This window comes from Psychrobacillus mangrovi (assembly GCF_037104765.1).
Lineage (GTDB): Bacteria > Bacillota > Bacilli > Bacillales_A > Planococcaceae > Psychrobacillus > Psychrobacillus mangrovi.
This window is the reverse complement of sequence record NZ_JBAWSY010000001.1, coordinates 461371-519041: the sequence shown is the minus strand read 5'-3', so window position 1 is coordinate 519041 and position 57671 is coordinate 461371. Positions and strand designations below refer to the sequence as shown.

Annotated in this window: 50 protein-coding genes (2 of these 50 only partly in view); 48 read left to right on the top strand and 2 right to left on the bottom strand. The window is 35.7% G+C overall.

Annotation, left to right across the window (positions count from 1 at the left end):
* The 44 genes from WAX74_RS02570 to WAX74_RS02355 all read left to right on the top strand — a co-directional run.
* Nucleotides 1-1688, top strand: the final stretch of a protein-coding gene (locus WAX74_RS02570) for a PolC-type DNA polymerase III (RefSeq protein ID WP_336496083.1). 2632 nt of this gene lie to the left of the window's left edge; only the last 1688 of its 4320 coding nucleotides appear in the window; the start codon falls outside the window, past its left edge; its stop codon occupies nt 1686-1688.
* Nucleotides 1689-1872: 184 nt separating this feature from the next.
* Nucleotides 1873-2352 carry a ribosome maturation factor RimP gene (rimP, locus tag WAX74_RS02565; RefSeq protein WP_336496082.1) on the top strand — a complete coding sequence of 160 codons (480 nt, stop codon included), beginning with the start codon at nt 1873-1875 and terminating at the stop codon, nt 2350-2352.
* 22 nt (nt 2353-2374) lie between these two features.
* The gene (gene nusA / locus WAX74_RS02560; RefSeq protein ID WP_336496081.1) at nt 2375-3505 is read left to right on the top strand and encodes a transcription termination factor NusA; all 1131 of its coding nucleotides are present in this window, start codon (nt 2375-2377) and stop codon (nt 3503-3505) included.
* 19 nt (nt 3506-3524) lie between these two features.
* Complete coding sequence (rnpM, locus tag WAX74_RS02555) at nt 3525-3803, top strand: RNase P modulator RnpM (protein ID WP_336496080.1); 279 nt, start codon at nt 3525-3527, stop codon at nt 3801-3803.
* Nucleotides 3800-4120, top strand: a complete 321-nt coding sequence (locus tag WAX74_RS02550) for a YlxQ family RNA-binding protein (protein WP_336496079.1) — start codon at nt 3800-3802, stop codon at nt 4118-4120. The genes rnpM and WAX74_RS02550 overlap by 4 nt, the downstream gene beginning before the upstream one ends.
* A gap of 4 nt (nt 4121-4124) precedes the next feature.
* Nucleotides 4125-6518, top strand: coding sequence for a translation initiation factor IF-2 (infB, locus tag WAX74_RS02545; protein ID WP_336496078.1), 2394 nt, complete (start codon nt 4125-4127; stop codon nt 6516-6518).
* Complete coding sequence (locus WAX74_RS02540; RefSeq protein WP_336496077.1) at nt 6518-6796, top strand: DUF503 domain-containing protein; 279 nt, start codon at nt 6518-6520, stop codon at nt 6794-6796. Before infB ends, WAX74_RS02540 begins: the two co-directional genes overlap by 1 nt.
* Nucleotides 6797-6819: 23 nt before the next feature.
* Nucleotides 6820-7170: a 30S ribosome-binding factor RbfA gene (gene rbfA / locus WAX74_RS02535; protein ID WP_336496076.1), complete on the top strand. Its 351-nt coding sequence runs from the start codon at nt 6820-6822 to the stop codon at nt 7168-7170.
* Nucleotides 7171-7244: 74 nt separating this feature from the next.
* Complete coding sequence (gene truB / locus WAX74_RS02530) at nt 7245-8165, top strand: tRNA pseudouridine(55) synthase TruB (protein ID WP_336496075.1); 921 nt, start codon at nt 7245-7247, stop codon at nt 8163-8165.
* Nucleotide 8166: 1 nt separating this feature from the next.
* Entirely contained in the window at nt 8167-9117 is a 951-nt protein-coding gene (gene ribF, locus WAX74_RS02525; RefSeq protein WP_336496074.1) for a riboflavin biosynthesis protein RibF, read from the top strand.
* Nucleotides 9118-9248: 131 nt separating this feature from the next.
* On the top strand, nt 9249-9518 hold the full coding sequence (rpsO, locus tag WAX74_RS02520; RefSeq protein ID WP_053589935.1) for a 30S ribosomal protein S15: 270 nt from the start codon (nt 9249-9251) through the stop codon (nt 9516-9518).
* Between the two features lie 154 nt (nt 9519-9672).
* Entirely contained in the window at nt 9673-11790 is a 2118-nt protein-coding gene (gene pnp, locus WAX74_RS02515; RefSeq protein WP_336496073.1) for a polyribonucleotide nucleotidyltransferase, read from the top strand.
* A 226-nt stretch (nt 11791-12016) separates the two neighbouring features.
* Complete coding sequence (locus tag WAX74_RS02510; protein WP_336496072.1) at nt 12017-13243, top strand: M16 family metallopeptidase; 1227 nt, start codon at nt 12017-12019, stop codon at nt 13241-13243.
* 112 nt (nt 13244-13355) lie between these two features.
* Complete coding sequence (locus tag WAX74_RS02505; RefSeq protein ID WP_336496071.1) at nt 13356-13634, top strand: YlmC/YmxH family sporulation protein; 279 nt, start codon at nt 13356-13358, stop codon at nt 13632-13634.
* On the top strand, nt 13624-14430 hold the full coding sequence (locus WAX74_RS02500) for an NAD(P)-dependent oxidoreductase (protein ID WP_336496070.1): 807 nt from the start codon (nt 13624-13626) through the stop codon (nt 14428-14430). Before WAX74_RS02505 ends, WAX74_RS02500 begins: the two co-directional genes overlap by 11 nt.
* Nucleotides 14424-15011: a dipicolinate synthase subunit B gene (locus WAX74_RS02495; RefSeq protein ID WP_336496069.1), complete on the top strand. Its 588-nt coding sequence runs from the start codon at nt 14424-14426 to the stop codon at nt 15009-15011. The genes WAX74_RS02500 and WAX74_RS02495 overlap by 7 nt, the downstream gene beginning before the upstream one ends.
* 88 nt (nt 15012-15099) lie before the next feature.
* Nucleotides 15100-16146, top strand: a complete 1047-nt coding sequence (gene asd / locus WAX74_RS02490) for an aspartate-semialdehyde dehydrogenase (protein WP_336496068.1) — start codon at nt 15100-15102, stop codon at nt 16144-16146.
* A 5-nt stretch (nt 16147-16151) separates the two neighbouring features.
* Nucleotides 16152-17033 (top strand): 4-hydroxy-tetrahydrodipicolinate synthase, encoded by an 882-nt coding sequence (dapA, locus tag WAX74_RS02485; protein ID WP_336496067.1) that lies wholly within the window; start codon nt 16152-16154, stop codon nt 17031-17033.
* Between the two features lie 884 nt (nt 17034-17917).
* Nucleotides 17918-19585, top strand: a complete 1668-nt coding sequence (locus tag WAX74_RS02480) for a ribonuclease J (protein ID WP_336496066.1) — start codon at nt 17918-17920, stop codon at nt 19583-19585.
* A gap of 144 nt (nt 19586-19729) precedes the next feature.
* Nucleotides 19730-21937 (top strand): FtsK/SpoIIIE family DNA translocase, encoded by a 2208-nt coding sequence (locus WAX74_RS02475; protein WP_413788913.1) that lies wholly within the window; start codon nt 19730-19732, stop codon nt 21935-21937.
* Between the two features lie 212 nt (nt 21938-22149).
* A complete protein-coding gene (locus WAX74_RS02470; RefSeq protein ID WP_336496064.1) occupies nt 22150-22878 on the top strand; it encodes a GntR family transcriptional regulator in 729 nt (242 codons plus the stop codon).
* 46 nt (nt 22879-22924) lie between these two features.
* Complete coding sequence (locus WAX74_RS02465; protein WP_336496063.1) at nt 22925-24004, top strand: BMP family lipoprotein; 1080 nt, start codon at nt 22925-22927, stop codon at nt 24002-24004.
* 228 nt (nt 24005-24232) lie between these two features.
* Nucleotides 24233-25783, top strand: a complete 1551-nt coding sequence (locus WAX74_RS02460; RefSeq protein WP_336496062.1) for an ABC transporter ATP-binding protein — start codon at nt 24233-24235, stop codon at nt 25781-25783.
* Entirely contained in the window at nt 25773-26819 is a 1047-nt protein-coding gene (locus tag WAX74_RS02455) for an ABC transporter permease (protein ID WP_336496061.1), read from the top strand. The genes WAX74_RS02460 and WAX74_RS02455 overlap by 11 nt, the downstream gene beginning before the upstream one ends.
* A 1-nt stretch (nt 26820) precedes the next feature.
* Nucleotides 26821-27780, top strand: a complete 960-nt coding sequence (locus WAX74_RS02450; RefSeq protein ID WP_336496060.1) for an ABC transporter permease — start codon at nt 26821-26823, stop codon at nt 27778-27780.
* A gap of 168 nt (nt 27781-27948) precedes the next feature.
* On the top strand, nt 27949-29226 hold the full coding sequence (gene yfmF, locus WAX74_RS02445) for an EF-P 5-aminopentanol modification-associated protein YfmF (RefSeq protein WP_336496059.1): 1278 nt from the start codon (nt 27949-27951) through the stop codon (nt 29224-29226).
* Complete coding sequence (gene yfmH, locus WAX74_RS02440) at nt 29219-30523, top strand: EF-P 5-aminopentanol modification-associated protein YfmH (RefSeq protein WP_336496058.1); 1305 nt, start codon at nt 29219-29221, stop codon at nt 30521-30523. The genes yfmF and yfmH overlap by 8 nt, the downstream gene beginning before the upstream one ends.
* The gene (ymfI, locus tag WAX74_RS02435; RefSeq protein WP_336496057.1) at nt 30516-31247 is read left to right on the top strand and encodes an elongation factor P 5-aminopentanone reductase; all 732 of its coding nucleotides are present in this window, start codon (nt 30516-30518) and stop codon (nt 31245-31247) included. Before yfmH ends, ymfI begins: the two co-directional genes overlap by 8 nt.
* 122 nt (nt 31248-31369) lie before the next feature.
* The gene (locus tag WAX74_RS02430) at nt 31370-32176 is read left to right on the top strand and encodes a DUF3388 domain-containing protein (protein WP_336496056.1); all 807 of its coding nucleotides are present in this window, start codon (nt 31370-31372) and stop codon (nt 32174-32176) included.
* 17 nt (nt 32177-32193) lie between these two features.
* Nucleotides 32194-33054: a helix-turn-helix domain-containing protein gene (locus WAX74_RS02425; protein ID WP_336496055.1), complete on the top strand. Its 861-nt coding sequence runs from the start codon at nt 32194-32196 to the stop codon at nt 33052-33054.
* 307 nt (nt 33055-33361) lie between these two features.
* Nucleotides 33362-33940 carry a CDP-diacylglycerol--glycerol-3-phosphate 3-phosphatidyltransferase gene (gene pgsA, locus WAX74_RS02420; protein WP_336496207.1) on the top strand — a complete coding sequence of 193 codons (579 nt, stop codon included), beginning with the start codon at nt 33362-33364 and terminating at the stop codon, nt 33938-33940.
* 20 nt (nt 33941-33960) lie between these two features.
* Nucleotides 33961-35217: a competence/damage-inducible protein A gene (locus WAX74_RS02415; RefSeq protein ID WP_336496054.1), complete on the top strand. Its 1257-nt coding sequence runs from the start codon at nt 33961-33963 to the stop codon at nt 35215-35217.
* Nucleotides 35218-35403: 186 nt separating this feature from the next.
* Nucleotides 35404-36468, top strand: a complete 1065-nt coding sequence (gene recA, locus WAX74_RS02410) for a recombinase RecA (RefSeq protein ID WP_336496053.1) — start codon at nt 35404-35406, stop codon at nt 36466-36468.
* A 775-nt stretch (nt 36469-37243) separates the two neighbouring features.
* Nucleotides 37244-38806 (top strand): ribonuclease Y, encoded by a 1563-nt coding sequence (gene rny / locus WAX74_RS02405; RefSeq protein WP_336496052.1) that lies wholly within the window; start codon nt 37244-37246, stop codon nt 38804-38806.
* Nucleotides 38807-38860: 54 nt separating this feature from the next.
* Nucleotides 38861-39658, top strand: a complete 798-nt coding sequence (locus WAX74_RS02400) for a TIGR00282 family metallophosphoesterase (RefSeq protein WP_336496051.1) — start codon at nt 38861-38863, stop codon at nt 39656-39658.
* Between the two features lie 84 nt (nt 39659-39742).
* On the top strand, nt 39743-40009 hold the full coding sequence (locus WAX74_RS02395; RefSeq protein WP_053589913.1) for a stage V sporulation protein S: 267 nt from the start codon (nt 39743-39745) through the stop codon (nt 40007-40009).
* A 291-nt stretch (nt 40010-40300) separates the two neighbouring features.
* Complete coding sequence (locus WAX74_RS02390) at nt 40301-42043, top strand: 2-oxoacid:acceptor oxidoreductase subunit alpha (protein ID WP_336496050.1); 1743 nt, start codon at nt 40301-40303, stop codon at nt 42041-42043.
* On the top strand, nt 42043-42909 hold the full coding sequence (locus WAX74_RS02385; RefSeq protein ID WP_336496049.1) for a 2-oxoacid:ferredoxin oxidoreductase subunit beta: 867 nt from the start codon (nt 42043-42045) through the stop codon (nt 42907-42909). The genes WAX74_RS02390 and WAX74_RS02385 overlap by 1 nt, the downstream gene beginning before the upstream one ends.
* A 362-nt stretch (nt 42910-43271) precedes the next feature.
* Nucleotides 43272-44822: a tRNA (N6-isopentenyl adenosine(37)-C2)-methylthiotransferase MiaB gene (gene miaB, locus WAX74_RS02380; RefSeq protein WP_336496048.1), complete on the top strand. Its 1551-nt coding sequence runs from the start codon at nt 43272-43274 to the stop codon at nt 44820-44822.
* Complete coding sequence (locus WAX74_RS02375) at nt 44819-45253, top strand: YlbF/YmcA family competence regulator (protein WP_336496047.1); 435 nt, start codon at nt 44819-44821, stop codon at nt 45251-45253. Before miaB ends, WAX74_RS02375 begins: the two co-directional genes overlap by 4 nt.
* A gap of 271 nt (nt 45254-45524) precedes the next feature.
* The gene (locus tag WAX74_RS02370; RefSeq protein WP_336496046.1) at nt 45525-46526 is read left to right on the top strand and encodes a TAXI family TRAP transporter solute-binding subunit; all 1002 of its coding nucleotides are present in this window, start codon (nt 45525-45527) and stop codon (nt 46524-46526) included.
* A gap of 75 nt (nt 46527-46601) precedes the next feature.
* A complete protein-coding gene (locus tag WAX74_RS02365) occupies nt 46602-47117 on the top strand; it encodes a DUF1850 domain-containing protein (RefSeq protein ID WP_336496045.1) in 516 nt (171 codons plus the stop codon).
* Nucleotides 47110-49128: a TRAP transporter permease gene (locus WAX74_RS02360; protein WP_336496044.1), complete on the top strand. Its 2019-nt coding sequence runs from the start codon at nt 47110-47112 to the stop codon at nt 49126-49128. The genes WAX74_RS02365 and WAX74_RS02360 overlap by 8 nt, the downstream gene beginning before the upstream one ends.
* Nucleotides 49129-49660: 532 nt before the next feature.
* Nucleotides 49661-50746 (top strand): nitric oxide synthase oxygenase, encoded by a 1086-nt coding sequence (locus tag WAX74_RS02355; RefSeq protein ID WP_413788912.1) that lies wholly within the window; start codon nt 49661-49663, stop codon nt 50744-50746.
* Between the two features lie 419 nt (nt 50747-51165).
* Here WAX74_RS02355 and WAX74_RS02350 read toward each other — a convergent pair whose 3' ends face one another.
* Nucleotides 51166-52326 (bottom strand): CynX/NimT family MFS transporter, encoded by a 1161-nt coding sequence (locus WAX74_RS02350; protein ID WP_336496206.1) that lies wholly within the window; start codon nt 52324-52326, stop codon nt 51166-51168.
* Between the two features lie 255 nt (nt 52327-52581).
* Between WAX74_RS02350 and WAX74_RS02345 the strand changes: the two genes are divergently transcribed.
* Nucleotides 52582-53151 (top strand): nucleotidyltransferase family protein, encoded by a 570-nt coding sequence (locus WAX74_RS02345; protein WP_336496042.1) that lies wholly within the window; start codon nt 52582-52584, stop codon nt 53149-53151.
* Between the two features lie 137 nt (nt 53152-53288).
* Here WAX74_RS02345 and WAX74_RS02340 read toward each other — a convergent pair whose 3' ends face one another.
* Nucleotides 53289-53984 (bottom strand): glucosamine-6-phosphate deaminase, encoded by a 696-nt coding sequence (locus tag WAX74_RS02340; RefSeq protein ID WP_336496041.1) that lies wholly within the window; start codon nt 53982-53984, stop codon nt 53289-53291.
* Between the two features lie 136 nt (nt 53985-54120).
* Here WAX74_RS02340 and cotE point away from each other — a divergent pair, with 136 nt between their 5' ends.
* From cotE to mutL, 3 genes are all read left to right on the top strand, one after another.
* Nucleotides 54121-54684, top strand: a complete 564-nt coding sequence (gene cotE / locus WAX74_RS02335; protein ID WP_336496040.1) for an outer spore coat protein CotE — start codon at nt 54121-54123, stop codon at nt 54682-54684.
* Nucleotides 54685-54821: 137 nt separating this feature from the next.
* Nucleotides 54822-57383, top strand: coding sequence for a DNA mismatch repair protein MutS (gene mutS, locus WAX74_RS02330; RefSeq protein ID WP_336496039.1), 2562 nt, complete (start codon nt 54822-54824; stop codon nt 57381-57383).
* A 40-nt stretch (nt 57384-57423) separates the two neighbouring features.
* Nucleotides 57424-57671: the beginning of a DNA mismatch repair endonuclease MutL gene (mutL, locus tag WAX74_RS02325; protein ID WP_336496205.1), read on the top strand. It continues 1537 nt past the right edge of the window; 248 of the gene's 1785 nt are visible here — the first part of the coding sequence; the start codon lies at nt 57424-57426; the stop codon falls past the right edge of the window.

Below are 57671 nucleotides of genomic sequence, written 5' to 3'. Positions count from 1 at the left end.
CACTTGATGACGGTTATTTAGTTGGGTCTCGTGGATCGGTTGGTTCTTCGTTAGTTGCAACGCTTACAGAGATAACGGAAGTGAACCCGTTACCACCACACTATGTATGTCCAAACTGTAAGCATTCCGAGTTTTTCCAAGATGGTTCAGTTGGGTCAGGATTTGATTTGCCAAATAAAAACTGTATAAAATGTGATACTCCTTATGTAAAAGATGGACAAGATATTCCTTTCGAAACTTTTCTTGGCTTTAAAGGAGATAAAGTTCCCGATATCGATCTAAACTTTAGTGGAGAATATCAGCCAAAAGCACATAATTACACGAAAGTATTATTCGGAGAAGATAATGTTTTCAGAGCAGGAACAATTGGTACTGTTGCTGAAAAAACCGCATATGGATATGTGCGGGGATATACAAATGATAATAATCTGACGTTACGTGGAGCAGAGATAGATCGACTAGTACAAGGATGTACTGGAGTTAAACGTACGACAGGGCAACATCCCGGTGGAATAATTGTAGTACCGGATTATATGGATATTTTTGATTTTTCTCCTATTCAGTTCCCGGCAGATGCTCAAGACTCTGAATGGAAAACGACCCATTTTGACTTTCACTCCATACACGATAACTTATTAAAGCTTGATATTCTCGGACATGATGATCCTACCGTTATTCGTATGCTACAAGATTTATCCGGAATTGATCCTAAAACAATTCCTACGGATGATCCTGAAGTGATGAAAATCTTTAGTGGGACCGAATCTCTCGGAGTAACTGAAGAACAAATAGATTGTAAAACTGGAACACTTGGGATTCCCGAATTTGGTACACGATTCGTTCGTCAAATGTTAGAAGAAACAAAGCCTTCTACTTTCTCTGAGCTTGTTCAAATTTCTGGTCTTTCACATGGGACTGATGTATGGCTAGGAAATGCACAAGAATTAATTCAAGATGGAACATGTCAGCTTTCAGACGTAATAGGATGTCGTGACGATATAATGGTTTATTTAATTTACCAAGGTCTTGAACCATCGTTAGCATTTAAAATAATGGAATCTGTTCGTAAGGGGAAAGGCTTAACTCCAGAGTTTGAATCAGAGATGAAAAAAGAAGGAGTTCCTAACTGGTATATTGAATCTTGTAAGAAAATTAAATACATGTTCCCGAAAGCACATGCTGCTGCATATGTATTAATGGCGGTACGTATTGCATATTTCAAAGTTCATTTTCCCATACTATATTATGCGGCGTATTTAACTGTCCGTGCTTCTGATTTTGATTTGATATCCATGATTAATGGTTCCCAAACAATTAGAGCAAAATTAGATGAAATAAATGGGAAGGGTTTGGATGCCTCTCCTAAAGAAAAAAGTTTAGCGACCGTACTTGAAATAGGACTTGAAATGTCGGAGCGTGGAATAAGAATGCAAAAAGTGGATTTATATAAATCGAAAGCAAATGAATTTATAATTGAAGGAAATACATTAATTCCTCCATTTAATGCAATTCCCGGCTTAGGCACTAACGTAGCGTTACAAATTGTGAAAGCAAGACAAGATGGTGAGTTTTTATCAAAAGAGGATCTTCAACAAAGAGGAAAAGTTTCCAAAACAATTATTGAATACATGGATGCAATGGGATGTTTAGAAGGACTTCCAGATGCGAACCAGCTTTCATTGTTTTAAGATCTGTTTTTGTTTCTTTGAACGTCACCTCTTTAATGTTTCCACCTTTTGTTCTCAATTTGCATGAATTTGAGTAGTATGGTAATATAAAACTACCAATGTTTCATAGTTCTGTGACGAAAGAGTGGGATTTCCCGCTCTTTTCTGTTGTTATATAGAAAATATTGTTATATAGGAGGTATGTATGAGTAATATAACAAGTAAAATTGAAGAGCTTGTAACTCCGATATTACAGGAGTTGAACTTAGAGCTTGTAGATATTGAATATGTCAAAGAAGGTCGCGATTGGTTTTTACGAGTATATATTGATACACCAACTGGGGGTATTGATATCGAGCAATGTGCTCAAGTTAGTGAAAAACTTAGTGAAAAATTAGATGTCGAGGATCCTATTAAAGAAAACTACTTTTTAGAAGTCTCGTCACCTGGGGCAGAACGTCCGTTGAAAAAAGATGCTGATTTTCTACAAGCAGTTGGAAAATATGTTTATATTAAAACGTATGAACCTGTTAACGGGGCAAAAGAATTCGAAGGGACATTACTTTCTTATTCTCCAGATGAAGGTGCTTTAATTGAAGTACGTGTGAAAACCAGAAGAGTTAAAATTCAAATTGAAAAAGAGAAAATTGCGCTTGCTCGTTTAGCGATCGATTTCTCTGCATAATGTATATTGGGGAGTGATAGCTATGAGTAGTGATTTATTAGATGCGCTAACTGCGCTCGAACAACAAAAAGGAATATCTAGAGATGTATTAATTGAAGCAATAGAAGCAGCGTTAGTGACAGCTTATAAAAGAAACTTCAATCAAGCACAAAATGTTCGTGTAGACATAAATTTGGCAACAGGCACTATGCTTGTGTATTCAAGAAAAGATGTCGTAGAAGAAGTAGAAGATGATCGTCTACAAATTTCTTTAGATGATGCAAGAGCTATTAACCCACACTATATCGTGGGAGATGTAGTAGAGGAAGAAGTAACTCCTCGTAACTTTGGGCGTATTGCGGCACAAACTGCCAAACAAGTTGTAACGCAAAGAGTGCGTGAGGCAGAACGTGGTCTCATTTATGAAGAGTATGTAGATCGTGAAGATGATATTGTCAATGGTATTGTAGAGCGCTTAGATGCACGTAATATTTATGTTGGCTTAGGTAAAGTTGAAGCAGTATTACCAGTGAATGAACAAATTCAAACTGAAACTTACCGCCCACATGATCGTATTAAAGTCTATATTACAAAAGTAGAGCGCACAACTCGCGGACCACAAGTGTTTGTATCTAGAACACATCCAGGATTACTTCGCCGTTTATTTGAAATGGAAGTTCCTGAAATATTTGAAGGAATTGTAGAAATTAAATCGATTGCTCGCGAAGCAGGAGATCGTTCTAAAATTTCCGTGTTTGCACACAATGATGAAATTGATCCAGTTGGTTCATGTGTTGGAGCAAAAGGAGCACGTGTCCAAACGATTGTGAATGAATTAAGCGGAGAAAAGATTGATATTGTAGAATGGTCAGAAGATCCAGTTGTATTTGTTGCTAATGCACTTAGTCCATCAAAAGTGTTAGATGTGCAAGTAAATGAAGAAGAAAAGTCTACAACTGTTGTTGTACCAGACTATCAACTTTCTTTAGCTATTGGTAAAAGAGGGCAAAATGCACGCCTTGCCGCAAAACTTACTGGCTGGAAAATTGATATTAAAAGTGAAACAGATGCAAGAGAATTAGGAATTTATCCGAATGAAAATTCTCCACAAGTTGTGTTGGAAACCTTAGATGATGAAATGGATGACTTTGACTTCTATAAAGACGAAGACTAAGCAAGGATGGTGAGTTTGAATGGCGGTTCAAAAGAAAATCCCTTTGCGCAAATGTGTTGCAACAGGTGAAATGTTTCCTAAAAAAGAAATGATTCGCATTGTCCGTTCAAAAGAAGGAGAAGTTTCTGTCGATCCTACTGGTAAAAAGTCAGGAAGAGGCGCATACGTTTCAAAAACAGTTGAAGCGGTAAATCAGGCAAAAAAGAAAAACTCCTTAGGCAATCATTTAGAAGCATCTATTCCAAATGAAATTTATGACGAGATAATCGTCTTAATTGAAAGAGAAAAGATAAAATGACCATTGAGCAACAAATAACACAATTATTAGGACTTGCAACACGTGCGAGAAAAACAATTTCTGGTGAAGAATTAGTAGTGAAAGAAATAAGAAGTAAAAAAGCGAAGCTAGTAGTACTAGCATCAGATGCTTCGCAAAATACTTCGAAAAAAATTAATGATAAATGTGCATCTTTTAACGTTGAGCTGCATGTCTTTGGAGACCGGCACGATCTCGGACATGCGACGGGAAAAGAGGCCAGAGTGGCAATAGCCATTATGGATGACGGTTTCGCTAAAAAACTGTCCGGCCTTCTCAACGAATTTAACCGGGGGTGAGCTAATGACTAAAATCAGAGTTCATGAGTACGCGAAACAAATAGAAAAATCTAGTAAAGAAGTTATCGAGCAATTAGGAAAGCTTAATATACAAGTAGCTAACCATATGTCTACGCTTGAAGGAGACGCTGTAAAAAAATTGGATAGTGTTTATAAGAAATCAACTGAAGCAACTTCAAACACTGCTCAATCAAAACCACAGACTTCTACAAAAACACAACAAGTAGGACAAAACAATCGTCCAACTAACCAAGGGCAATCAAGACCAGCAAATCAAGGACAATCAAATCAAGGGCAATCAAGACCAGCAAATCAAGGGCAATCGAGACCATCAAATCAAGGACAATCAAGACCATCAAATCAAGGACAATCAAGACCATCAAATCAAGGGCAATCAAGACCTACTGGGCAAGGACAAAGTAGACCATCAAACAATGGTCAGTCTAAACCTGCTCAAGGAAATGCTTCTCAAGGAACAAACAATCAGTCAAAAGATAAAAAACCGTTCAACAATAATAACAATCGTCCAGGTGGGCAAAATAGACAAGGCGGTCAAAATCGACCAGGACAAAAATTTCAAAAGAGAAGAAAAGGTCCTACTACTCCTGTCCAACCACCAGTACCAAGAAAAGAAAGAGAGCTTCCTGCAAAAATTACATTTACTGAGTCATTAACAGTAACAGAACTTGCGAAAAAACTTGGTCGCGAGCCTTCTGAAATTATTAAAAAACTGTTTTTACTTGGAGTAATGGCTACAATTAACCAGGAACTTGATAAGGATGCAATAGAATTAATTTGTGCAGACTATGGTGTAGAAGTAGAAGAAGAAATAAAAATTGATATTACAGATTTAGAAGTACATTTCGAAGCAACAGAAGAAGATCAAGCTAATCTTAAAGAACGTCCTCCAGTAGTTACAATAATGGGGCACGTAGATCATGGTAAAACAACTTTACTTGACTCAATTCGTCATACAAAAGTTACTGCTGGTGAAGCTGGTGGTATTACGCAACATATCGGGGCTTATCAAATTGTAGACAATGGTAAAAAGATTACTTTCCTAGATACTCCTGGACATGCTGCGTTTACAACGATGCGTGCCCGTGGTGCTAAAGTGACTGATATAACCATTCTTGTAGTAGCAGCAGACGATGGTGTTATGCCTCAAACAGTAGAAGCGATAAATCATGCAAAAGCTGCCGAAGTACCAATTATTGTCGCTGTAAACAAAATGGATAAACCATCCGCAAATCCTGATCGCGTGATGCAAGAGTTAACTGAGCATGGATTAGTACCAGAAGCATGGGGCGGAGAAACAATTTTCGTACCAATTTCTGCTTTAAAAGGAGAAGGAATCGATAATCTCCTTGAAATGGTATTACTTGTTTCAGAAGTAGCAGAATTAAAAGCAAATCCAAAACGCCTAGCCCTTGGTTCCGTTATTGAAGCGCAACTAGATAAAGGTAGAGGTTCAGTTGCTACATTATTAGTTCAAGATGGAACATTACGTATAGGTGACCCAATCGTAGTAGGTCATACATACGGACGTGTTCGTGCTATGGTAAATGATCTTGGACGTCGAGTAAAAGAAGCTGGTCCATCAACGCCAGTGGAAATTACTGGATTAAATGAAGTACCACAAGCAGGAGATCGATTCGTTGTATTTGAGGATGAAAAAACTGCTCGTCAAGTTGGGGAAACTCGTGCATCACAAGCTCAAGTTAACCAACGTTCTGAAAAAACTCGTGTAACCTTGGATAATTTGTTTGATCAAATGAAACAAGGGGAAATGAAAGAATTAAACATTATTGTTAAAGCGGACGTTCAAGGTACTGTAGAAGCTATGGCTGCCTCCTTGATGAAAATCGAAGTAGAAGGTGTAAATGTTCGAATCATTCACACTGGTGCAGGAGCAATTACAGAATCGGATGTAACACTAGCAGCTGCTTCTAACGCTATCATAATAGGGTTTAATGTTCGTCCTGATGTGAACGCAAAACGTGCAGCAGACCAAGAAGGCGTAGATATTCGTTTACACCGAGTAATCTATAAAGTAATTGAAGAAATTGAATTTGCGATGAAAGGACTTTTAGATCCTGAATTCCAAGAAAAAATTATTGGTCAAGCGGAAGTACGTGAAACATTCAAAGTTTCTAAGGTAGGAACTATTGCTGGTTCTTACGTAACGGAAGGTAAAATTTCAAGAGATAGTGGTGTTCGTATTATCCGTGATTCTATCGTTATCTTTGAGGGTGAATTAGATACATTAAAACGTTTCAAAGACGATGCAAAAGAAGTTGCAAAAGGGTATGAATGTGGTATAACGATTAAAAACTTTAATGATATTAAAGAAAACGACATCATTGAAGCATTTATCATGGAAGAGATTAAACGATAATGATCGTATATGCAGAGTGTGAATATATCATTTCTACTGCACATTCCTTAAAAGAAAAAAGAGCTGTTCTTCAACGAATGATCACAAGAACAAAGCAAAAATTTAATGTTTCTATTGGGGAGATAGATCACCAAGACGTCTGGCAGAGAACATGTATTGGTTTAGTGACAGTTGCCTCAGACAAAGTAGCAGCTGAGCGTGAACTAATGCATGCCATTCGATATCTTGATTCTAACCCTGAATGGGAACGTATTGATTTACGAAAAGAATACTTATAATCAGAATATGAGGTGTAGCGATCATGTCTATGCGCGCAAACCGAGTTGCTGAACAAATGAAAAAAGAGCTAGGCGAAATTATTGTCCGAAAACTTAAAGATCCTCGTATCGGTTTTGTTACTGTAACGGATGTAGAGGTTACGGGAGATCTTCAACAAGCGACAATCTATTTAACTGTACTTGGTGGAGAAACGAAACGTGATGAAACATTAAAAGCTTTAGAAAAAGCAAAAGGATTTATTCGTTCTGAAATTGGACATAGAATAAGACTTCGAATTACGCCAGAGCTTCTATTTAAATTTGATGAATCTGCAGCTTATGGAAATCGTATTGATGATTTATTACGAGAAATAAACAAATCATCAGATGAATAAAAAAACAGGAGAAGTCTGCTTATTATTACAAGCAGACTTCTTTGTTGTATATTATCGATATAAGAGGTGAAAAGATGTATGAAGGTATACTTCCATTATGGAAGGAAAAAGGGATGACTTCCCATGATTGTGTATTTAAACTTCGTAAAATACTAAAAATGAAAAGAATTGGGCATACAGGTACACTTGATCCAAGTGTTGAGGGTGTTTTACCAATTTGTCTAGGTCAAGCTACTAAAGTCTCTGAATATATCATGGAACAAGGAAAAACATATATTGCAACAGTAAGTATTGGAGCATCTACTACTACAGAAGATGCCGATGGAGAAATTGTTAACTATGATAAAACTGAAAAGCATTTTACTCGACCACAAATATTACATGTTTTGAAGCAATTAACAGGTGAAATTGTTCAAACTCCACCTATGTATTCTGCAGTAAAAGTTAATGGGAAGAAGTTATATGAATATGCAAGAGAAGGTAAAGAAGTAGAGCGTCCAAGTAGAAAAGTTCTGATATACCAATTAAATCTACTAGATGAAACAAAAGATTTCTGTGGTGAAAATGTTTCCTTTTCAATAGAAATAAGCTGTAGTAAAGGCACATATATTCGGACGCTGGCAGTGCAAATTGGTGAGCTACTAGGTTATCCAGCGCATATGTCTTCCTTAGTTAGAACAACTTCGGGAAGCTTCACGAAAGATCAATGTCTAACATTAGCAGAAGTTGAAAGTGCCAAGGATAACGAGCGTCTAAATGAATTCATTTTTCCAATAAAATATGCTTTACAAAACTGGCCTAGTATAGAAATAACGACAGAAATAAATAAAAGTATTGAAAATGGTCAAGTGATTAATACACATTCTCTCCTCGAAAAAAATGAAAAAATTGTATTTACGAAAAATTCAATTTCTAGAGCAATATATGTAAAGCATCCAACAAAAAATGGTATGATGAAACCGGAGAAAATGTTTTCAACGGAAAAAGGAGATTAATATGGAAGTACATCACTTATCTTATCCAAATCATTTATATGAGAATTTAAACAAGGATAGCTTCTCATTAGCAATAGGTTTTTTTGATGGGGTACATAGGGGACATCAAGCCGTTATTCAAGAAGCATATAAAAAGGCTAAGGAGCTTCAAATTAAAACAGCTGTTATGACTTTTGATCCTCATCCATCTTTAGTGCTAGGTAAAAGTAAAGAACAAGTATTTTATATTACACCATTGGAGCAGAAAATAGAAATCCTGAAAAACCTGAACGTAGATACTTTATTTGTAGTTCGTTTTACTTCCGATTTTGCTAAGTTAACTCCTCCTGAATTTATTGAAGCTTTTATAAAAAAAGTTAATGTAAAGCATGTGACAGCGGGGTTTGATTTTACATTTGGAGCTTATGGGAAAGGGACAATGAAAGAAATGGATCTACTGGCAGATGGAAAGTATTCAGTATCGGTTGTCGATAAACAAGAAATTAATGAAGTTAAAATTAGTTCTACTCGAATTAGAGCTGAGCTTACAACAGGTAACGTAGAAGAAGTTAAACAACTTTTGGGTCGTCCTTTTATGCTGTCTGGTGTAGTTATTCATGGAGATAAAAGAGGAAGAACGATTAATTTCCCAACTGCGAATGTACAACCTACAGAAGGTCAATATACGCCTGCAATTGGTGTCTATGCTGTGAAGATTCGAGTACAAGAAAAATGGTTTGAAGGGGTATGCAATGTTGGTTACAAGCCTACTTTCAACAATCCAGAGGATAAAAAGCTTTCGATTGAAGTACATATTATAGATTTCAATAAGTCTATTTATGGTGAAGAAGTAGATGTACATTGGTACAAAAGAATACGTTCAGAACAAAAATTTAAAGGCATTGAGGAATTAAAAGAACAAATCGCAAAAGATAAATTAGTAGCTATTAATTTTTTTAATGAAAACGAATAAGTTGATTCTCGTGCATTCATATGGTATATTTTAAAAGTACAAAACTGTACTTAACCATTCCTTGGCTTTTTCGATTCTCCAACGATTGCTCAGGAACTGGGGATACTATGAAATTTTAGGAGGAAAATAACATGGCAATTACACAAGAACGCAAAAATGAACTTATCGCTGAGTTCAGAACTCACGAAAGTGATACTGGATCTGCTGATATTCAAATCGCAATTCTTACAGAAGAAATCAATTCTTTAAACGAACATTTGCGTACACATAAGAAAGATCATCATTCACGTCGTGGTCTTTTCAAAATGGTTGGACGTCGCCGTAACTTGTTAAAATACTTACGTGAAAACGAAGTACAACGTTACCGTGAGTTAATCGCTAAACTTGGTTTACGTCGATAATTATAACATGGAAGAAAGCGGGATTCGTCCCGCTTTTTCTTTTGCATAAAATACTTCGCATAGTTTTGATATTTTTGATACACTACTTATGATACATATACTTTTATATGCCCTGTATAAGGAGTTTTTTTAAGTTGAGAGGAGTTCTGATTAAATGAGTGAAAAGAAAGTGTTTACGTACGAATGGGCTGGCCGTCCATTGCAAGTGGAAATAGGACAACTTGCAAAACAAGCGAATGGCGCAGTTTTAGTAAGATATGGTGATACAAGTGTGCTATCAGTAGCAACTGCTTCAAAGAATCCTAAAAATCTTGATTTCTTCCCATTAACAGTTAATTATGAAGAAAAATTATATGCTGTTGGTAAGATTCCTGGTGGATTTATTAAACGTGAAGGACGCCCTTCTGAAAGAGCAATCTTAACTAGTCGTTTAATTGACCGTCCAATTCGTCCTTTATTTCCAGACGGATTCCGTAATGAAGTTCAAGTAATTTCAATCGTTATGTCTGTAGATCAAAACTGTTCTTCAGAGATGGCGGCAATGCTTGGTTCTTCTTTGGCATTGAGCGTATCGGATATTCCGTTCGATGGACCAATCGCTGGAGTTCAAGTAGGTTTAATTGGTGATGAATTTATCATTAATCCAACTGTTGCACAAATGGAAAAAAGTATATTAGATTTAACTGTAGCAGGAACAAAAGATGCGATAAACATGGTAGAAGCAGGAGCAAAGGAAGTTTCTGAAGAAGTTGTGTTAGAAGCAATTATGTTTGGTCACAATGAAATTATCAAACTAATCGAATTCCAAGAAAAGGTTGTTGCAGAGATTGGTAAAGAGAAAAAAGAAATTCCTCTTTTCGAATTGGACAAAGAACTTTTTGAAGAAGTAAAAGGAATTTGTGAAGCAAAACTTGTACAAGCAATACAAGTGCAAGAAAAGCATGCTCGTGAAGATGCTATTACGGAAGTGAAAAATGAAGTATTAGAGCAATATACTGAAAAAGAAGCATCGGAAGAAAATCTAAAACAAGTTCGCGAAATTTTAGATGCGATGGTTAAAGAGGAAGTTCGTCGTTTAATAACAGAAGATAAAATTCGTCCAGATGGTCGTGGAGTTGCTGAAATTCGCCCACTATCTTCTGAAGTTGGTATTTTACCTAGAACGCATGGTTCAGGATTATTCACTCGTGGACAAACACAAGCTTTGAGTATTTGTACATTAGGACCGCTTGGCGATGTGCAAATCATCGATGGACTTGGATTAGAAGAATCAAAACGTTTCATGCATCATTATAATTTCCCACAATTTAGTGTTGGAGAAACTGGGCCAATCCGTGCTCCAGGCCGTCGTGAAATTGGACATGGTGCTTTAGGTGAGCGAGCTCTAGAAGCAGTGATTCCAGATGAAAATGATTTCCCATATACACTTCGTTTAGTGGCTGAAGTATTAGAATCAAATGGTTCTACATCTCAAGCAAGTATTTGTGCTTCTACACTAGCAATGATGGATGCTGGGGTGCCTCTAAAAGCACCAGTCGCAGGAATTGCGATGGGTCTTGTAAAAAAAGGCGAGAACTATACAATTTTAACAGATATTCAAGGTATGGAAGATCATCTTGGAGATATGGACTTTAAAGTAGCAGGAACATCTAAAGGTATTACTGCTCTTCAAATGGATATCAAAATTGACGGTCTATCAAGAACCATTTTAGAAGAAGCTCTTGAACAAGCTAAAATTGGTCGTATGCAGATTTTAGAAAGCATGCTTTCAACTATTGGCGAGCCTCGTGAAAAACTTTCTAAATATGCACCTAAAATTTCTGTTATAAAAATTAACCCTGATAAAATTCGTGATGTAATTGGACCAGGTGGTAAACAAATCAATAAAATCATTGATGAAACTGGCGTAAAAATTGATACTGAGCAAGATGGTACAATTTATATTGCATCAGCAGATGAAGATATGATTGCTCGTGCAAGAGAAATAATTGAAAATATTGTTCGAGTTGCACAAGTTGGTGAATACTATTTAGGTAAAGTTAAACGTATTGAAAAATTCGGTGCTTTCGTAGAAATATTCAGTGGAAAAGATGGATTGCTTCATATTTCTGAAATTCAAGAAGAACGTACGAAAAATGTAGAAGATGTCTTAAAAATTGGCGATGAGCTTTTAGTGAAAGTTATTGAAATCGACAACCAAGGTCGTGTTAACTTATCTAGAAAAGTAGTACTAAAAGAAGAAAAAGAACGCGCAGAACAAAAAGAACAGTAATGAAGAAATGTGAAAGGCTTCCGTTAGTTAGCGACAAGTAAATAAATATCCTGGGGAGTCAGCCTTTCAGGAAATTCATTAGAATTCGAGCTGACTAAAACTTGGAGTCTTTACAGATCATGAGTTGAAGAGTATAAAACGTTCTAATATAAAAGGTTGACCGTAGTTTAGTTTCTACGGCAACCTTTTTGAATGTTTGAATAATATAAATAGGGGTGTTGTTAATTTGATAAATAAAATAACCTGTGACAATGGAATTCGTATTGTTTCGGAACATATTCCACATGTACGCTCTGTTGCTGTCGGGATATGGGTACAAGCGGGTTCACGAAATGAACTACCAGAAGAAAACGGGCTAACTCACTTTATCGAACATATGCTTTTTAAAGGTACATCTTCGAGATCTGCAAAACAAATTGCAGAAGAATTTGATCGAATCGGCGGTAATATAAATGCATTTACATCTAAAGAAAATACTTGCTACTATGCAAAGGTTTTGAATCACCATGCGAAGCATGCAGTTGAAATACTTGCCGATATGTTTTTTAATTCTACTTTTGATGCAAATGAAATCGACAAAGAAAGACAGGTAGTTCTAGAAGAAATAAATATGGTGGAAGATACACCAGATGATATTGTTCATGAATATTTATGGAGAGCTATGTATGATGACAATCCTTTAGGGTCTCCAATATTGGGTACTGAAGAGACATTAAACAGCTTCACAAAAGAATCTATTTTATCATATATGGAAAAACATTATATACCAGAAAATATTGTGGTTTCCGTCGCAGGCGATATTCAAGAGGGTTTATTAGAATATATTGAATCGCTATTTGGGCATTTTAACGGTGAAAATTCACAAGTTACATCGCTCGAAATACCAAGGCTCAAAGCTACTTATACAGAAAACTTCCGAGAAACGGAGCAAGCCCATATTTGTCTAGCGTATCCTGCTTTAAGTGTAAAAGCTGACAATATTTATAGTCTTGTTGTATTAAACAATATCCTAGGAGGAAGTATGTCCTCTAGACTTTTCCAAGATATCCGAGAGGATAAAGGGCTTGCTTATTCCATATACTCGTATCATTCCGCATATGAAGATACTGGTGTTCTAGCTATATATGGTGGAACCTCTAGTAATCAATTAACAGAATTAAAGAGTTCCATTTTGGATACGATTCAAACGATTGTTAAGAATGGAATGACTGAGACTGAGGTTACAAACTCTAAAGAACAATTAAAAGGTAACTTGCTATTAGGTTTAGAAAGTACAAATTCTCGAATGAGTAGGAATGGGAAAAATGAGCTCCTTTTTGGGAAACATCGCTCTTTAGATGAAGTCAGTGAAACCATAGATGAAGTAACACTAGATTCGGTCCAAGATCTTGCAAAAGAAATCTTTGCTCATGAACCTGCTATTTCCATCATAATGCCTAAAAAAGTCGATTAAATAATCGGCTTTTTTTGCTGCCTAATTTCGTGTAGACTGTTGTCTTTTTCTATTCACTTTGTTTAAGGAAAAGGCATATACATAAGTAGAAGTATAAGGGGGAGGGAAAAGGTTGTTACTTTCGGAACTTGCTGAAAAAGAGCTTATCCAAGTAAAAGACGGTGCACGATATGGTAAACTTGCGAACACCGAGTTACTTTTTGATCCAACTACGGGAAAGATTCAAGGTTTTGAAGTATATCAAAAGTCAGCTTCTTTTTTTCAAGGAAATAAAGCAAATAAGAAAAGAGAATTTATTTCATGGGAAGAAATTATTCTTATAGGGAAAGACCGCATTTTGTTTAATGAGGCAGATACTTTTAATGATTCAAGTGGTTATTATGAACAATAAGTTAGCAATCATTGGTACCGATGAGCGATTAGAGTACCTCCAAGAAGTATTGTCCGAGAATTTAGAAGTTAAATTATTCGCAACTATGGTTTGGAATGGTGAGGTTGAGAATGGAATAAAGGAATTCCAACCTAATATAGTATTCATGCCCATTCAAGCAATGAAGATGGAGCGTCCTTTCTCATTGCCTAAAACATGCAATATACTTTTTGTTGGTAAGAAATACAAAGAAATAGAAAATGCTTGTGAAGAGAATAAAAGAAATGTATTTTACTATTTAGAAGATGAACCATGGATCTGGGATAATGCAAATCTTACGGCTGAAGGGTTTATTCATTATTTTTATTTAAATGAAAAGCAGTCTGTATACAACAAAAAATTTATTATTACTGGGTATGGAAGAGTCGGAAAAAGGCTAGCATTTGCCTTACATCATTTAGGGGCAAAAGTAATCATATCTGTACGCTCAGAGAATCAGTTGTTTGAAGCAAAAAGCTATGGATATGAAATTGAAGCATTAGATCATGTAATAGAGAAATTAAAAGATCCAGGAGTTTATTTAGTCAATACAATACCTTCCAAATGGTTAAATAATGCAGATGCTATATATTTCAGTAAAATTATTGACCTTGCATCCAAGCCAGGCTGTCTATTAGATTCAAGTGATAATATTCCAGATAATTATGTTAACCCTACAAGTTTGCCAGGGATGTACTTTCCTCAAGATGCAGGAAATTTATTAGCAAGGTCGGTTCGAAATCAATTGGCCTTATTAGAGGAGGATAATTTGTGTTAAAAGGTCTTAGAATAGGTCTTGGAATAACCGCTTCTCATTGTACGTATGAGGAAGTCATTCCAATGATTAATCAATTTACAGATAAAGGTGCTACAGTTGTACCTATAATTACGTACTCTGTTTTAACAGCAGCAACCCGATTTGGAACAGGTGAAGAATGGATTGAAAAAATAGAAAAAGCAAGCGAAAGTAAGGTAGTTTCTAAAATTGTGGAAGCAGAACCTTTTGGACCGACAAACCCACTAGATTGCATGGTTATTGCACCGATGACAGGGAATTCAATTAGTAAGCTTGCGAATGCACAAACTGACTCACCTGTCTTGATGGCTGCTAAAGCTACTTTACGAAACGGCAAGCCAGTTGTATTAGGCATCTCAACGAATGATGCACTTGGATTAAATGGTATGAATATTATGAAGCTCCTTTCTACTAAAAATATTTACTTTATCCCCTTTGGTCAAGACAATCCTCACAAAAAACCAAACTCACTAATCGCAGACTTTACTCAAATCATACCAACTGTGGAACATGCTATTCAATCAAAGCAATTACAACCCTTACTCATAAGTCATACATTATAAATATTATAGATGGTGTATTTTCATGTAATATCATGTATAATATGATACAATATCGCAAGAATGTTTTGATTTTAGGAGGAGAGCTTTTATGTCACAGGGTTATATAGTAGCAGTAGTCGGAGCGACTGGTGCAGTTGGTCAAAAAATTATTGAAAAATTAGTAGAGAGAAATTTTCCTTATTCAACTTTAAAGCTTTTAGCTTCTAAAAATTCAGCAGGTAAACAAGTAGAAGTAAATGGTACATCTTATACAATTGAAGAAGCAACACCAGATTCTTTTGAAGGAGTAGATGTTGCATTTTTCTCTGCAGGTGGTGCAATATCAAAAGCTTTGGCAAAAGAAGCAAGCAATAGAGGTGCCATTGTCATTGATAACACGAGTGCATTCCGTATGGATAAAGATACTCCTCTTGTTGTTCCTGAAGTAAATAAACAAGCATTACATGAGCAAAAAGGGATTATTGCTAATCCAAATTGTTCTACTATTCAGATGGTTTGTGCTTTAGAACCTATCCGACAACACTATGGTTTAAATAAAGTAATAGTTTCTACTTATCAAGCAGTTTCAGGTGCAGGGGCAGCAGCAATTCAAGAACTAACTGTTCAAAGTGAGGCAATTCAAGAAAAAAATCCAGAACCTCAAATTTTGCCAGTGAAAAGTGCAGAAAAGCATTATCCAATCGCTGGAAACGTTATTCCTCAAATTGATGTGTTTGAGACAGATGGATTTACATTTGAAGAGCATAAAATGATGAACGAGACGAAAAAGATCATGTCTATGCCGGAACTTTCAATTGCTGCAACTTGCGTGCGTGTACCAGTAGTTACAGGACATTCTGAATCTGTATATATCGAAGTAGATAAAGAAAATGTAACTCTTAATGATATAAAAGAAGTGCTTTCTTCTGCGAAAGGTATAACTGTCCAAGATAAACCTGAGCAACAACATTATCCAATGCCATATTTTGCAGAAGATAAAGACGATGTATTTGTAGGGCGTATTAGAAAAGATCCTTCAAGCGATAAAGGCTTCCATATGTGGATCGTTTCCGACAACTTATTAAAAGGTGCAGCACTTAACTCAATTCAAATTGCAGAAGCTTTAATTGAAGAAGGTATACTAAAAGAGGTGTAAGAAAAATGAATATAGGTCAAGTTTCTACAGCAATGGTTACTCCATTTCAAAATGATGGATCAATCGATTATAAAGCAACAGAGAAACTAATTGAACACTTACTTTCAAATGGAACAGACTCACTTGTTGTTTGCGGAACAACAGGAGAATCTCCAACATTATCAACAGATGAGAAGTTAAAATTAATACAATTTGTTGTAGAAAAAGTGAACAAAAGAATTCCCGTAATAGCAGGAACAGGAAGCAATAATACAGCTGCTTCCATTGAGTTATCATTAAAAGCTGAGGCACTTGGAGCAGATGCTCTTATGATTGTGACTCCATACTATAATAAACCAAATCAAAGAGGTATGATTGCACACTTTAAAGCAATAGCTAATGCAACTACATTACCAATAGTAGTGTATAATATCCCTGGTCGTTCGGTTGTTAATTTGGAGCCTGAATCGATTGTAGAGTTAAGTAAAATACCATCGATTCAAATTGTAAAAGAAGCAAGCGGAAGCTTGGATCAAATGACAAAGATTTTAGCAAATACAGATGATGATTTCCTTGTTTATAGTGGTGATGACTCTTTAACGTTACCATTATTGGCGATTGGGGGATCAGGAATAATCTCAGTTGCTTCCCATGTTATCGGAACAGAAATGCAAGAGATGATTCAATTATTTCATACTGGTGAACTTAAAAAATCAGCGCAAATACATCAACGAATTTTACCTGTGATTAAAGGATTATTTGAACACCCAAATCCAGTAGTGGTCAAATATGCCCTTTCTAAAATAGGGATAGAAGTTGGTTCATTACGTTTACCACTTGTTGAAATGACTACAGAAGAAAAAACAGCATTCGATCAAATTTGGGAAAGTTATTTAGAGAGTAAATAAATACAATTAGACTGAAGACAAACTCGAGAAAAACGAGTTTTCTACAGTCTTTTTTATTTTAAAAAGGATAAATCAGGTTTTTCAAAGCTTACCGCTCGCTTCTTGCATAAGCCTCGTTGATTTCCGTTCCAGGCGGACGCTTTCCGCCGGCATGGCTTCAGCCGCTTCCCTCACTACGTTCAGTCCAGGGTCTTCAGCTCATGCACCTGCCGCTTCGCTTTCGGTGCAGAAAACATTTGCTATTCCGGCTGGAGTCGCCGCCTTCCGCTACAATCAACTAATGTATCTTACTATTATGCCTTTCCTCTATCTTAAAAAGCATTGTTTTCCTTTATAACTAAATTAAAGGAAATGCAGGTAGGAGCTCCCCAAGATATCAACCTAAGAAACCATTAATTTAAGTCCATACATTGCGATTCAAAGAAATAAGGCACTTTCTGTTTAAAATTGAACAGAAAGTACCTTATTTTTGTCGAAAAAACAATTATGTTATTTATAAAGAAAGTTTTTCAGTGCCCTCGCTACGCTCCTGCAGGGATTCGTCTGCCTCGCTTTCCCGCTGGAGTCGCCACCATCCACTCCAAAGTATCGCAATGTCCAAAGTAAAATGTACACAACGAGCTTATTGAAAAAACGAATGGGTGGTAGTGAGGGCAGTCAGACCAAGCATTAATAAAATCCATAGTAAGCAAAATCTGTCCAAAGTACTTCGGTACTGATGGGAAATCAATTTTTGAACCAAAGCGATAAAAAATTTGCACTTTTTTATAGTTTCTACTATTACATAACAGATGTGTTACGCTTTTATTATTGTGCGAATCGTCGTCGTTCGATATAATGAATTCTAGTGGATGTTGGTCGGGTTAATTTTAGGAGGAAAACAATTGGTTAAAGTAAAAAATGAACTTATTCGAATTATACCGCTTGGTGGAGTGGGAGAAATCGGAAAAGCAATGTATGTGGTAGAAATTGACGAAGAAATATTCGTAGTAGACAGTGGACTTATGTTCCCAGAAAATGAAATGCTTGGTATTGATATTGTGATACCAGATATAACGTATTTAGAAGAAAATAAGAGTCGCGTTAAAGGTATCTTTTTAACTCATGGACATGAGGATGCTATTGGATCTATAGCTTATTTATTGCAAAAAGTACAAGCACCTGTGTATGGATCTAAGCTAACAATTGCATTAGCGAAAACTCATATAAAAGCATTGCCTACAAAGCAACAGGTTAAATACTTTGAAGTATCGAATAAGAGTCGTATGAATTTCCAAAATACTTATGTGACTTTTTTCCATACGACACATAGTATTCCAGATTCACTCGGTATTGTTTTTCATACTTCAGAGGGTGCAATTGTGCATACAGGAGAATTTAAATTCGACCAATCAGCTAAAGGAAAGTATCGCCCTGATATAGCAAAAATTGCAGGACTTGGTGAAGAAGGCGTATTTATTTTATTATCTGATTCGACGGAAGCAGAAAGACCAGGATATACAACATCAGAAGCAGTAATTGAAAACCAATTATCAGAAACATTCCACGCTGCTCAAGGTCGTATTCTTGTTTCTTTATATGCATCTAACTTTATTCGAATTCAACAAGTGTTCGATAAAGCAGCAGAAACTCGTAAAAAAGTTGCTATAGCAGGAAAAAGCTTAGAAAATATATTTGAAATAGGACTAGATTTAGGTTATTTCACTGTTGAGGAAGATACAATTATTCCAATTAAAGAAATATCGAAGTATAACGATAATGAAATCGTCGTAATCGTATCAGGTAATCAAGGTGAACCACTTGAAGCATTAGAAAAAATGGTTCGAAAACATCACAAAGATATCAAAATCAAAGACACAGATACAGTATTAATTACATTTACCCCTTCTCCTGGTATGGAGGTAGGTATGTATTCAACAATGAACCAAATTGCTAAAGCAGGAGCAAAAGTATTAACTTCTGAAAAAAATGTTCATGTATCTGGACATGGTAGTCAAGAAGATTTAAAAATGATGCTTAATTTAACAAAGCCGACCTATTTTATCCCGATTCAAGGTGAATATCGTATGTTAATGGCTCACTCTAAATTAGCTCAAGACATTGGTATGTCAAAATCAGAAATTTTTATTGCTGATAAAGGCGATATTGTCGAATATAAAAATGGAAAAGTTAGAATGAGTGGTCGAGTTCAAGCAGGTAACGTTTTGATAGATGGTATTGGTGTAGGGGATGTAGGAAATATTGTTCTACGTGATCGCAAGCTTTTATCGCAGGATGGTATATTTATTGTTGTAGTTACATTAAACCGTGCTCAAAAGAAAATTGCTTCCGGACCAGAAATACTATCAAGAGGATTCGTCTATGTAAGAGAGTCTGAAGAGTTAATGGATGAATCTGCTAAACTAGTAAAAACAGTTGTTGAAAAATATGTGAATAAAGAAACGTTTGAATGGACAAACATAAAACAAGAAATCCGCGATACGCTAAATTCATATTTATTCCAACAAACAAAAAGACGTCCAATGATCATCCCGATTATTATGGAATATTAATATGAGTTTATAAGGATTTCCTTTCCGCTATCTTGTGGAAGGAAATCCTTTTTATCATTTTGAGAAAAGCAGGTGACTTAGTTGGCACAAAAAAGGAAAAAACAGGTTAAAAAAACAACGAACAAAAAAACGTTACATCCATTAATGTATGAAATTATTGGGTTAATCGTAATAGGAATTGCTATTATTTCTTTCTATGAATATGGACTTGTTGGTAGAGGGTTAGCTTATATAGGTTATTTTCTATTTGGTAATTGGCATATTGCTGTACCCTTTTTATTAATTGTTTTTGCATTAATAATTATGATTAAACAAACATTTCCAGCTTGGAATCATCGACTTATATTAGGTTTTGCCTTTTTATTAAGCAGTCTTTTATTATTTAGTCATTTATCCCTCTTTGAGCAGCTATTCAATGGAAATGCATTGGTAACAAATTCTGTACTAAGAGAAAGCTATGGAGTATTAGTGGAAAGTGGAGGAATTATAGATAGAAGTAGTTCGCTTGGCGGTGGGATGATTGGTGCTATCCTTTTTGCCTCTTTTCATGTTTTGTTCGATGCTGCAGGCGCAAAAGTAGCTGGATGGCTATTGTTGTTCATAGGTATTGTATTAATAACTGGGAAAGCACTTGTCCCTTATTTAGTAGAGGTTTCTCCTAAATATAAAGAGTTGTTTAAAAAACGAAAGAAAAAATCGAAACCAGTAGTATCAGAAAGAAAAGCAAGAAGAACAAAGAAAGAGATTGCCCAGGAAGAAGCGGTTACTATCCATGAAGAGAAAACACACCATTTAGAAGAAACTGTGCAAGAATCTGCTCCAATCATTTCTGCATTTACAGAACGTATTTCTAAGAGGGAAGAGCCAAACGAACCTACTGAACCACTAGAAATAAATATGGAATCAGAGGTTATTGAAAATGAAGATTATCAGCTTCCATCGATTTCACTTTTAGATTCACCAACTCATAGTGACCAAAGTGGAGAATTAAATGCGATTCAGGCAAATGCAAAAAAATTGGAACAAACGTTTTTAAGCTTTGGGGTAAAAGCAAAAGTTACTCAGGTTCATTTAGGGCCAGCAGTTACTAAATATGAAGTGCTTCCCGATGTAGGAGTAAAAGTAAGCCGTATTGTTAGCCTACATGACGATTTAGCGTTAGCACTTGCGGCTAGAGATATTCGAATCGAAGCGCCAATTCCGGGGAAATCGGCTATAGGTATAGAAGTTCCAAACAAGGAAGTTGCAATCGTTAGCTTAAGTGAAGTGTTAGAATCGAAAGAAAATAACAAGCCTAACTTAAAACTACTAATAGGGTTTGGTAGAGATGTTACTGGACAAGCCGTATTAGCCGAATTAAACAAAATGCCTCATTTACTTGTTGCAGGTTCTACTGGTAGTGGTAAGAGTGTTTGCATCAACGGAATAATTGTCAGTATTATGATGCGTGCTAAACCTCATGAAGTGAAGATGATGATGATTGACCCTAAGATGGTTGAGTTAAATGTGTATAATGGGATTCCCCATTTGTTGGCGCCGGTCGTGACTGATCCAAGAAAAGCTTCACAAGCTTTGAAAAAAATTGTTTCGGAAATGGAAAGACGCTATGATTTATTTTCTCATACGGGAACACGTAACATAGGCGGTTATAACGAACACATTGATAAATGGAATGAAGAAAATGAAGAGAAACATCCAAAACTTCCATATATCGTAGTTATAGTAGATGAGTTAGCTGATTTAATGATGGTAGCTTCTAGTGATGTGGAGGATTCTATTACGAGACTCGCACAAATGGCACGGGCAGCTGGTATTCATTTAATAATTGCTACTCAACGTCCGAGTGTGGATGTTATTACAGGTATTATCAAAGCAAATATTCCTTCGAGAATAGCATTTGCAGTTTCTTCTGCCATTGATTCACGTACTATTTTAGACATGGGAGGTGCTGAAAAACTTTTAGGACGTGGAGATATGCTCTTCCTACCTGCTGGAAGTTCGAAGCCTGTCCGTGTACAAGGAGCATATTTATCTGATGCTGAAGTGGAACGAGTAGTAGATTTTGTAATTGAACAACAGAAGGCAAATTACCAGGAAGAAATGATTCCAGATGAAGTGGAAGAGTCTGCAGAACAACTAGACAGAGATGAGTTATATGAGGATGCATTGCAACTAGTAACTGATATGCAGACTGCATCTGTCTCCCTATTACAACGTCGTTTTAGAATCGGATACTCACGTGCTGCTCGAATCATTGATCAGCTTGAGATGGGTGGAGTTGTTGGACCCTATGAAGGAAGTAAGCCTCGTCATGTACTTATTTCAAAACAAGCCTTAGATGATGAAATATGATAAACTAATTGAATGATTTTTCGTTATTAGTATCACACAATTAAGATATAATATGACAAATTCCTTACAATAAGTTAAAGATTGTGTTAAATCTTTTATTCTAAAACGAAAAAATGTATTTATTTCGATCATTAAAAATGTTATAGTATGACTGATTAGTAGGAATCTTTTACATCTGAGGTCTGATCTCTTCAAAAATGGTGGTGTTTTCGTTGACAATTAAAATAGACCATCGTCATTTATATCTTCAAGTAATCGATCGTCTTAAACAAGACATTGACAATGGCATATTCAAAGAGAAGGAAAAGCTTCCTTCAGAATTTGAATTGGCTAAAACGCTTGGAGTTAGTCGTGCAACATTAAGAGAAGCGCTTCGCTTATTGGAAGAAGAAAATATTATCATTAGAAGACATGGTGTCGGAACATTTGTAAATTCAAAACCTGTATTTACTTCAGGAATTGAACATTTATCTAGTATTTCCTCCATGATTCGCAGTGCTGGGATGGAACCGGGAACTATTTATCTTAGTTCTATGCAGGCACTTGCTTCCGAAGATGAAATAAAACGCTTTCAATGTAGTGAAGAACAATCAATAATATCAATGGAACGAGTCCGTACTGCAAATGGTGAGCCAGTTGTATATTGTATAGATAAAGTTCCTGAAAATTACTTGCCAAATGATTTTCTTGTAAGAGAAGAAGGTTCTATATTTAACGCATTAGAGGAATCAGGCGATATTAGAGTTTCGCATGCAGTAACATTCATTGATCCAGTGGGTTATCATGAGATTGCTTCGCCGACTTTAAATTGTGAGCCAGAAACTTCATTGCTTATATTAAAACAACTTCACTACGATGAAAATGATCGTGTAGTTTTGTACTCGAAAAATTATTTTCGAGCAGATAAATTTAGCTTTCATGTTGTTCGGAAAAGGGTGTAAAAAGATATAAATTCCTGCTAATAAGAAAAAAATGGGGGTTTTCTATATGACAAAACGTAAATTTGGGTTAGGAATGTCACTTGTACTTGCTGCCGGAACAATTCTTGGAGCATGTGGTGCAAAGGACGAAGCTACTCCTTCAACAGGTAGTAAAGGTACAGATTCAACAGCAACCGAAACAACAGACTTTTCTTTAGCTATGGTAACAGATGTTGGTGGAGTTGATGACAAATCATTTAACCAATTAGCTTGGGAAGGTATTGAAGCATTTGGGAAAGAAAATGGTCTTGAAAAAGGTGACGGTGGCTATGATTACCTTCAATCTGCATCAGACGCTGATTATAATACAAACTTAAATAACTTAGTACGTCGCGACTTTGACGTAGTATATGGCATTGGTTTCTTAATGGAAAAGCCAATTGCGACTATTGCTGAACAACAAAAAGATGCTCAACTTGCACTTATTGATGGTATTGTTGATGCACCAAACGTTGCTTCTGTAATGTTTAAAGAGCAAGAAGGTTCTTTCTTAGCTGGTGTTGCGGCTGCTCTAATGTCAGAATCTAAACAAATCGGTTTCGTTGGTGGGATGGAAATTCCAGTTATCGAACGTTTTGAAGCTGGTTTCTTAGAAGGTGTTAAAGCTGTAGATCCAAGCATTAAAGTTGACGTACAATATACAGGTAAATTTGATGATGCAGCTCTTGGTAAAACAACAGCTAACCGTATGTATTCTTCAGGCGTAGATATTATTTTCCACGCAGCTGGTGGTACTGGTAATGGTGTATTTGCTGAAGCAAAAGAACGTAAAACAAAAGATGCAAATGCTAACGTATGGGTAATCGGAGTTGACTCTGACCAATACGAAGAGGGTGCAGTTGGTGATACTAACGTAACACTTACATCTATGCAAAAACGTGTTGATGTAGCAGTTCAAAATATTGCAAAAGAAGCAATGGCTGGTAACTTCCCTGGTGGGAAAACAGTAACTTATGGTTTAGCTGAAGAAGGAGTTGGCCTTGCTGATTCTCGCGGAGCTATTCCAGAAGATGTTCAAGCTAAAATTCAAGAGTTCTCTGATAAGATTGCATCAGGTGAAATCGTAGTACCTGAAACAGTAGAATAATAATGTTACGCATATCATAAAGACCGTATTAACGGTCTTTATGATTCTTTAATTAGTAGATGAAAGATTTTAAATATTTTAACTCTTTATTAGACTTTAAGAGTCTATTAATAGAATTTCAAGTTATTAAGTTTAAGGATTATAAAAAACTTTTCAATAATCTATTAGATGAAAATTTAAAGTCTTTCTTGTATTAATTTAGTACTAGTATAGTAGGGAGTGAATTCATTGGATTATGTAATTGAGATGCTTGGCATTCGTAAAGAGTTTGGATCGTTTGTTGCAAACGATAACATTACCCTTCAATTAAAAAAGGGAGAAATTCATGCTCTACTAGGAGAGAATGGAGCTGGAAAGTCCACTCTCATGAATATTTTATTTGGTCTATATCAACCAGAGGCTGGTGAAATAAAGGTTAATGGGAAATCAGTTAAGATTACTGACCCAAATGTAGCCAACGACCTTGGAATAGGTATGGTTCATCAGCATTTTATGCTTGTAGAAAATTTCACGGTAACTGAAAACATTATTTTAGGTAATGAGTTAACGAAGAATGGAACTATCAATATTAAAGATGCTGCAAAAAAAATCCAGAAATTATCCGAGATGTATGGTTTAGATGTTGATCCAAACGCAAAAATTGAAGATATTTCTGTAGGTATGCAACAGCGTGTTGAAATTTTGAAAACACTTTATCGTGGAGCAGAAATATTAATTTTTGATGAGCCTACTGCTTCATTAACACCTCAAGAAATAAATGAACTTATTCAAATTATGAAGAGACTCATCCAAGAAGGAAAATCTATTATTATAATTACGCACAAATTAAAAGAGATAATGGATGTTTCTGATCGAGTTACAGTAATTCGAAAAGGTGTGGGTATTGGAACGGTTATCACTGCTGAGACAAACCCAAATGAACTTGCATCCTTAATGGTAGGAAGACAGGTTGACTTTAAAACAATTAAGGAAGAAGCTCATCCTACAGAGGACTCGTTAATAATTAAAGATTTAATTGTTACAGATTACAGAGGTGTTGAGAAGGTAAAGGGGTTAAATTTAACGGTTCGTAAAGGGGAAATACTAGGGATAGCAGGAATTGATGGAAACGGACAATCCGAGTTAATTGAAGCTATTACCGGCCTTCGTAAAGTTAAGAAAGGTACTATTTCTATCAATGGACAAGATGTAACAAATAAAAAACCTCGTCAAGTAACAGAAGCCGGTGTTGGACATATCCCACAAGATCGTCATAAACATGGTTTAGTATTAGATTTTTCAATTGGTCATAATATTGCTTTACAAACCTACTATTTATCACCGATTTCTAATAAAGGGATTATGGATTATGGCAAAGTCTCCGAGCTAGCAAAAAAAGTTATAAATGACTTTGATGTTCGTACACAAGGTGAGGATTCTCTTGCGCGCTCTTTATCGGGAGGAAATCAACAAAAAGCAATTATTGGTCGTGAGATTATTCGTAATCCCGAACTTCTAATTGCAGCATTACCAACTAGAGGGCTAGACGTTGGTGCAATTGAATTTATTCACCAACGCTTAATCGAACAACGAGATAATGGAAAAGCAGTACTACTTCTTTCATTTGAATTAGATGAAGTTATGAATGTTTCAGATCGTATCGCGGTTATTCATGATGGTCAAATTGTTGACATTGTATATCCGAAAGATACAACGGAGCAAGAGCTTGGCTTGTTAATGGCAGGTCAAAGCATAAAAGAAATAGAAGTGAACCAGGGGGATAATCAGCATGTCGAATAGAGTGGTAAATATTCTTGTCCCTGTTATATCGGTTATTTTAGGATTACTTGTCGGTGCTATCGTCATGTTTGTTAGTGGATATGATCCAGTAAAAGGCTATATTGCATTATGGAATGGTATTTTTGGAGATTCATATGCAATTGGAGAGACAATCCGTCAAATAACACCATACCTTTTATCAGGTCTAGCAGTGGCTTTTGCATTCCGAACAGGATTGTTTAATATCGGAGTAGAAGGACAGCTTCTAGTTGGCTGGTTCGCAGCAGCATATGTAGGTGTTGCTTTCGATCTACCAATGTATATACATCTTCCATTTGCTATTATTGCAGCTGCATTAGCTGGTGCTATATGGGCGTTTATTCCTGGGTTATTAAAAGCGAAGTTGCAGGTTCATGAAGTTATTGTAACGATTATGATGAACTACATAGCACTTCATACAACAAATGCCCTTATTCGAATTATTTCGGATGGTGGTGATAATACAGGTACTATTAAAGAAACTGCTTCTTTGAAATCTGCTTTTTTTGAAAGCATGACTGATTTTTCACGTCTACATTATGGTATTTTCATCGCTCTTGCGATGGTTCTATTAATGTGGTTTATTTTAGAAAAAACTACTACTGGTTACGAGCTTAAGGCAGTTGGTTTTAACAAAAATGCTTCTCAATATGCTGGTATGAATGTTAATAAAAACATAATTTTATCGATGGTTATCTCTGGGGCTTTTGCTGGTCTTGCAGGAGCTATGGAGGCACTTGGTACATTCCAATATGCGAATGTAAAAGGTGGATTTACTGGAATAGGCTTTGACGGTATCGCCGTAGCCCTTTTAGGTGCGAATACTCCACTTGGGGTGGTTTTCGGAGCAACATTATTTGGTTCTTTAAAATATGGAGCTTTAAATATGCCGAACGCAGCAGGAATACCAGTTGAAATTGTATCGATTGTTATTGCAATAATTATTTTCTTTGTAGCTTGTGGTTACGTTATTCGCTATTTCCTTGAAAAAATGAACAAGAAAAAGGAGGCGAAATAATATGAGCTTTTTAGATGTTCTGTATTTCATTATTCCATCGGCGATTTTCTATGCTGCTCCATTAATCTTTACTGCAATCGGTGGGGTTTTCTCTGAACGTTCAGGTGTCATTAATATTGGACTTGAAGGTTTGATGGTAATGGGAGCATTTATTGGTATATTATTCAATTTAATGTTTGTAGATACTTTTGGAGCCTTTACTCCTTGGGTTTCATTACTTGCAGCTATGATTGTCTCTGCAATTTTTTCTCTAATGCATGCAGTTGCAGCAATATCTTTCCGTGCGGATCAAACTATTTCCGGGGTTGCGATCAATATGCTAGGTGTGGCAATTGCACTCTTCTCGGTTAAAATGATTTATGGTAAAGGTCAAACGGATTATATTCAAGAACGATTTATCCGATTTGATATTCCGTTTCTAAGTGATATCCCTGTGATCGGGCCAATGTTCTTTAAGGATGTATATTCCACTTCAATTTTAGCTGTAGCTATAGCAATTCTAGCTTGGTTTGTTATTTATAAAACTCCATTTGGATTACGATTACGTGCTGTTGGAGAACATCCAATGGCTGCAGACACAATGGGCGTAAATGTTACAAAAATGCGCTATATTGCGGTTGTTTTATCTGGAGCTCTAGCGGGTATAGGTGGAGCGGTTTATTCTCAATCTATCTCTGGAGAGTTCAGTCATACTACTATAAATGGACAAGGGTTCATGGCACTTGCTGCAATGATATTTGGTAAGTGGCATCCACTTGGAGCCCTTGGAGCAGCTCTATTCTTTGGTTTTGCTCAAGCACTAAGTATTGTAGGAGGGCAAATTCCATACATCGATCAAATACCAAGCTACTTCTTGCATATCCTACCTTATGTATTGACGATTTTAGCGGTTGCTGGATTTATCGGTAAAGCGTATGCACCAAAGGCAAGCGGAATTCCTTATGTAAAAGGTAAACGTTAAAATTCCTACAATTGCGAATCGTTTTCTAGACGGTCAAAGGAATTACCAAATATAGTTAAATCTGAAGAGGCCAAATTATTTGGTCTCTTTTATTTGGCATTGATTTAAAGGAAGATGTATAGTGAATAGAAGAAAGCGTAAACTATATAGAAAAAGGGGGATAACAACATGTTTCAGAAGTTTGAACTTGCACATGGTGTAAAGCTTTATGTTAGACCGACAGAACAATTTAAAACAATTAATATTTCATTTAAATGGAAACAACCGATTGCCGTTCAAGACGCAGCAATTCGTGCAGTACTTGCCAATATACTTCAATATAGTAACGAAATGTATCCTACCAATTCCGAATTTCGTAAACGCGTAGATGAGTTATACGGAGCAGTTTTATATTTCGATACGACAAAAAAAGGAAATAATCATATCTTTTCGCTGAATGCAGAAACCGTAAATGATGCATATTTGTCCAATGAAAAGGTAGTAGATGAAGTAATTTCTTTGCTCTCTACAGTAATTTATAAACCTCTTTTAGTTAATGGTAAATTTGTTGAATCAATTGTAAAACGAGAAAAGGAACAAGTCATAGAAAGAATTCAATCAATGTATGATGATAAAACTAGATATGCACAACAACGTCTATTGGAAAACATTCGCCCTAATCATCCGGCTTCCATATCTGCAAATGGAACGGTTCCTGCGGTTCAAGCAGTAACAAGTGATCAATTAATTGAAATGCATAGTAAATTATTGAATGATGATGAATTATCTATTTACATAGTTGGTGACTTAGATGTTAATGATATCAAAGGTAAAATTGAAAGTTATTTCCCGTTTACAAATCGTAAAGACAAGGTCCAAGCAAAACATGATACACAAAAAGTAGTTCAAAATAAGGAATTCTTACACGAAATACAAGAGATGAAACAAGGTAAATTACATATTGCCTATCACACTCCCATCACTTTCTTTTCTGAAGAATTTCCTATTATGCAGATGACAAATGGGATTTTCGGGGGATTTGCCCACTCCAAAATATTTATGAATGTTCGTGAAAAAGAAAGTATGGCTTATTACGCATCTAGTAACTATTCATCGATGTATGGTCTAATTTTTGTGTTAGCAGGCATTGACTCGAACTTGCAAGAAAAAGCAGTACAGTTAATTGATGAACAATTGAAAGTAATGCAAGCTGGTGAGATTACTGATTTAGAAATAAACCAAACGAGATCAATGTTAAAAAACCAGTTGAAGGAAGCTCTAGATTCTGCTCGAGCACAAATTGAAATTTATGACCAATACAAAGAATTGAATGAAAATTTTACAGTAGAAGAGTGGTTTGAAAAATGGTCCAATGTTACAAAAGACCAAATTCAACAAATGGCTACTAAGATAGAAAAGGAATTTGTCTATTTCCTATCTGGTAAGGATGGTGCAGATAATGAATAAAACATATTTTCAACAATTAGATGAAACTTTATACCACGAACAACTACCGAACGGACTAAATGTATATATTTTACCGAAAAAGGGATTTTCCAAAACATACGTGACCTTTACAACCAATTATGGATCAATTGATCGTGAGTTTATCCCTCTTGGCAAAGAGGAACCGGTCGTAGTTCCTGACGGGATTGCACATTTTTTAGAGCATAAAATGTTCGAAAAAGAAGAGGGCGATGTATTTCAGCAGTTCAGTGAAAAAGGTGCTTCGGCTAATGCTTTTACTTCATTTACTAGAACTTCTTATTTATTTTCGTCCACAGATCATGTGTTAGATAATACGAAAACATTGCTTGATTTTGTTCAACAGCCTTATTTCACAGAACAAACAGTTGAAAAGGAAAAAGGTATTATTGCCCAGGAAATCACAATGTATGATGACCAACCAGATTGGCGATTATACTTTGGTGCGATTGAAAACATGTATAAAGAACATCCTGTGAAAATTGATATTGCAGGTACAATTGAATCAATCAATAAAATTACTGCAGATCATTTATATGAATGCTACAACACGTTTTACCACCCATCAAATATGATGGTATTTGTCGTCGGTGCTGTTGATCCAGATATCATGATGAATTTTATTAAAGAGGATCAAGCTTCCAAATCATTCGAGAAACCACAAGAAATCAAAAGATTTTTCCCGAATGAGCAAGATTCTGTTAATATCCAAGAGCGAACGCTCCAAATGGATGTACAAAAACCAAAAGTAATGTACGGAATCAAATCAAATAATACTGATATTTTTGGCAATGAAATGTTAAATTATGAGCTTTCCATGCAGGTAGCAGTTGAATTAATTTTTGGCAGAACTTCATCCTTTTATCAAGATGTATATGAAAAAGGATATATCGATGAGTCGTACTCTGCTGATTATTCAATGGAACATGGCTATGGATTTACAATGATTGGTTCAGATTCTACTAATCCAGAAGCACTTGTTAATTCAATCAATCAAACAATCTTAGATAATCAGAATGAATGGAAATTCACGGAAGAAGACTTGAAACGAGTTACCCGCAAAAAAATAGGTTTCTTCTTACGTGCTTTGAATTCTATTGAATATATTGCAAATCAATTTACTCGATATTCGTTTAACAAGATGAATTTATTTGATGTGGTCCCTGCTTTAGAAAACTTAACGATGGAACAAGTAAAGCATGCGTTTGAATCGTTGACGAGCAAAGAAATGCATACGGTATTTACAGTTATTCCAAACGAGAAGTTGCTTAATGACTAACCAATTTGCTTTAGTCGTAGGTGCATCTGGGGAGATTGGTCATGCAATTAGCTATAAACTTGCTGAAGCCGGTTGGTCATTGTACTTACATTTTGCTACTAATGAAGAACGTGTAAAAAAATTGATGGCAGAACTAGATTCTGCTTATCCAGAACAAGAATTTATGCTTGTTCAAGGGGATTTAAGAAGTGCTACCTCTGTTGAAACTTTAATTGCATCTATTTTTTCACTTCAAACTATAATTTTTGCTCAAGGGCATAGTTTGTATAAAGGATTGGAAGAGACATCTTTACTTGAAATACGAGATCTGTTTCAAGTACATGTAGAACATCCTATCTATTTGGTCGGAAAACTTACACCAAAGCTTCGTAAAAATGAGAATGCTTCGATCGTTTTTGTAGGTTCCATTTGGGGAGATACTGGAGCTTCTTATGAAGTAGCGTATTCCGCTGCAAAAGGTGCCCAACATGCGTTTGTAAAAGCATATGCAAAAGAAGTTGCTTTGCAAAAAATTACTGTAAACGCTGTTGCTCCAGGTTTTATTGATACTAAAATGAATCATCATTTAGATGTTGAAGCACGGGAACTGTTATTAGAAGAAATACCTGCTGGTGTATTTGGTACTGCGGATGATGTGTCAAATGCCGTCGAATTTTTAGTGAGTGAAAAAGCATATTATATAACTGGTCAAATTATCCGGGTAAATGGTGGATGGTATATTTAATATGAAAAGAAAAGAGAGTTATTGTATCTCTTTTCTTTTTTTCTTTTATTCATCTCAAAAATCATATATGATAGAACTTATAATGAAATGAAACGTCATCTAAATAGAGAGGACAGATTACTATGGCAAGTGAGTGGTTTTTTGAATATGACATTCAAATAAATCGTCCGGGACTTTTGGGAGATATTTCTTCTTTACTTGGTATGCTAAGGGTTAATATCGTCACGATTAATGGTGTTGACGAAGGCCGTCGAGGAATGTTGATAAAAGCCGAAAAAAAAGAGAATATTGAGCGCTTTGAGCATATAGCTTCTACGATGGAAACGATTCAATTAACTAAATTTAGGGAACCAAAGTTAAGAGACCGTTTAGCAGTTAGACATGGCAGGTATATACAACGTGACGCAGATGATAAAAAGACATTTCGTTTTGTACGAGACGAGTTAGGCTTACTAGTGGATTTTATGGCAGAAATATTTAAGCAGGAAGGTCACAAGCTAATTGGAATTAGAGGGATGCCGCGTGTGGGTAAAACCGAATCAGTTGTTGCTGCTAGTGTCTGTGCTAACAAAAAGTGGATCTTTTTATCTTCTACAATGATTAAGCAAACGATTAGAAGTCAGCTTGCTGGAGATGAGTTTAGTGATCGAAATATATTTATTTTAGACGGTATAGTTACTAGAAAGTCGAATGATGAAAAACATCAAATGTTAGTAAGAGAAATGATGCGGATGCCTACTATTAAAGTAGTAGAACACCCGGACATGTTTATTCAACATTCGGAGTATTCGATTGATGATTTTGACTATATAATTGAACTTCGTCATAATCCAGATGAGGAAATCACGTACGAAATGATGGAGAAAAACCACGGAATGTCCGACAAAGGTTTAAGTGGATTTGGCGGATTTGGTGGATTTAATTTTTAAACGGGCAGGTGTTTTAAGTGACGGAACTAGGTGCTCGCTTAAAAGAGGCGAGAATAGCAAAAGGATTTAGTATTGATGATCTACAAGAAATAACAAAAATTCAAAAGAGATATTTGGCTGGAATTGAAGAAGGAAATTATGCAACTATGCCTGGTTCATTCTATGTGCGAGCTTTTATTAAGCAATATGCAGAAGCTGTTGGTTTAAATGGGGACGAATTATTAGACACTTATAAATCGGAGATTCCCACGCCAGTAAATGAAGAAGTTTCAAAAAATATAACTACAACTCCCTCTAGGAGATCTTTAGGTGGTCGTTCAACCAACAACTTTATGGAGATTTTTCCAATGATTGTAGTTGCACTTTTTGCAATCGCTATTATCGTGATTTTATGGTTTTTATTTCAAAATTCACCGAAAAATGATGAAACGGATCCGGTTAATTCTGATAATGGCTTAACTCTGGAGACGAAACCACCAAAAGAGGAAACTAATCCAGTTCCACCGACTGAGGAAGAAAAACCAGAGGAAGAAGAGCAAGAAGAAGTTGTAGAAGAACCTAAGCCAGAACAACAGTTAACATTTGTTGAAACACAAGGTGAAACAACAACATATGATTTAACTGGAGCAGAAGCTTATTTAGTCAAGATTGTAGCAACAAATAAAACTTGGTTGAATATTAGAGACCAGGATAATAAAATTTTAGTTGATCAGGCGGTTAATGCTGGTGAAACATTCGAGTTTGATGCAAGTGCTTTAACACGAGTACGAATTCGTTTAGGTCATACACCAGGAAACACGGTATTAATAAATGATCAATTAGTTGAGTTTAAATCCGCTAATACAACTCAAAATTTAGTAATACAGTTCAACAAATAGTCTTCTATTTAGATGGCTTCAGGTTGTAGACAAACTCGAATGTATTGGTTTTCCGAAGCTTACCGCGGGCGAGCGCCGAGGCGCCCATAGCGGTTCCTTCCCCTTTTACGTGTAGGGGTCTCGACTGTCTCGTTTTTCCCTCAGGAGTTCGAGCGGACGGTTCTCCAAAACAAAAAAGTGCTTCCTTATTATTTCTATATGCTCAGGAAGATAATCTACAGTATATAGACTAAATTTTGTCTTCAATCTGTAGCCATCTATTTAGATGGCTTTTTGTTCTTAAGAAAGGAGTTTTTAATAAATGAAAATGAATATTCCAAATCAGATTTCTATGTTTCGTATTTTTTTAATTCCAGTATTTATGTTTTTTATGCTTGTAGATTTTAACTGGGGGGAAGTTAGTTTCCTTGGAGCTACAATTCCTTTAGGACATTTAATTGGGGCAATTATTTTTATCATTGCTTCCATTACGGATTTCATCGATGGTTATTATGCTCGGAAATATAATCTCGTAACGAATATGGGGAAATTTTTGGATCCATTGGCGGATAAATTATTAGTTTCTGCTGCTCTTATTATTTTAGTTCAGTATGGTATGGCTCCTGCTTGGGTAGTAATATTAATTATTAGCCGCGAATTTGCTGTAACAGGACTACGTTTAATACTTGCAAACGAAGGAGAAGTAGTTGCTGCGAACCAGTTGGGTAAAATAAAAATGTGGACACAAATCATCGCAATTTCTTCATTGTTATTAGGCAATGTCTTTTTTGAAATGTTCTCTATCCCTTTTGATATGATTATGTTATATGTATGTCTCATTTTTACTTTATGGTCTGGATTTGATTACTTTTATTTAAACCGTAAAGTTTTACTTGACTCTAAGTGATAGGAAGGAAGTAGTGTTAGATGAAAGCAGAAATAATTGCTGTAGGTTCAGAATTACTGTTAGGGCAGATTTCCAATACCAATGCTCGATTTATTTCTTCTCAACTAGCTGAATTAGGAATCGATGTATATTTTCATACGGTAGTGGGTGATAACCCAAAACGATTACTCAATTCTATTGAGATTGCAGAAAATCGAGCAGATTTAATTATTTTTACAGGTGGTTTAGGTCCAACAAAAGATGACTTAACGAAAGAAACTATTTCTGCGCATTTAAACAAAAAGTTAGTACTTGATAAACAGGCATTACTATATATCGAAGACTTCTTTAAGAGAATGAATCGAGAAATGACCGAAAATAATAAAAAACAAGCATTAGTGCTTGAAGGATGCACAGTATTGCCAAATAAAAACGGTATGGCACCTGGGATGCTCTTAACGACAGAGAATCACTCGTATATACTTTTACCAGGACCACCAAAAGAAATGGAGCCTATGTTCCAATTTGAAGCAAAACCTTTACTTCCAAAGTTGTTCAATGAAGAAACAGTTATTTTGTCTCATGTTATGCGTTTTTATGGTATTGGTGAAGCAGAACTGGAAACGCGGGTACAAGACTTATTGGATAATCAAACAAACCCCACATTGGCCCCACTTGCTTCAGATGGAGAAGTTACATTACGACTAACAGCTAAAAGTAATTCAGAAGCAGAAGCATGGGAAAAAATTGAGCTTCTTCAAAAAGAGATTTTTGACCGTGTAGGCGAATATGTGTATGGATACAATAACGATTCTTTGGCATCTAAGCTTCAAGAGATATTAGTTGAAAATCAATTAACTATTTCTGCTGCAGAAAGCATGACTGCAGGGTTGTTTCAATCAGAAATTGCTGCAGTTAAAGGGATGGGTGCAGTATTAGTTGGTGGTATGATTACATATACCGAATCTATAAAAGTTAATCAACTTGGCGTAGAACAGCAAGTAATTGACGACTTTGGTGTAGTATCTAGCGAGTGCGCTGTGGCTATGGCAACTTGTATTAAAGAAAAATTTGATACAAATATAGGTATTGGCATAACAGGGGCAGCAGGACCAGATGCTCATGGTGGTCAGCCGGCTGGAACAGTATGGATAGGCATTGCATTAAACGATATGTCCCCAGTTTCGTATAAGTTAAGTCTTTCCGGTATGAGAAACACGAATAGATTGCGAGCTGTGAAATTTACTATTCATTACTTAATAAGATTACTTCGCGAGCAAGGTTATAAGACAATTTAACTTTATTAATTTATTTTCATTATCTAAAACGACCCAAAATTTAATTTTGAGTCGTTTTTAAGTCCAAAAATTAAATTGTCGTTAAAAATAAACGAATAAACGTTCGCTTTTTTCTTGAATATTTCTCAAATACCTAGTATAGTAGAGATAGAAATAAAAACAGATATCTTCTGAGGAGGAAAACAATTGGCTAATGATCGTAAAGCAGCTTTAGAAATGGCTTTAAAACAAATAGAGAAACAATTTGGTAAAGGTTCAATTATGAAACTTGGTGAAAAAACAGATAGAGAAATTTCAACTTCATCTAGTGGTTCTTTAGCACTTGATGCAGCTTTAGGAATAGGTGGATACCCAAGAGGTCGCATAATTGAAACATACGGTCCAGAAAGCTCTGGTAAAACTACAGTTGCTCTTCATGCGATTGCTGAAGTACAAAAAACTGGAGGCCAAGCTGCTTTCATTGACGCAGAGCATGCGCTAGATCCTGTCTATGCTCAAAAACTAGGTGTAAATATCGATGAACTACTTTTATCTCAACCCGACACAGGGGAACAAGCACTAGAAATAGCTGAGGCATTAGTACGCAGTGGTGCAGTAGAAATTTTAGTTATTGATTCTGTAGCAGCTCTTGTACCAAAAGCTGAAATTGAAGGTGAAATGGGAGATTCTCATATTGGTCTTCAAGCTCGTTTAATGTCACAGGCATTGCGTAAACTTTCCGGTGCTATTAATAAATCAAATACTATTGCGATCTTCATCAACCAAATTCGTGAAAAAGTTGGCGTGATGTTCGGTAATCCAGAAGTTACACCAGGAGGACGTGCACTTAAATTTTATAGCTCAGTACGTTTGGAAGTTAGACGCGCAGAAGCAATAAAACAAGGTACGGATATTGTAGGTAACAAAACGAAGATTAAAGTTGTAAAAAACAAAGTAGCTCCACCATTCAGAACAGCAGAAGTGGATATTATGTATGGGGAAGGTATTTCTCAAGAGGGAGAAATTGTTGACATTGGATCTGAAATGGACATTATCCAAAAAAGTGGTTCTTGGTATGCGTACAATGAAGAACGTATAGGACAAGGTAGAGAAAACGCAAAACAATTCCTTAAAGAAAATCTTGCAATTAAAAATGAAATATCACAAAAAATTCGTGAATCTCTTGGAATGACTGCAGCTTCATATACTATTGCCGGACATGAGCCAGAAGAAGAAGAGGAAGAATTCGAGTTATTATTAGATCAAGAATAATAATCGGAGGCGTTTGAGACTCCGATTAAAGACAAAAGGCAGTTGGAACGAGTTCATTCCAACTGTCTTTAATATTTTCTTCATTTCGGTCAATCAATCTCTATTATTAAGAGAGTAGTACTCTACAACTACCTATTTTTACTTCGTATATGACTTTGCCAACTACCTCAAAATTATCTTTTTTTCAATAGCATGAGCTGAAGACCCTGGACTGAGCGTAGCGAAATTAATTTTTGCGACGAGCTTCCGCAGGGGCATTGTTTTTTGTGACAAGCTTGCGCAGGAGCATTGTTTTTTTTGCGACGAGCTTGCGCAGGAGCAAGAGAAGCGGCTGAAGCCATGCCGACGAAAGCGTCTGCCTAGAACGGAAATCAACTGGGCCTAGATAAAAAGCGAGCGGTATGCTTCGGTAAACCAAAATAACCTATATAAAAATATTTCGAGTTTATCTACAACCTAGAAGTCTTGGGGGACTTTTTCCTATATTTAGAAAATGCTTATTAACTGTTAAAAGCCATTTGTATGTCTGAGGTATTCATTGTAGAAATAGAATACTTTTACAAGCAGATTTATAAGAAAATACTGTAGCTGACAAGTGGACATCTTTTGTTTTTCTTCATAATATTCCTCTCGATTCCTTGACAGAGTATTTCTACATCTATACAATTAAAATTGTATAATTTCTTTTACTAATACTATGATGAAAAAGGCAATATGCGTTAGCATATTTGTGCCGACTGAAACTTAAAAAGAATAGCAAATAGGGGGTGTTCGAATGCCATTATTGGAAATTATCATCTCCGCTTTGCTTGGTCTGATCGTCGGTGCCGTTGTTGGTTATATTTATCTGAAAAAAGTGAACGATTCAAAAGTGACTGGTGCAAATCAATCTTCTGCACTCATCTTAGATGAAGCAAAGCGAGAAGCAGAAGCATTAAAAAAAGAAGCACTATTAGAAGCCAAAGATGAAACTCACCAATTACGAATTGAAGCAGAATCTGACATCCGTGAACGCCGTATGGAACTGCAAAAACAGGAAAATCGGTTATTACAAAGAGAAGAGAATCTTGATCGTAAGGATGATGCTCTAAACAAGAGAGAAGTAGGTCTTGAGCGTAAAGAAGATGCTCTAACCGAAAGACAACAGCATATCGAACAGAAAGAAAGTAAAGTGGACGAGCTAGTTAATAAGCAACAAAGCGAACTAGAAAGAATCTCTACTTTAACACGTGAAGAAGCAAAAACAATTATTCTTCAAGAAGTTGAAAATGAGCTTGCTACAGATATCGCAGTAATGACGAAGGAATCTGAAACACGTGCGAAAGAAGAAGCAGATAAGAAATCACGCGAAATTCTTTCTTTAGCATTACAACGATTTGCAGCTGATCATGTTGCAGAAACAACTGTTTCTGTAGTTAATTTACCGAACGATGAAATGAAAGGTCGTATCATTGGTCGTGAAGGTAGAAACATTCGTACGCTTGAAACATTGACTGGTATTGATTTGATTATTGATGATACACCAGAAGCTGTTATTCTATCAGGATTTGATCCAATACGTAGAGAAACAGCCCGCCTAGCACTTGAAAAATTAGTACAAGACGGACGTATCCATCCAGCACGTATTGAAGAAATGGTAGAAAAATCAAGAAGAGAAGTAGATGAACAAATCCGTGAAATTGGTGAACAGACTACATTTGATGTTGGTGTTCATAATTTACATCCAGACTTAATGAAAATTTTAGGTCGACTTCGTTATCGTACAAGCTATGGACAGAATGTATTAAAACATTCTACAGAAGTAGCATTTTTAGCTGGTTTACTCGCAGCTGAGCTCGGTGAAGATGTTACATTAGCAAGACGAGCAGGTTTACTTCACGATATAGGAAAAGCTATTGACCATGAAGTTGAAGGTAGCCATGTTGAAATTGGTGTCGAACTTGCAAGGAAGTATAAAGAGCATCCTGTAGTTATTAATAGTATTGCTTCCCATCATGGGGATACTGAAGCCACTTCTGTTATTGCAGTATTGGTTGCTGCGGCTGATGCATTATCCGCTGCCCGTCCTGGCGCAAGAAGCGAGACATTAGAAAACTATATTCGTCGTTTAGAAAAACTAGAAGAAATTTCAGAGTCTTACGATGGCGTTGAAAAATCTTTTGCTATTCAAGCTGGAAGAGAGATTCGTATTATTGTTCGACCAGATCAAATTGATGACATCTCTGCTCATCGTTTGGCAAGAGATATACGTAAACGGATTGAGGAAGAACTTGATTATCCTGGTCATATTAAAGTGACCGTGATAAGAGAGACTAGAGCAGTAGAGTACGCTAAATAGAAGAAAGGCTTCTAAACGAAGCCTTTTTTTCGTGAGAGAGGACGTAAGTAGAATTTGAAAATATTATTTATAGGTGACATCGTGGGTTCTATTGGAAGAGATACATTAGAAAGCTATTTACCAAGACTTAAAAGAAAATATAATCCAGACGTAGTAATTGCCAACGGGGAAAATGCTGCGGCTGGGCGAGGGATTACAAAAAACATCTTCCAAGGTTTATTGCATATGGGTGTAGATGTTGTAACAATGGGTAATCATACATGGGATCAGAAAGAAATCATGGACTTTATAGATGATACTGACTATTTAATTCGACCTGCAAATTTTTCTGAGGAAGCACCAGGTAAAGGAATGACATCAATTACTAAAAATGGACAAACTGTTTCCGTTATTAATATACATGGCAGAACTTTCTTACCACCTCATGATGACCCTTTTAAAAAAGTTTCGGAGTTAGTAGAAGAAGCAAAAAAATTATCGCCCATTATTTTTGTAGATTTCCATGCAGAAGCGACAAGTGAAAAAATTGCTTTTGGTTGGCATTTAGATGGAAAAGCATCTGTAGTTGTAGGTACGCATACACATGTACAAACAGCTGATTCCCGCATTCTGCCTGGAGGTACTGCTTATATAACAGATGTAGGTATGACTGGACCATACGATGAAGTATTAGGTATGAAAAAAGAAGATGTATTATATCGATTCCAAACGAATATGCCAACTCGTTTTGAAGTACCAAAAAGTGGTCGTTCTGTGTTAAGTGGCTATTTTGTAGAGGTAGATGGTGCTACGGGAAAAGCGGTTCATCAAGAACGTGTTTATATAAACGATGACTATCCGTTTAAAGGCTAGAGCGTCTAAAAAATTACTCCGATGCATACGTTAGATTATGGACGAAAGCAAGTTCATAATCTAGCGATAAAAGGAGAAATGATAGTGGATTCTTTAAAAGTATCTTCTCGTTCAAACCCAAATTCCGTTGCAGGTGCTTTAGTAGCAGTAATTAGAGAACAAGGGTATGCAGAAATGCAAGCAGTAGGAGCTGGTGCATTAAATCAGGCAATTAAAGCAATTGCCATAGCAAGAGGATTTGTTGCACCGAGTGGAACTGACTTAACTTGTTCGCCTGCTTTCACGGATATTATTATTTCAGGTGAAGATCGGACAGCTTTGAAGTTATTGGTAGAAAAAAAGACAAAATAAATTCAAAGTGTTGATTCACTGATAAGCGTTCATATTTAGCTTGAGGTGCTTTCTTTGAATATAGATATTGTCAAATACCACAAAGTCGCTACATAATTTGTAGCGGCTTTACTTATGAGCAAATTTTAAAAGATACATACATAACGATTTTCTGAATAATTTGTGACGGTGCAATTCCGTCAAAGGTCTGAATTTCACTAAAAAAACTCTGAATACATAGTGAATATGACTACTTCGTGATAAACTAATGAAGGAAAAAAGCATTCAACCAGATAGTAAGGAGATGTTTATATGTTGCAACAACTTTCTTGGAAAGTAGGCGGGCAGCAAGGAGAGGGTATTGAAAGTACTGGTGAAATTTTCTCAATGGCGATGAATCGCCTTGGATATTACCTTTACGGATATCGTCATTTCTCTTCTCGTATTAAAGGTGGACATACGAATAATAAAATCTGTGTACGACCTACTCAAGTTCGTACCATACCAGATAATTTAGATATACTAGTAGCATTTGATCAAGAAACAATTGATGTTAATTACAAAGAACTTACAGAGAAAAGTATTATATTAGCAGATTCTAAGTTTTCTCCAGTTTCTCCTGAAGATTGTCTGGCACCTATGTATATAGTTCCATTTACAGAGATTGCAGCTGAACTTGGTACTTCCCTTATGAAAAACATGGTGGCAATTGGGGCAACTTCCGCTTTATTAAATTTAGATAAAGCAGTTTTCCAAGGTGTAGTAGATGAAATATTTGGTAAAAAAGGAACAGAAGTAGTAGAAAAAAATATGCAAGCCATTCAACAAGGCTTTGATATTATGGCAGAACAATTAGGTGACCGATTAGGGGAATGGGAACTGGTTGCAGCTGATGGGAAACACCGTATGTTTATGATTGGAAATGATGCTATAGCACTTGGAGCATTAGCAGCAGGAGTACGCTTCATGGCGGCTTATCCAATTACACCAGCTTCTGAAATTATGGAATATATGATTAAAAAGCTCCCACTATTCGGTGGAGCAGTTATTCAAACAGAAGACGAAATTGCCGCAGCTACAATGGCTATAGGTTCTAACTACGGTGGTGTACGTGCTTTTACAGCATCTGCAGGACCAGGGCTATCTTTAATGATGGAGGCAATCGGGCTTTCTGGTATGACAGAGCAACCACTTGTTATTGTAGACACTCAACGCGGAGGACCTTCTACAGGACTTCCAACAAAACAAGAACAGTCTGACTTAATGCAAATGATTTATGGTACACATGGTGAAATACCAAAAGTGGTTATAGCACCAAGTACAGGGGAAGAAGCATTTTTTGATACAATTCAAGCGTTTAATATTGCAGAAGAGCTTCAATGTCCTGTCATAATCTTATCCGATTTACAACTTTCACTTGGTAAACAAACTGTTGAGCCATTTGATTATTCTAAAATTGAGATCCGTCGTGGTAAATTAGTTCAAAATGAAGAAGTTCCTGTATCGGAGGATAAAGCTTACTTCAAACGTTTTGAAGTCACAGAGGATGGTATTTCACCACGTGTTCTTCCAGGTACAGAACATGCTATTCACCATGTAACAGGCGTAGAGCATGATGAAACAGGAAAACCGTCCGAAGCTGCTACTAATCGTAAAGCACAAATGGACAAACGTCTTGGTAAGCTAAAAAATATTAATTTTAGTGAACCTGTTTATGTAAGTGCTCCTTATGAAGAGGCAGATATTTTATTTGTTGGTTTTAACTCCACAAGAGGAGTGCTAGAAGAATTACAACAAACATTTATTGCTCAAGGATTTAAAGTGAATCATGCGCATATTCGGTTAATTCATCCATTCCCAGTGAATGAAGTACAGCCACTTGTTGCGAATGCAAAAAAAGTAGTAGTAGTTGAAAATAACGCTACAGGACAATTAGCAAATATTTTAAAAATGAATGTTGGCGGTCATGATAAAGTCATTAATGTAACGAAATATGATGGAACACCTTTCTTACCATTCCAGCTTGAAAAACAAGTAAAGGAGTTGCTTAACTGATGGTAACATTTAAAGATTTTCGCAATAATGTAAAACCTAACTGGTGCCCAGGATGTGGTGACTTTTCTGTTCAAGCAGCTATTCAACGTGCTGCAGCAAATGTTGGTATTCAACCACATGATTTAGCAGTAATATCTGGTATTGGTTGTTCTGGACGTATTTCTGGCTATATTCACTCTTATGGTTTCCATGGGATTCACGGGAGAGCGCTTCCTATTGCTCAAGGTTTAAAGATGGCGAACAAGGATCTTCACGTCATTGCTTCTGGTGGAGATGGTGATGGTTTTGCTATCGGAATTGGTCATACTATTCACTCCATCCGACGTAATATCGACTTAACATATGTAGTAATGGATAACCAAATTTACGGCCTAACAAAAGGGCAAACTTCCCCACGTTCTGCAGAAGGTTTTAAAACTAAGTCAACACCTGGTGGAGCAATTGAGCCTTCTCTTAAACCGCTTGAATTAGCTCTTACTTCTGGGGCTACTTTTGTTGCTCAAGGTTTTTCATCCGATATTAAAGAGTTAACTGCGATTATTGAAGCTGGTATTAACCATAAAGGTTTCTCTTTTATTAACGTGTTTAGCCCTTGTGTAACGTACAATAAAGTAAATACGTATGATTGGTTCAAAGAACATTTAACAAAGCTTTCTGATGTAGAAGGCTACGATCATACGAATCGAGAAGATGCTCTGAAAGTAGTAATGGAAACTGAAGGACTCGTAACAGGAATCATTTATCAAAATGAAAATGCACCTTCCTACCAAGAGCAAGCTCCTGGTTACGCACAAACTCCTCTTGTTGATCAAAATTTGAAAATGAGCGAGCAAGAATTTAACACATTGTTACAAGACTTTATGTGATATAGAAGACATTCAAGGTATCTCTTAGCGAGTATGTGAACGATATTTCGTTCACATACTCGCTTTTTTTCTGGTCTCTGTTGATTTCCGCCCCCCTCGCTACGCTCAGTGCGGGGTCTTTTCACAGCAGGAGTCGCCGCCTGAAACGAAAATCAATTATTGTATTTTACAATTAAGCCTTTCTTCTATAAAAAAATCATTTTCCTAAAATAAATGTTTAAATGTGGAAAAGACCGTTTGCTAGTCTCTTGTGTCTAATTTACAACTTTTAAGGTTTATACCTTGTAGCAATGGAGTGGTATTAAGTATAATAATAGGATGGATATTCGTGCTATTTACGAATGAAAGAAAGGAGCGTTCTCATGAACGAAGAATCACGATTATTAAGTAATCAAATCAAAGAACCTAATTCTCCGGACAAAAAATCCGAGAAGGATTATAGTAAATATTTTCAAACAGTCTATACACCACCATCCTTAAAAGAAGCAAAAAAAAGAGGTAAAGAAGATGTAGCTTACCATAACGATTTTGCTATAGCCGAAGAGTTTAGAAGAATGGGTCAAAATCGCAAGTTTTATATTCGCACATATGGTTGTCAAATGAACGAGCATGACACAGAAGTAATGGCGGGTATATTCCTGCAACTGGGTTATGAACCAACAGATACTGTTGACGATGCAAATGTGATTTTACTCAATACATGTGCAATACGTGAAAATGCTGAAAATAAAGTATTTGGTGAGCTTGGTCACTTAAAACATCTGAAGCAGAACAACCCTGATGTATTAATCGGTGTCTGTGGATGTATGTCGCAAGAAGAATCAGTAGTGAACAAAATTTTAAAAACTTACCATCAAGTGGATATGATTTTCGGTACACACAATATTCATCGTTTGCCTAACATCTTAAACGAAGCTTATCTTTCAAAAGAAATGGTAGTAGAAGTTTGGTCAAAAGAAGGCGATGTAATTGAAAACTTACCGAGAGTAAGAAAAGGGTCTATTAAAGCTTGGGTAAATATTATGTATGGCTGTGATAAATTCTGTACATATTGTATCGTGCCTTACACGCGTGGAAAAGAACGTAGTCGACGTCCAGAAGATATTATTCAAGAAATTAGACATCTTGCAGCTCAAGGGTATAAGGAAGTGACCTTATTAGGTCAAAACGTAAATGCATACGGTAAAGACTTTGAAGATTTAGATTATCGTTTTGGAGATCTAATGGATGATCTGCGTAAAATTGATGTAGCTCGTATTCGTTTCATGACGAGTCATCCAAGAGATTTTGATGATCATCTAATAGAAGTACTTGCAAAAGGCGGAAACTTAGTAGAACATATTCATTTACCAGTTCAATCTGGTTCTTCTGATATTTTAAAAATAATGGCTCGTAAATATTCAAGAGAACATTATTTAGAACTTGTTCGAAAAATTAAAGATGCCATTCCGAATGCGTCTTTATCAACAGATATTATTGTAGGATTCCCAAATGAGACGGATGAACAGTTTGAAGAAACAATGACTTTATATAAAGAAGTTGGATTTGAAATTGCTTATACGTATATTTACTCGCCTCGAGAAGGAACTCCAGCTGCAAAAATGATTGATAATGTACAGATGGAAGTAAAAAAAGAAAGATTGCAGCGTTTAAATAAACTAGTGAATGACATGTCTGCCGCAGCGATGAAAAAGCATGAAGGACAAATTGTGGAAGTGTTAGTAGAAGGGGAAAGTAAAAATAATCCTGATGTACTAGCAGGTTACACAAGAAAGAGTAAGCTCGTTAACTTTAAAGGTCCAAAAGAAATTATTGGTCAGTTAGTACAAGTTAAAATTACAGAAGCAAAAACTTGGTCACTTACTGGAGAATTAGTTGAAGTATCAAATGAACATAGGGTGGGAATTTCATGACTACAAAGTATTCAAGAGACGAAATTATTGAAAAAGCAAAAGAAATAGCTACAATGATTGCTAATACTGAAGAAGTAGATTTCTTCAAACGAGCAGAAGCACAAATAAATGAAAATCAGCAAGTTCGTGAAAAAATTGCAAGTCTGAAAAGCTTACAAAAACAAGCAGTAAACTTTCAACATTTAGGAAAAGAAAAAGCACTGAAAATGATTGAAGGTAAAATTGAAGCAATTGAAGCTGAAATTGACGATATTCCTATAGTTCAAGAATTTAAGCAATCACAAGGAGATGTAAATAGCTTACTTCAATTAGTTGCAAATTCTATCTCTAATAATGTAACGAATCAAATTATTGAAACAACTGAAGGCGACTTATTAAGAGGGGAAACTGGATCTCAAGTAAGAAACTCAACTCCAGGTAGCTGCTCTTAATGAATACTAGAAAGAGAATGTATATGAATCTTTATAAGATTCATGTATGTTCTTTTTTCTTATATAGAAAAATGAATAAATATTCATTAATAAGGCTAACTTTGTTAATAAAAACAGGATAATGCTATATTTAATATAGTATTTATACATTTTCAAGTGTTTAAATTAGTATAATAATATAGAATTTATATAATAGGATGGCAATTCAAATAATGGTTATGGTAAAATTATAATGTACTTTGGGAACTATATAGAAAAGGGAGGAATTGGATTGAAAAACAATAAGATAAAGGGCATAGCAATATTAAGTATTTTCATTTTATTATTGTTATCTGCTTGTGGGGCTAAAGAAGGGGAGACCACAACTAAAGAAAGTGGCTCTGGAGAACAATCTGGTAAAACTAAAGAAGATTATAAATTTTTAAGTATCTTAACAGGTGGAACACAAGGAACTTATTATCCACTTGGTGGAACCTTTGCAGATTTGATCAGCAAAGAAACTGGTATTAAAACAACTGCAGAAGTTTCTCAAGCCTCAGCAGCAAATATGACTGCGCTGCAAGAAGGAACAGGAGAAGTGGCATTCGTACAAACTGATATTGCTTTCTATGCTACCGAAGGTACATTTATGTTTGAAGGGAATAAAATTGATACAATTTCAGCACTCGGTGCGTTATATCCTGAGACTGTTCAACTTGTAACTACTGATAAATCTGGTATCAAAACTTTTGAGGATCTAAAAGGTAAGAAAGTATCTGTAGGAGCTCCTGGATCAGGAACATATGCAAATGCTGAGCAATTACTTGAAATTCATGGGATTAAAATGGATGATATTGAACCTCAAAACTTAGATTTTGGTGAATCCCAAGATAGTTTACAAGCAGGACAAATTGATGCTGCATTTATTACTGCTGGTACTCCAACTGGTGCTGTAGAGGCTTTAAATGCTGTTGCTAATGTAGTTATTGTACCTGTAGAAGATGCAAAAGCTGACGAATTAATTAAGAAATATCCATATTACGCTAAAGACGTAGTTCCGTCTGGTACGTATGGTCTTACGGAAGATGTTCCAACAGTTTCAGTGCTAGCAATGTTGGCAGTAAGTAATGATTTACCAGAAGATTTAGTATATGAAATGACAAAAGCAATCTATGATAACGCATCAAGTATTACGCATGCAAAAGGTAAGTTTATTAAACCAGAAACAGGTTTAGAAGGTATAGGGATCCCTGTTCATCCAGGAGCTCAAAAATATTTTGATGAAGTAAAATAATAAACTAAAAATAATTAGGGGCTATGTTGCGCATGCTTCATACCCTTTTTTATTTAATTAATGGGAGGAGTGAGAATGTATTTTCTCAAGTTGCCTGTAATTCTTATAGTTACATGCCTAATAGCTCTTCTTATTTTTTATCCTTATCAGGAAGTATTTGTTTTTCGAGAAACAAGAATCGATAATCCAATAATTCACTATTTACCTATAGTAAATGAAGATCATTTTGAAATTCGTTATACACACTCTATACACAAGACTGATGTTATCGAATCATATAAAATAACAAATAATTCAAAAATTCAATTGCTTTCAATGAATTATTCTGATCTAGCAATTGGTTTGCCAGGATACGCAGAAAAAGGGCAAACTTTTGAAGAAAAAAACGGAAAGTATATTCTTACATATAGAAACGAGATACTAGACTCATTTACAATATTTATAGCTAATATAGATATGGATTTATATTTTATCTATCTAGAAGAAAAAATTGATTTAAAAAAATCGTTGAAACGTGGAAAATCATATTTTTTTGAAGTGAGAAAACTTTCTTTCTACCAGCAAATGAAAGGAGAAAAAATTAATGACTGAAAAGAACCAAATTAATAATCAGAAAAATGAATTTAAACAGCTGTCAGAAGAAGAGCAACTGGCTATATTACAAAAATACGATCCAGAGTCAAATACTAGATCTGTTGATGGAGTCGTTAAGAAAATAATCTTTTTCGGTTTACTTGCCTTTTCATTATTTCAACTCTACACAGCAATATGGGGGCAATTTACAGCATATTTACAACGTTCGATTCATTTAGGTTTTGCGTTGGCCTTAATTTTTCTATTATTTCCTGCACGTAAGAAATTTCTTAGAAAAGGAACTATTCCATTCTATGATTATATTTTGTCGTTTTTAGCAATCGGTGTTGGTTTATACTGGCCAATACAATACCAAGAACTTGTTTTTAGAGTTGGTAAGTTAACACAACTGGATTTTATCGTTGGAACGCTAGCTGTATTGTTAACATTAGAAGCAGCTCGTAGGGCAGTAGGTATGCCGATAACAATAATAGCTACTGCGTTTTTAGTTTATGCATTTTTCGGTCCATATTTCCCAGGCTTTCTAGCTCACAGAGGTCAGGATTTAAGTAGCCTTATTCATTTGATGTTTTTTACAACAGATGGAATTTTGGGAACGCCAATTAGTGTATCTGCAACATTTATCTTTGTGTTCTTACTTTTCGGAGCCTTTTTAGTGAAAACAGGTGTTGGACAATATTTCAATGATTTAGCAGTGACCATTGCAGGTCGTCTTGTTGGAGGACCTGCAAAAGTGGCTATATTCTCAAGTGCGTTACAAGGAACAATTTCAGGTAGTTCGGTAGCAAACGTTGTAACATCTGGTTCTTATACTATTCCGATGATGAAAAAACTTGGTTACCGTAAAGAATTTGCTGGTGGTGTTGAAGCTGCCGCATCTACTGGTGGTCAGTTAATGCCACCGATTATGGGAGCAGCAGCATTCTTAATGGTAGAATTTATCGGAGGTATAACTTATTGGGAGATTGCTAAGGCAGCAGCAATTCCAGCTATATTATACTTTGCTGGAATATGGATTATGACTCACTTTGAAGCAAAGCGTGTAGGTTTAAGAGGAATGTCAAAGGAAGAAATGCCAGACAGGAAGGAAGTTTTTAAGAAACTTTACCTGTTAATCCCCATTGTTGCGATAATCGTATTAATGTTTATCGGAGTTCCTACTATGCAAGCAGCTCTTTGGGGTATAGTAGCAGCTGTTGTTTTTAGTGCATTTGATAAACAAACAAGAATGGGCTTTAGAGATATCATAGATGCTCTTGTTGATGGAGCACGTACGGCGCTTGCAGTTGCTGCAGCCACCGCAGCTGCTGGAATAATAGTTGGGGTAGTTGTGAAAACAGGGCTAGGTCTAAGTTTGGCAAATGGACTTATCTCTGCATCAGGAGGTAACATATTTTTAACTCTAATCTTTACTATGTTAGCTTCCATTGTTCTAGGTATGGGATCACCTACTACAGCTAACTATGTAATCACTTCTACAATTGCTGCTCCAGCAATTATTACGTTGCTCATGCTAGATATGCCAGCAGGTGCAACAGTACCTTTAGTGGTCGCACTATCAGCACATCTTTTTGTTTTCTATTTTGGTATAATTGCTGATATTACGCCACCAGTTGCTTTAGCAGCGTTTGCTGCGTCTGGGGTTTCAGGTGGAGATCCAGTTAAAACAGGAGTAGTAGCAGCAAAATTAGCTGTAGCTGCGTTTATTATTCCTTATATGGTTATATTCTCCCCTGCCTTGTTAATGATTGATACGACATTCTTAGAAATAATTTGGGTCGTATTTACAGCAATCACTGGGATGATTGCTATTGGAGCCGGGATGATTGGTTTCTGGTACCGAAAAGTAACTTGGATTGAAAGAATATTTGCAATTGGGGCAGGTTTGTTATTGATCTATCCAGAAAGTTTTTCTGATATAACAGGATTAGTTATATTTGGGATTCTACTAGCAATTCAATTATTTACGCGTGAGAAAAATAAGGATAAACAAGCCGTAGCATTATAAATATAAGACACGAACCACTAAGGTTCGTGTCTTATTTTTATGTATTATTAAATAAACTTATAGCTATAATAAGCAAAAGATTCATAGAATTGCGGTTTTACAATGTCCCTAAAATTTTTATAAGTCGAAAAACAGATAATGATTCAGTTGTCTTTCCTGCATTTAAACGGTAGTTCCAGGCGAAGTTGTTGCATTGTGCACAAGTGTAAACGTACGAGAACAGCTCATCGATATTCTTCTAGTTAATGGTGAACGAAACCTAGAAATTTTACAACCAGTTGTATCAATTATAGAAAATATCGTTCGTTTAGTTCAGCTAGATTCAAAGTGTAATAAAAAAATCAAACAACTTACATACTCTGAAAAAAACTTGTTCAGTTAGCATACATAATCATTCAGAATCCTGAAGTATACATAATTGAAGAACTAGAGTAAGCAACTTTAGAGTTTTTTCTACCTTTTAATTCTGTCATAATTCCCTCACAACTTAAGCGACCTTAGTACTTGTTTGTTCTGAACCGTTTCTTTTATGATGGTAATGAACAGTGAGAGGATGAATGGCGTGTTAAAAGAAGCGAAAGATTTTATAAATGCATATTATGATGAAACAGGTCAGTCCAATGAAAAGATGCAAACTCGGTTAATTGAGATAGAACAAGAAATAATGAATAAAGGCAATTATAAACAGACGTTAGATGAAATTACATATGGTGCTAAAATGGCATGGCGTAATAGCAATAAATGTATAGGACGTTTATTTTGGCAAAGCTTGCACGTTAAGGACAAGAGAGATTTAATAACAGAAGAAGAAATATACCAAGCATTACTTGAGCACATTCAGTTTGCTTCAAATGAGGGACGAATACGACCAACCATTACTTTATTTTCTTCTACAAATGTGCGTATATGGAATCATCAGTTAATTAGATATGCTGGTTATGAATCGTCTGATGGTATTGTTGGTGATCCTGACTCCATTCCTTTTACAAAAGTATGCGAAAACTTAGGTTGGAAGGGTGAATGTGGCCAGTTTGATGTCCTACCGTTAGTAATTCAAATTAAAAATAATCAGCCCAAGTTATTTGAGATTCCGAAAGAATATATCTTAGAAGTATCCATTCGGCATCCTGAATATAATTGGTTTGAAGATCTTCAATTAAAGTGGTATGCAGTTCCTATAATCTCTAGCATGAAGTTGGAAGTCGGAGGAATTTCATATGCAGCCGCTCCTTTTAATGGATGGTATATGGGTACAGAAATTGGTGCACGAAATTTAGCTGATGATTATCGTTATAATATGCTTCCTGCAATTGCGGAGCGAATGGGTTTAAATACAAAATCTAATGCTTCCCTATGGAAGGACCGTGCATTAGTTGAATTGAATGCAGCTGTATTATATTCCTATAAAGAGGAAGGAATTAGTATAGTAGATCACCATACAGCAGCACAGCAGTTCAAGCGTTTCGAGTCAAACGAAATGGATGCAGGACGAGATGTAACAGGGAACTGGACATGGTTGATACCACCAGTATCTCCATCAACAACACATATTTTTCATAAACAATTTTCAAATGAAAAGAAGACCCCTAATTATTTTTATCAAAGTACTCCTTACTAAATAAAAGGCATTTTAACATCGATGTTACTATTCACAGAGTTGAGAAGAAACTTCACAAATATATAGGTAATTTTGAAATGTATTCTATAGCTTTCTCATGCGTAGCCGTACTACCTAATGTCTAATTACCAATTAGGCATAGACTAAATCAGATAGAATATCAACTATAGGCATTCGCGATGGCCGAACGTGCATGAGCCGCTGTATGCGCAAGCGCATCCCTCTATCCCTCTGGAGCGACTCATCCTGCGGAGGCCCATGCGTAGCGTGCGGCAAGCGCACATCCTTGTATCTGCTCTATAATGTCTCCATTATAAATAACAAACTCAACTAGTTATAAATCAAAAGAAATAAATAACAGTGCCAAATAAAAAAGGAATCAGCATGTCAAATTCGCTGATTCCTTTTTTTGTAATTTATTATTCAGGAAATACGTAACGATCCCTTCCGGCATGCATGCCAGAAATGAATAATAAAATTGCCGCTACGATAAACAATATGATAGGAGTATTCCAATTCAAGGTTACATCATGAATATAACCGAAGAAAACAGGACCTATTGCTGCCAACAAATATCCAATTGATTGAGCAGTTCCGGAAAGATCTGCCGCCTGCATAGGTGTTCGAGTTCGAAGTGAGAAAAACATCATTACTAGTCCAAACGAAGCCCCTCCAGCTAAACCAATGAATATCATCCAAACAATAGCAAGAGATTTCATTCCCATTAACAAGCCTATGAAACCAACTAAATACAGCACCGTAAATACTACTACAAGTATTCGTTGGTCTTTTAATCTTCCAGCTAAAATCGGTATTAAAAAGGTCATAGGTAGTTGTGCAAATTGCATGATGGATAGCATCCACCCCGATTGATCTGCTTCCATCCCTTGAGATTGTAGTATTTCCGGAATCCATGCTGCAGTTGTATAAAATATTAGCGATTGTAGCCCCATACTTAATGTAATAGTCCAAGTGAGAGGGGAATGCAATAAAGATTTTTCGTTTTTGCTTGGAGATACACTTTTTGTCTCCAAACTTTCTTTCTTTTTAATTTGGGGAATCCAAATAATTGCAGCAATAATGGTTAATATTGACCAGCACCCAAGAGCACCTTGCCATCCGAATGAAGTACTAGACGCTATTGGATAACTAATTCCAGCCCCAATACCTGCAGATATATTCATTGAGACTGTAAAAATTGCTGTTAATAATCCAACTTGTAAAGGAAATTTAAGTTTAATCAAACTTGGCATCAATACATTACCAAAAGAAATTGCAATGCCTATAAGTGCGGTACCAACGAGTAAAAAAGTAGTGGATCCTATTGAACGAGAGATAATTCCAATAGCTAACAATAATACAGAGAGAAACAGAGCCATCTCCATTCCAAATTTTCGAGCAATCTTTGGTGCAAATGGTGAAACGATTGCGAATGCTAAAAGCGGAATAGTATTTATAAAACCTGCTAAGACATTTGAAATAGCTAGTCCATCTCGAATGTATGAAATAATCGGTCCAACCGATGTTAGCGGGGATCTTAATGTTGCAGATATCGAAATTATACCGAGTATAAGTAACATTATACTCCTTGTATTTTTTGCCTGTTTGGTTGACAAAATAATTCTCTCCTTACGTTGTGAGTAAAAGATTGATTACTATGAAAGCCTAACACTTTTTACTAGGGTACTTCAATAGAGAAAAGAAGATAACTATTTAATAGATTAGATTGCAACAGAGCATTACGTTATTAGTATTGTTTTACAAGTATAGAAGGATTATCCTTAATATATGGATAGGGGGAGATGAAATGAGTAGGATAAGAAAGAGGTAGATATATGAAGTTAACAAATGAAAATGATATTACGAAGCTTATTAATGAAGATGAATGGATGATGGAAGTGTTACAAGCTGCGAAAAAACTTAACCTTACCGATTGGTGGATTTGCGCAGGCTTTGTACGCTCTAAAATTTGGGATACGATGCATAATTATAAAGTTAGAACGCCTTTATTAGATATTGATGTGATTTATTTTGATGAGTCCAATACAAATGAAAAATTAGAAAAAACGTTTGAAAGTAACCTAAAAGATATCATGCCCAAAATACCATGGTCGGTTAAAAATCAAGCTAGAATGCACATAATAAACAATTTACCCGCATATTCATCGGCAGTTGATGGAATAGCAAATTTTCCGGAAACAGTAACAGCTTTAGGTGTAAAATTAGATGATGTTGATAACGTTATCTTAACTGCTCCTCATGGAATTGAAGATTTAATCCATCTAGTCATAAAACCAACTTCTCGCTTTTTAGCATCTAGTGATTTAGCGGAAATTTATAAGGCTCGAATACTTAAAAAGAATTGGCAATCTACTTGGCCAAAGCTTAAAAGTTATTATTATTAGTATTCAACTACAAAATATAGAAAACCAATTATTTAAAAGTAAAGGATTTCAATGTGGTTTATGTATTGAAAAGTGAGAATCATCCAAAAAATGAAAAAGGTTGTTTTCTAATTAATTAGAAAAACAACCTTTTTTCATTATTTAATATTTGTAATGAGGGTTACATGGGGATGCTTTTTCAAGACAGTTATTGGCCATTGTTCGGTTATATTATTGCCAAGTAATGCATCGATTGCAGCTCGTTTTTTTTCGCCGAAAGCAAGTAAAATAATTTTCTTCGCCTTCATAATAGAACCAATTCCCATTGTATAAGCTTGAGTAGGCATATGCTCGTGATCATCGAAATATTGACTATTTACTTCAATTGTAGAATCTGTCAATGATGCAACATGTGTTAACGAATCAAAGGAAGTGCCTGGTTCATTAAAAGCAATATGCCCATTTTCTCCTACACCTAAAAATTGAATATCTATTGGATGCCTGTCCAACTTTTTTTCATATCTCTCACATTCCAGCTGCTTATCTTCCGCAATTCCGTTTTGTATATGTGTTTCTTTAAAAAGCTTTTTGGAAAATAAACGTTCATTCATAAAAAAAGCAAAACTGTTTTTGTTAGTGGAAGCTAGTCCTATGTATTCATCTAAGTTAAAGGCTGTTACCTGAGAAAAATCTAAATTTGATTCAGCTATTCCATTATATATCGGAATCATTGTACTTCCAGTTGCTAAACCCAAGGAACTTAATCCTGATTTCAGTTCCTCTTCTAGCTTATTAACAATAATTGTGCTAGCTTCTTGTTGACTTCCAACGTAAATTATTTCAAAAAATGACATTTAAAAACCTCACCATCCTATATATGTAATCATTGTATATAGAATCATTTGGTCGGTCAATGGAATAAAAAAACATATGAACCGATTGGGCATAATGCGCATATGATGTTATGACTTGAATACAAGGAGGAAAAAAATGAAACACTTACGACAAATCGTGACGAAAGCCGTGGTAGCAAAAGGAAAGAAAAGAACGGAGTCATGTGAAGTTCTTCGTCCACCAAATACACCGTCTAGTATTTTAGGGTGCTGGGTTATCAATCATTCTTTTCAGTCAAAAAAGCATGGTAAGTTTGTAGAAGTTGTTGGTAAGTTTGATATAAACGTTTGGTACGCACATCATGATCATTCCAAAACATCTGTTTTCACTGAAACAATTAACTACAAAGATCGTGTTCGATTAAATTACAGAGATAGTGATTCAACTGGTGAAGATGTACACGTACGTGTTATTCAACAGCCTAATTGTACAGAGGCAATTATTATTGAGAACGGAACGCAATTTCAAGTAATGGTAGAACGTGAACACCTTGCTGAAGTGGTAGGAGAAACAAAAGTTTGCATCCAAGTGCATGATCAAGATTTTGAAGAAGAGTGGGCATACAATGACGAAAGCTCATCAAGTTCATCCCATTCATCAAGTTCATCTAGTTCATCTAGTTCTCATAATCATGGCCATGATCAATCCTCATCACTTTAAAAGCCGGCCAGTTATTCCGGCTTTTTTTTTATATTCAACAAGTAACTTTCTCTGTATGAAAGATTGGTGAATGCGCATTTCTTCGTATATTTTGCTATAATAATCAGAGAGAAGTAAAGAAGAGGGAATGACTAAAGATGACAACACTGACTCCAATGATGCAACAATATTTAACTATTAAAGAAGACTACATAGATGCTTTTTTATTTTTTCGACTAGGCGATTTTTATGAATTATTTTATGAAGATGCAATAAAAGCTGCTGCCATATTAGAAATAACATTAACGAGTAGAAAAGATAATGTCCCAATGTGTGGAGTACCTCATCATGCTGCGCAGAACTATATTGAAACACTTGTTAGCAAAGGACATAAAGTAGCAATTTGCGAGCAAGTAGAGAATCCTAAAGAAGCAAAAGGTGTAGTAAAAAGAGAAGTGCTACGTTTAATTACACCTGGAACAATTATAGAAGGTAAATCGATGCAAACTAAATCTAATTTTTTTATTGCATCTGCTGACTTACTTTCAAACAATGAAGTAGCATTTGCTTATTTAGATGTATCCACTGGCGACGGTTTTACAACGATTATGACTGGTGATGAAAAAGAAGTTGTACAGGAATTATTATCTTTACAGGCCAAAGAGCTGATTGTTAGTGAGCAATTGTATGTATTGATAAATGATCTATCCTCGATACATGATTTTACGCTTTCTATTGAACAGGATGAGTTAAGTAATGATGATGCAGATAAGTATATCAATAATCATCCGGAAGAAACTCACCGAACGGTAAAGCGATTATTGAAATATATTGAAAAAACACAAAAACGTTCCTTATTACATATTCAACCTTTCACATTTCAAAAAAGAGAAGCATTTTTAGCAATGGACTACCATTCAAAGAGAAATCTTGAGCTTATCTCTTCTATACGAAGTGGAGATCAAAAAGGAACTTTATTATGGCTACTGGATGATACAGTTACTGCAATGGGCGGTCGTAAGCTTAAACAATGGATTCATCAGCCTCTAGCTGATAAAAAAGCCGTTGAATCTCGTCTTGAAATAGTTACGAGCTTTTTAGAAGATTTTATGCTTAGAGAAGAAATAAAAGAAGCATTCAAAGAAGTTTATGATTTAGAAAGATTGGTTGGAAGAATTGGATTTGGTAGTGCAGGTGGTAGAGATCTTGCCCAACTAAGACAATCACTTTCGAAAATTCCTATGATTAAGCAGCTGTTAGTTGATTCTAATAACCCAACATTAGTAACTTTAGGACAAGCATTAGAGGATTGCCAAGATATTTGGAGTAAATTAGATGAAGCGATCAGCGAAAATCCTCCAATTTCTGTTAAAGATGGTGGGGTAATAAAGGATGGTTTCAATGAACGTTTAGATCAGCTTCGCGATGCTTCTGTCAACGGGAAAAAGTGGATAGCTGAGTTAGAACAAAAAGAACGAGAATTGACGGGAGCTAAAAACTTAAAAATAGGGTATAACCGAGTATTCGGCTATTTTATTGAGTTAACCAAATCGAATATTCACTTCGCGGACGAGACAAGATATGTTCGCAAACAGACACTTGCGAATGCAGAGCGATATATCACGGATGAGTTGAAAGAAAAAGAATCCTTAATACTTTCAGCAGAAGATGAAAGCTTACTACTAGAGTATGAATTATTTACAAAGGTTAGAGAACAAATAAAAGGGTATATTCCTCAAGTTCAAAAATTAGCAAAGCAAATAAGTGAGCTAGATGTATATATTTCATTTGCACAAGTATCTGAAAAGCATCGATTAACAAAACCTGTTTTTCATGAAACAAATGCTATGGAAATTTTGGAAGGAAGACATCCAGTTGTCGAAAAAATGATGAACAATCAATTGTATGTTCCAAACGACTGCATTTTAACAGAAGATGAAAATATGCTCTTAATTACTGGGCCTAATATGTCAGGTAAAAGTACATTTATGAGACAAGTTGCGATAACAGTTATAATGGCTCAAATTGGTTGTTATGTACCTGCAGAGTCAGCAAAACTTCCTATTGTTGATAAAATATTCACACGCATAGGAGCAGCAGATGATCTGGCGGGCGGACAAAGTACATTTATGATTGAAATGATGGAGTCCCAGCATGCTATTGTGAATGCAACGAGTCAAAGTTTGCTACTTTTTGATGAGATAGGGCGAGGAACTTCTACTTATGATGGTATGAGTTTAGCACAAGCAATGATGGAATATATACATGAACATATTGGGGCGAACACACTATTTTCAACACATTATCATGAGTTGACAGATCTGGAACAAACTTTACCTAAATTGCGTAATGTTCACGTATCGGCTACAGAAAAAGATGGAAAAGTAGTGTTTCTTCATAAATTAAAAGAAGGTCCAGCAGATAAAAGCTATGGTATTCATGTTGCTGAAATAGCTCAACTTCCTCAAGAAATTATTTTAAGAGCTAGAGACATTCTAGCTACTTTTGAACAAATAGAGAAAAAAGAAAATGACCCAGTCATGCAAGAAATGCAATTATCATTTTTTGATGAGCAACCAAAACAGACAGACGTTAAGGTTACAGAGAATAAAACAGCAGAAAAAGTAATGAAAAAGATAAAAAAAATTAATATTTCCGGTACAACACCGTTAGAAGCATTACAGTTGTTGTATGAACTACAGAACGAAATGGAACAATAAGAAAAAAATCTCTATTAATCTTTTAAAAGCAGGTGGAAAAATGGGACAAATCATCGTTATGGAAGAGCTACTATCCAATAAAATAGCAGCGGGAGAAGTAGTTGAACGTCCCGCCTCAGTTGTGAAAGAGTTAGTGGAAAATGCAATAGATGCAGGAAGTACTTCCATTGAAATAATGTTAGAAGAAGCTGGTTTAGCAAAAATTCAAGTAACCGATAATGGAAAAGGGATGGATGAAGAAGATGCGGTCCAATCCTTCTCAAGACATGCTACTTCTAAAATAACGAC

Bases quoted from the DNA above. Each gene is read 5' to 3' on its own strand.
- WAX74_RS02465 (WP_336496063.1), top strand. From the start codon at position 22,925: ATGACAAAACGTAAATTTGGGTTAGGAATGTCACTTGTACTTGCTGCC.
- WAX74_RS02345 (WP_336496042.1), top strand. From the start codon at position 52,582: ATGAAGTTAACAAATGAAAATGATATTACGAAGCTTATTAATGAAGAT.
- rimP (WP_336496082.1), top strand. From the start codon at position 1,873: ATGAGTAATATAACAAGTAAAATTGAAGAGCTTGTAACTCCGATATTA.
- WAX74_RS02540 (WP_336496077.1), top strand. From the start codon at position 6,518: ATGATCGTATATGCAGAGTGTGAATATATCATTTCTACTGCACATTCC.
- WAX74_RS02390 (WP_336496050.1), top strand. From the start codon at position 40,301: ATGTTGCAACAACTTTCTTGGAAAGTAGGCGGGCAGCAAGGAGAGGGT.
- WAX74_RS02360 (WP_336496044.1), top strand. From the start codon at position 47,110: ATGACTGAAAAGAACCAAATTAATAATCAGAAAAATGAATTTAAACAG.
- dapA (WP_336496067.1), top strand. From the start codon at position 16,152: ATGAATATAGGTCAAGTTTCTACAGCAATGGTTACTCCATTTCAAAAT.
- nusA (WP_336496081.1), top strand. From the start codon at position 2,375: ATGAGTAGTGATTTATTAGATGCGCTAACTGCGCTCGAACAACAAAAA.
- ymfI (WP_336496057.1), top strand. From the start codon at position 30,516: ATGACTAACCAATTTGCTTTAGTCGTAGGTGCATCTGGGGAGATTGGT.
- WAX74_RS02385 (WP_336496049.1), top strand. From the start codon at position 42,043: ATGGTAACATTTAAAGATTTTCGCAATAATGTAAAACCTAACTGGTGC.
- pnp (WP_336496073.1), top strand. From the start codon at position 9,673: ATGAGTGAAAAGAAAGTGTTTACGTACGAATGGGCTGGCCGTCCATTG.
- rny (WP_336496052.1), top strand. From the start codon at position 37,244: ATGCCATTATTGGAAATTATCATCTCCGCTTTGCTTGGTCTGATCGTC.
- infB (WP_336496078.1), top strand. From the start codon at position 4,125: ATGACTAAAATCAGAGTTCATGAGTACGCGAAACAAATAGAAAAATCT.
- rbfA (WP_336496076.1), top strand. From the start codon at position 6,820: ATGTCTATGCGCGCAAACCGAGTTGCTGAACAAATGAAAAAAGAGCTA.
- WAX74_RS02500 (WP_336496070.1), top strand. From the start codon at position 13,624: ATGAACAATAAGTTAGCAATCATTGGTACCGATGAGCGATTAGAGTAC.
- yfmH (WP_336496058.1), top strand. From the start codon at position 29,219: ATGAATAAAACATATTTTCAACAATTAGATGAAACTTTATACCACGAA.
- rnpM (WP_336496080.1), top strand. From the start codon at position 3,525: ATGGCGGTTCAAAAGAAAATCCCTTTGCGCAAATGTGTTGCAACAGGT.
- pgsA (WP_336496207.1), top strand. From the start codon at position 33,362: ATGAATATTCCAAATCAGATTTCTATGTTTCGTATTTTTTTAATTCCA.
- WAX74_RS02550 (WP_336496079.1), top strand. From the start codon at position 3,800: ATGACCATTGAGCAACAAATAACACAATTATTAGGACTTGCAACACGT.
- WAX74_RS02350 (WP_336496206.1), bottom strand. From the start codon at position 52,326: ATGTTACTTATACTCGGTATAATTTCGATATCTGCAACATTAAGATCC.
- WAX74_RS02365 (WP_336496045.1), top strand. From the start codon at position 46,602: ATGTATTTTCTCAAGTTGCCTGTAATTCTTATAGTTACATGCCTAATA.
- WAX74_RS02450 (WP_336496060.1), top strand. From the start codon at position 26,821: ATGAGCTTTTTAGATGTTCTGTATTTCATTATTCCATCGGCGATTTTC.
- WAX74_RS02415 (WP_336496054.1), top strand. From the start codon at position 33,961: ATGAAAGCAGAAATAATTGCTGTAGGTTCAGAATTACTGTTAGGGCAG.
- miaB (WP_336496048.1), top strand. From the start codon at position 43,272: ATGAACGAAGAATCACGATTATTAAGTAATCAAATCAAAGAACCTAAT.
- WAX74_RS02430 (WP_336496056.1), top strand. From the start codon at position 31,370: ATGGCAAGTGAGTGGTTTTTTGAATATGACATTCAAATAAATCGTCCG.
- mutS (WP_336496039.1), top strand. From the start codon at position 54,822: ATGACAACACTGACTCCAATGATGCAACAATATTTAACTATTAAAGAA.
- ribF (WP_336496074.1), top strand. From the start codon at position 8,167: ATGGAAGTACATCACTTATCTTATCCAAATCATTTATATGAGAATTTA.
- yfmF (WP_336496059.1), top strand. From the start codon at position 27,949: ATGTTTCAGAAGTTTGAACTTGCACATGGTGTAAAGCTTTATGTTAGA.
- truB (WP_336496075.1), top strand. From the start codon at position 7,245: ATGTATGAAGGTATACTTCCATTATGGAAGGAAAAAGGGATGACTTCC.
- WAX74_RS02355 (WP_413788912.1), top strand. From the start codon at position 49,661: ATGGTAATGAACAGTGAGAGGATGAATGGCGTGTTAAAAGAAGCGAAA.
- cotE (WP_336496040.1), top strand. From the start codon at position 54,121: ATGAAACACTTACGACAAATCGTGACGAAAGCCGTGGTAGCAAAAGGA.
- WAX74_RS02340 (WP_336496041.1), bottom strand. From the start codon at position 53,984: ATGTCATTTTTTGAAATAATTTACGTTGGAAGTCAACAAGAAGCTAGC.
- WAX74_RS02455 (WP_336496061.1), top strand. From the start codon at position 25,773: ATGTCGAATAGAGTGGTAAATATTCTTGTCCCTGTTATATCGGTTATT.
- rpsO (WP_053589935.1), top strand. From the start codon at position 9,249: ATGGCAATTACACAAGAACGCAAAAATGAACTTATCGCTGAGTTCAGA.
- asd (WP_336496068.1), top strand. From the start codon at position 15,100: ATGTCACAGGGTTATATAGTAGCAGTAGTCGGAGCGACTGGTGCAGTT.
- WAX74_RS02375 (WP_336496047.1), top strand. From the start codon at position 44,819: ATGACTACAAAGTATTCAAGAGACGAAATTATTGAAAAAGCAAAAGAA.
- WAX74_RS02475 (WP_413788913.1), top strand. From the start codon at position 19,730: ATGTATGAAATTATTGGGTTAATCGTAATAGGAATTGCTATTATTTCT.